Below are 44,712 nucleotides of genomic sequence, written 5' to 3' on the forward strand. Positions count from 1 at the left end.
AGGAATCGAACCGCGCAGGTCAAGCATCGTGTGCATTTTTATTCCGCCATTGCCGTCCTTGTATTTTGCCCATGGACAGAGTTGCAGGCAGAGGATTATGGTGCTGCTGTCGAATGCATATACCATTTCTTCGATATCAAGCCTGAACTTGTCGGTCTTGTATAGCCTTTGTGCCTTGGATACAAGAACCATGGCATAGTCGCGGTAGATCTGCCATGCCTTCTTCTCATTCATTTCTGAAATAGTGGATTTTCCCATCTGCTTCATTCCAGAATGATAGAGTTTTGGTCCAAAGACCTTCAGTGTGGCTTCTATGATGCGAAGGCTGGTCCTGCCTGTAAGTTGGGCAAAGCTCATTACCTTGAACTGATCACGACACGTATACTTCTTGGCTCCCTTGTCTCCATTGTATCTGTCAATACATTTGTTTAGTTCATAGTCTGGTACAACCTCCATGATTTGGGCGAATACAGTCTTTCCTTTGGGCATACTCAGTTTTATTAAGATAAAAACTGTTCCAAAGGTAAGTTTTTCTATCAGAAAAACTTATATGCAATATAAGTATTTGAAATTCACTTAATTATAAGTGTGTTGTATAATTATTCCGGACAGAAGTGATTTTTTTTAGAAATAACATCTTTTTTATATCTTTGCATAAAAGATGCAATGTAGGAGGCATCTCTCATGTCGGCATCGTAAGATGTGCAGGCTTCGGGTTGTCCATTTGCATCTTTTTTTTATATTCCCTAAAATAAGCCGAATTTGCCTTTGTCCTCGCCGCACGTTCCTTGTTCGCTTGCTGCCGAAACCCTCAACCGTTAAGCCGAATTTCCGAATTCGGCTTTTGATGAATTTGGGAATTTGTAATTCCCACAGCTGAAAAAAACGACATTTTGTCGCTTTGCGACAATGCGAGTTGCAAACTCGCGGTATAATGATGCTACCGAAGGGACGCAAGAATTCGGCAGGACTTTGTGGGTTTTCATATAAAAAGCAAAAGGTTCAACACAGCAAAACCATCATCTCTTCGGTTTCTTGGCAAGTCGGTAGCCGATGCTGAGCATTGCATAATGCGGAATGCTGTTGTAATACGTTTCCACCCTACTTTGTGCATTCACGCTGTATGAGCGAGCCGACAACTGATGAAGGATGTCATACAATTCAACCTTGGCGGTCATCGCGCCCTTTAACAACGGACGAGACACAAAAGCATTCCACACCCAATCGTTAGTGTTCATCTGCGCTCTGTCATAGCCACGCTGTGAGTAAAGATTTATATCTGTCCCGACGGTTAACTTGACTAAAGGAATGGTATATTGTGCATTAAAGCCAAACTGGTAATCACACACATTCATATCTCGCAGCCCATATTCTTCCTCGTGACTGAAATTGCCAGAGAACTTAGCTATCACTCCTGTGGAGAACACGTCTTTACGATAATTCAGCTTAGCCACAGCTTTCGGCTTAAATGTATTCACACGGCTCAGTTCGTTGTCCGCCCCATTGTAGGCTATGTCATAATCAACGCTATGTGTATAGCCGGCTTCCGCGTTTACATCGTAATGCCAATATCTACGGTTGCCAACAGAGCCATTCATTCCAAACGACAACGCTGTCTTCCAGTTCCCATTCACGTTGTCATCGACTGATGTGTACGCTCCTGTAGTAGTGTCGTAACTTATCCGACTGCCCCACGCTCTGTTAAGAGTTACGAGATTATATTTCAGCCACCATGACGGCTTGCCTCCACCCGGTTTCATGTCAAGCTTCATCTCTATCGTATTCTTCTGCTGCGACTTCAACAACGGATTGTTCAGTCGTCTGTTTAGCACGTTGGTGTTGTCATTCAATGGCATCAACGCCGAAAAAGCCGGATAAGAGCAGACCGAATAATATTTCATCTCAAGCGTATTTCTGCCCCACTTATGGCGCAGACTGAGATTCTGATTCAACGCATCGTAATTGCGGTGTGCCAAGGTGTCAAGGCTCGCATTCTGATATCTGATGCGCTCACGCGTATAAGTGTGCCTTACGGATATATGCACCGATGTATTCTTCCATTGATATCCAAAGTCGATATTATTACTAATGCCTTTCCCAAGTGAGAAATAGTCGTAAGAATTGTTTCTGTCAAAAATCGACTGCAAATAATCGACTGAAGACGGAACCTGCATTTCGCTCGGGTTCTGTCCGTCACTATGATAAAGGCGGAAGAAATCATTGTCACGTCCGTTACCACTCTGCTCATATCCTATTGAGTACAAAAGAGTAATACGCTGAGAAAGGACATATCGGTGTTCTGTTCCAATGCTATATTTGTAACTTCTCATCGAATTGTCCCTATAGTCGTTCCGCCCGTCGGTCAAGCCTGTATTCTGATACCGAATATCATGCTTTACATAATTTTTGTCACGCCACTGGTTAGAGAACGAATAGTTGGCATTTACCGTCAGTTTGTATGGCGAATTAAAGTTGAAGCTCCACCCGAAATAACCGTTACCGTAAAGTCTGCGTCTGTCCGACTGAGACTCATATCTGTCTGAATTTATGAGTTGGGAACGATATGTAGAGTCTGACGATGAAAAGATGCTTTTACCCGAAGAATATACAAGTTTGAGATTAGACGCAATAGCCGACTTACGGAATTTTGCATTTAACCGAGTGTTGTCTGTCAGCATAAAATCCTTTCGGTTGCTGACAGATGCTTTTCCACCAAAGATATTGCCTTCTGAAGCGAAAAGTTCGGAGTTCTGCAGTGAACGAATGTCATCGTCAGACCACTCTGCAACAACAGACTGGTCGACGGCAAATGTCTTCCGGGCATTGTTAAGATTAAAATTCAGTCCTGCCTGTTTTGTAGAAACTACACCTCGTGTTTGCTTTGCCGGCGACCAGTCGCCATCGCTGCCGGGAGTGCGTTTTTCGTTCACATTGTTAAGATTACCATAGGCAGCGATACGCGAATAATCATCGTACCTCAGTCCAAACATCTTGGTCTTCCAGCGGTCGTGTGTTCCCAAGCCAGCCTCAGCATTTACAATGCCTCCTATTGCATACTCGCGTTTCATAACGACATCGAGCACAAAATCCTTTCCATCGTCGGTTAACGGCTTAGTCAGGGCAAAAGGCGGGTCTTTGTGGTAAACCTGCAATTCCTTTACTACAAAATAAGGCAGATTCTCCAAAATAACCTTGTTGTTACCCTTGAAAAAATCGTTGCCGTTGAGAGTTATATAGTCAAGTCTTTTGCCATTGATATAGACATCTCCATTCGCTTTCATCTCAGCCCCGGGCAGCTGGCGCACAAGAGCATCGAGCATTGCTCCTTCGGGGATATTGAACGCCTGCGCATCGTAAACAATGGTATCTCCCCGATATGCCACCTGAAGGCGCGTTGCCCTGACAACAACCTCGTCGAGTCCTATAGAGCGCATACTATCTACAGCATTGGCAAGTCTTTTCAGTTTTACGGCAGGAAAGCCATATACGGGTGCAGACTTGGCAAAGTCGAAATAATGCCTTTGCACCGCCGTATTATAGCCGGGATATTCAACACGCACCATATATTCACTCGGAGACTTTGGAATATAGAATGTGTAGAACGAATTGCCTTGATAGACCTTACACGTTGCCGTATCTATTTCCACAGAATCTTTGTTGAGCAAAGTAACGAATGCCGGCAATCCGACATTTGTAAATGAGTCGGACACATCGCCCCAGACTCGCACTTCCGGCTGCCTCTGAGCATTTACGGATATAGAAACTGACAGCAGCAAAAAGAATATTGCAACACACGATTTCATTCAACAAACAGAGAATTTAATATTTTACATTACACACGTTTTTCATAACGTCCAAAAACAGTTTTTAGTGTACATTTTAATTGATTTATTTTTCTTTTTAGCGTATAAACATCAAAACAAACGCACTTAACCAACTATTTTTCAACTACTTAATAATCACAAATTCTGTATTATCAATTATAAATTATGACTCCCGATTTTGGGGGAGTTCTCAACCTACCCATCACCCACTCAGGATATTCCCTACATATAGATAACATATAGCTTACATATACCCTACATATAGCTTACATATAGCTTCCCTATACCTTGGCACCATTTTGTGTTTACCAAAAGACAAATTAATGCTCTTTTTCTACAATTTCGAATTATACGTCAAAATAGTAGTTAGGCTTCCCCTCTACCTACCTTGGACGTACCTTGGACGTACCTTGGACGTACCTTGGACGTACCTTGGACGTACCTTGGACGTACCTTGGACGTACCTTGGACGTACGAACAATTTCTGACGAAATTGTTCGTTACAAATCCACGGCAATTATGAAAGCAATTTTGAATTATCAATTATGAATTTTGAATTGTTCATTGTCAATTGTCAACTGTGAATTGTCAATTCTGAATTACCTATCATACTCGAACCTTCCTTCTTGCAACCTTCTTTCTACCTTCTTCCTACATTCTTGCTACCTTCTTGCTATCCCCTTGCTACCCCCTTGCTATCCCCTTACTTGCCTCTACCTTGAATCTATGTTGCCACAATTTTTCAACTCTCAAAAAAACATTGTCAACTGTCCATTGTCAATTCAAAATGATACGTACAAAAAAGGTCGGACTCCAGCAGAATCCGACCTCATTTATCTTATCAATCTGAATATTACTTGTTACGCTCTATTGTAGCCTCGCGGTCCGGGCCAACCGAGATGATGGTGATAGGCACTTCGAGCTGCTTCTCAAGATAGTCGATGTAATCCTTGAATGCCTTAGGGAATTCAGCCTCTGAACGGATGCCTGTAAGGTCGCACTTCCAGCCCGGCAGTTCATCGTAAACAGCCTCGCAGCCTTCAGTCTCGAAAGGCATGTCGGTTGTAACCTTGCCGTCCTTCTTGTATGCTATGCAGGCCTTTATTGTGTCGAAATCGTCGAGCACGTCGCTCTTCATCATTATAAGTTGAGTGATGCCGTTAATCATGATGGCATACTTCAGAGCCACGATGTCTACCCATCCGCAACGACGGTTACGGCCTGTTACTGCGCCGTACTCGTGACCAATCTCGCGGAGTTTGTCGCCAGTCTCGTCGAAAAGTTCAACAGGGAACGGACCAGAGCCAACGCGTGTGCTGTAAGCCTTGAAGATTCCGAACACCTGATCTACGGCAGTAGGGCCGATGCCAAGACCTGTACAAACGCCGCCGCTGATGGTGCTTGACGAACTTACGAACGGATATGTTCCGTGGTCGATGTCGAGCATTGTGCCCTGTGCGCCCTCGGCAATTACGCTCTTGCCTGCCTTCAGCAGTTTGTTGATTTCAATCTCTGTATCGTTGATATGGAAGCCGCGCATGTACTCAATGCCTTCCATCCACTTCTTCTCTTCCTCGGTAATGTCGTAGTCGGTATAGTTGAGGTCTTTAAGAATCTGCTCGTGGCGTGCCTTCAGTTTGGCATACTTCTCCTGAAAGTTGTCGAGAATATCGCCGACGCGAAGACCGATACGGCTTGCCTTGTCTGCATAAGTAGGACCGATACCCTTACCTGTTGTTCCAACCTTGTTCTTGCCCTTTGCAGCCTCGTAAGCGCGGTCGAGCACACGGTGAGTAGGCAAAATAAGATGTGTGCGGTTGCTGATGTGAAGACGCTCCTTCAGAGTGTAGCCTGCGTCCTCGAGTTCCTTGGCCTCGGCCATGAACAAATCGGGAGCAATAACGCATCCATTACCGATAATGTTAATCTTATCTTCTGCAAAGATACCAGAAGGGATTGAGCGAAGAACGAATTTCTTGCCTTCGAAGATGATGGTGTGTCCGGCATTAGGACCGCCAGCAAAACGTGCCACTACATCATACTTGGGAGTAAAGCAATCTACCACCTTACCCTTTCCTTCGTCTCCAAAAACAATACCCAAGAGGGCATCTACTTTTCCTGCTTTCATTATGTTATGTTTTTATTATATTTTCTTACAAAGCCATCAAAATGCGCCGTCAAAGGTAACTCTTTTTTACGACACACCGAAAAAGAAAAGGGAAAAAGTACTTCGTCCGTACTTTTTCCCATATCTATGTCATTTTTTTGTCTCCAATACCGCATCAGCCTCACCGATGAGTATGCGGCACTGCTCGCCATACTGGTTCTGCGGAAGCTGCAACGACGCGAATGTGTTCTTTACCTTAGCCGCCTCATCCGCTCCCGAAGAGACGAACTTGAGCAGACACGAGAATGCTGCCTTCTGTACCGACGGATACTTGTCCTGCATTGCCGTGAGAGACTGGTCGATAAGTTCGTTCTGCGCCTCGCCGTTGAAGGCAACATTGCGCATAATGAGGCGCGTTGCGATGCTGAATCCGCAAACCTGATACATCTCGCGCTCGTCTGCCATCCAGTTAAATGCTATCTCCGATGCGAACGGCAGATGCTGGAAGAGGTTCATGCTGGTGTACTGCGCTATCTCAACATTGTCGATGGTCTCAATCCAGAGGTCGGCAAAGTCGCGGTCGAATGTCTCGACCGGCTGAAGCATGGCTGCAAGTATTCTGCACTCGCGTATGTTGTCCTTCCACAGAGCCTGCGCAAGGTCGTGGTCTTTCTCGAACGACTGCGCAATCATCTGCAATCGCGGATACTCGATTCCGAAATTAACCTTATACTGTGCTCCCAGTTCGCGCATCTTGGCAGAAGCCACGCCGTTCATTCCCTGACGGAACTCGGCTTTTATGCGCCGTATGTTGTCGGCAACCTGTTCCTTTGTCATTTACTCGTTAATATAAGGGAGTGTTGAATAATCCTTGCTGTAGCGGAGCATCTGCTCGGCATATCCCTCGCCGTAAGAAATCTTGACATCGGTGATGTTGCCCTTGGCATCCTTAACGGCTGTATAAACAGGGTTGATGAAGCCCTTGTATGGCGAGATGTTCAGCTTGCTGTAACGCTCCTTTATCTCCTTGTGGATTTCAGGATTTATCTTAACGGCATACTTCTCTACAAGAGCCTTGGCACCTTCGAAATCGCCCTCGCTCTTTACTCGCTGAATCTCGGCAAGCAGTTTGCCAAACAGAGCGCGGAGTTTCTGGAAGTCGTTAATCTTAACGAATGTCTTGCCGTTGTTCTTTACAAGTTCGATAACATTGTCGGCCTTTCCGTTCTCGTAAGCCCACCACGAGATGAGGGCGCGGTTGCGCATGTGAGCCTCCTCGATGTCGTTGCCCAACTCTATGCGGACAAGTTGGGTGAGCATACCGTTCATTATGTAACTGTAATACTGTGCCTTGTATGCGTCTTTGTCAGAAAGGAGTCCGAGTTCGAGAAGCTTAGGGTCTGCCATGTAGTAGAGTCCGAACAAGTCGGCTCTCGCCTCCTCTATTGTTGAGCCATAAGCCTTGAGAGAGTCGGCATCAACTCCAGGAAGGAGTTTGCCCGAGCCATGTCCAAGGCACTCGTGAAGGTCGGTATGAAGGTCGTCGGTCTGACTGTCGTACTTGTCGAGCAAGTCAATCATCTCCTTGTCTATCACAAACTCCTCGCGGAATCCGTTGCCGTGTGCAGCCTTGGCATAGGCATCGGTAAGGTTTCCGATGGTAACTGACTTAGAGCCGTGAACGCTGCGAATCCAGTTGCTGTTCGGAAGGTTTATTCCGATGGCTGTTGAAGGATACAAGTCGCCTGCCAGAACTGCGGCTGTGATAACCTTGGCAGAAACGCCCTTAACCTTTTCTTTCTTGAATCGAGGGTCTACCGGCGAATGGTCTTCGAACCACTGAGCGTTAGAGCTTATTGTCTCGGTGCGCTTTGTTGCCTGCAAATCCTTGAAGTTTACGATGCTCTCCCAACTTGATTTCAGACCGAGCGGGTCGCCGTAGCTCTCGATGAATCCGTTGCAGAAGTCAACGCGCGAGTTAAGGTCTTTTACCCACTCTATTGAGTACTCGTCGAATGTCTTCAGCGAACCTGACTTGTAGAACTCAACGAGCTTGTCGATGACTTTCTTCTGCTGGTCGTTCTCGGCGTATGGTCGTGCAAGCTGAAGATACTTGACGATGTTCTTTATTGCCGAGCCATAGAGTCCGCCTTCCTTCCATACAAGTTCCTTAATCTTGCCGTTCTTCTTAACAAGGCGGCTGTTCATTCCGAACATTACAGGCTGGTCGCCCGCGCCTTCCTTCATCTTGTTGTAGAATTCCTCAGCCTCAGCCTGAGTAACGCCGTCGTAATAGTTCTCGGCAGATGTAAGAATCAAGTCTTCGCCATCGGCCTGATTAACGCGCTTTGGCATTATCTTGGCATCGAAGATTACGGGGAATATCTCGTCGCAAAGTTGGTCTACGGTCTGCTTCTTTGCCAGCGGAAGTTGCTTTGCGTCAACGCTCTTCAGCGCGCTGCGGAAGAAATCGGCACTAAAGCCCGGAACGAACTTCTCGCAGCCGTAATGATGATGGATGCCGCTGCTGAACCACACTCTCTTGAGATAAACCTCTAGGGCCTTGAAATCGGCGCTGTTGCGGTCGCCCTTGTACTGTGTGTACACGGTTTCGAGCATCTTGCGGATGCGTAGGTTATACTTTCCGTTCTGGTCGAACAGAATATCGCGTCCCTGAAGAGCAGCTTCGTACAGATAGTAAATGAATGTCTTCTGACTAAGCGACAACTCGTCAAATCCCTCGACTTTGTATCGCAGCATCTGAATGTCGGCAAACGACTCGTCTGCGTACTTGAAGGAATCTTTTTCCTGCGCCTGTGCGCCCAATGACATCAATCCAAACATCATTACCAAACAATTTTTAAGTTTCATTCTTTTTTACTAAATCTTTTGCGGTACTCCGAAGGCGATGTACCTAATTCTTTTGCAAAAGCCAAACTCATTGACTGGCGGCTGGCAAATCCGGCCTTCAGCGCCATGAGTTCGACCGATACCGAACACTCACTGTTGTCGTTTCTCAGCAGCTTACAGAGTTCCCTTACGCGATAATGGTTAACATAAGCCGGGAATGTCATGCCATATTCACGCTTAACCACGACTGATATAAGACGATGGTCGATATTAAGTTCATCGGCAAACTGCTTTGCCGACAACTTTGGATTTCTGTACTTTTTTTCATCAACCAAAAGTTTCAAGCCTCTTATAATCACCTGTGCCTTTTCCTGCGAAACTCTTGGCGCGTAATTATTACTTTTCACTCTAATTCCGTATTATCGTTTTGCAAAAATCTACATTTTTTTTCAAATTTCCAATCTTTGCCATTAAAATAATACTGAAAATAAGCATATAGACAGCACATTTACACAAAAAAACTTTACTTTTGCACTTATGAAAAAGTTGGAGACATTAAAAAAGTATTTCGGATACGACTCATTCCGACCTCTGCAAGAAGAAATCATCGACAACATTCTTTCAAAAAAGGACACTATGGTCCTGATGCCTACGGGTGGCGGCAAATCAATCTGCTACCAACTTCCGGCATTGCTCTTGGGCGGCACTACGGTGGTGGTTTCGCCTCTAATCTCGCTTATGAAAGACCAAGTGGACTCGCTGCTTGCCAACGGCATTCCGGCAGCGGCACTTAACAGCAACCTCGACGAAAATGAAAACTTCAGAGTGCGCCAGCAATGTCTCAGCGGAAGCATCAAACTTCTGTACATCTCACCCGAGCGGCTGCTGCTCGAAATTCCGTATCTGCTAAGGGATATAAATATATCGCTCTTTGCCATCGACGAGGCTCACTGCATATCGCAATGGGGACACGATTTCCGTCCCGAATACGCAAAACTGAGTTCGCTGCACGAATGTTTCCCAAACGTGCCGATTGTGGCTCTCACCGCCACAGCCGACAAGACTACGCGCAAGGACATAATCTCTCAACTTGGGCTGAGGATAAGCGAGAACGAGATTTTCATCAGCTCGTTCGACCGACCAAACATCAGCCTCGACGTGCGCCGCGGAATGGACAAGAAGCACAAGGACAAGACGATTGTACAGTTTATCGAAAACCACGCAGGCGAAAGCGGAATAATATACTGTCTTAGCCGAAACACAACCGAAAAGGTGGCTGAGATGCTTCAGAAAAACGGAATAAACGCAAAGCCTTATCACGCCATGCTTTCGAGCAGGGAGCGCGATGCGGTTCAGGAGGATTTCATTCACGACAACCTGCAAGTGGTTACGGCTACCGTAGCCTTTGGAATGGGCATAGACAAGAGTAACGTGCGATGGATTATACACTACAACATGCCAAAGAGCATGGAAGGATTCTATCAGGAGATTGGCCGTGCGGGGCGCGACGGTCTGAAAGCCGAGACGATAATGTTCTATAGCATTGCCGACGTTATTCAGCAGAAGAAATTTGCCGAGGAAAGCGGCCAGAAGGACATCAACATAGAAAAACTGAAGCGCATTCAGGAATATGCCGAGGCGAGCCACTGCCGCCGCCGAATTCTGCTAAACTATTTTGGCGAGACAACCGAATGTAACTGCGGAAACTGCGACGTCTGCAAAAATCCGCCCAAGATGTTCGACGGCTCAATCCTTGTGCAGAAGGCTCTCAGCGCGGTGGCACGAACCAACGAGCGCATCGGCATCAATCTGCTTATCGACATTCTGCGCGGAAACCTTAACCAGAACGTCGTGGGCAAGGGCTACGAGCAACTGAAGACTTTCGGCGTTGGTCGGGATGTTCCGGCACGAAACTGGCTCGACTATCTGTTGCAGATGCTTCAACTCGGATTTTTCGAAATAATGTACAACGAGAACAACCGAATCGTAATAACTCCTCTGGGCAAGGACATTCTGTTTGGAAGAAAGCAGGCGATGCTTGCCGAACTCGCTCCCGAAGAGCCGGGAAGACAGACTCGCAAGCGCACCGCAAAAACGCCAATCATACCTGTGCTTGCCAACTTTGAGCCAGGCGAGGAGGATTCTACCCTCTTCGACCATCTGCGCGAACTGCGCAAGCAACTTGCCGACAATCAGGGATTTCCGGCTTACATCATTCTTAACGACAAGACTTTGCATCTGCTTGCAAGCATTCAGCCTACATCGCTCGACGCATTTGGCGAGATTAGCGGCATAGGCGAGTTCAAGAAAGAACGCTACGGCAAGGATTTTGTAAGCCTCATCAGGCAATACAAAGGAATGGAAAAGTTGTAGTTTACTTGCACCGCTTATACATCTCGGCAACCTGCGCACGGTTTATGCCGAGCGAAACGGCCTTGTCCAAATCGGCGCGCGCCTGCGTCTTATTCTTCATAACAAGATGAATCTGAGCCTTGAATACGTACAGTTCGGCATCGCCGGGCGAGAGTTTCAGAGCCTGTTCAACATCGAGCAGAGCCATGTCGTTCTGTTCGAGCGCAAGTTCAATCTCAGCCCTTGCCTGATAAAGTTCGGATTTTTCGGGATAGGCAACGAGCATGTTGGTAAGTTGCTCTATCGCCTCGCGACGCTTTCCGAGTTTTTCGTTTAGCAGAGCCATGCCGAGGCCTCCTTCGTAGTGGTTCGGCTCTATAGACAAGAGTTCGGTATAGTCGCGCTTTGCCTTGTCGAGTTCCCTTCGCCTTACATAGATATAGGCGCGATAGAGAAGTGCCTCCTTCGTCTTTGGGTTGATGTCGAGCGCGTAAGTATAGTCGAGCAGAGCCTTGTCCAAGGCATTCTGCTGAAGGTAGAATCCGGCGCGGTTAAGCCTAAGCGGAACAGACGTCGGTGCCATGTTTATGGCGTATGTGTACGATTCGAGTGCTTCCTTGTTTTTGCCCTGCGCCTCCTGAACTTTTCCGAGGTTTGAAAAGACGAGGGCGTTGCTTCCCTTGTACGGATTCTGTTTCAGAGCCTCTTTGTACAGTTCTTCTGCCTTGACAAGACTGTCGGACTTTGCGTATTTCTCGGCTTTTTCTACAAGTTGTTCGTACGATTGTGCCATTGCGGTTGCCGACAGCAGCAATGCGATTATAGTGGCAAATAATTTGTTCATCTTTTCTGAGTATATTTTCAGAATAACGGAAATATCGGCTTTATTATTGCATCATGCGGCAAATTTGACTTGTTTTTTTGAATTGACAATGGACAATGGACAATTGACAATTATTTTAGTTGAGAATTGAAAATCGAAAGTTGAAAGTTCTTTTCTGATTTGTTAATTGGTAATGTTTTTGAAGTAAGCCGATAGTAAGCCGACTGTAAGGGGGTAGCAAGGGGCAAGCAAGCCGAAAGGTTCGTTCAAGGTACGTTCAGGATACGGGAAAGTAAGCCGGAAGATAGGTTCAAGGTACGAGGTAGGTACGGGGTAGCTACGGGGAAGGTTCGGGGAAGGTTCGGACAAGCAAGCCGAAAGGTTCGAGCTATTCTAAGTTGAGAATTGCTTTCGCTCTTCTCATAGGGCCTTTCAATTTTCTCTCAAATTGTCAAATAGATTTTGAATCAGTTTTTCAATTTTCAACTCTCAAATTGCTCAATTATTCAGTTTAATTTTGTAGTTTTGCAGCCGAAATATGACTATCTTTTATATTATTATGAACAAATCAATTAAAAAACTCATTTGTGTATCATTGTTTTCAATGTGCGCCGTCAGTCTGAAGGCGCAAAATCTGCCAGAATTATACAGCATTGGAGTGGGCGGCGGCTTATCGGCCTCAGCAGCAAAGACAAATGCCAGTTACAGTTTCTTCGAGAAGAACGGCAACCGTCTTGGCTACAACCTTAATATGGATTCACGCTTCTACTTCTGCGAGTGGTTTGCCCTCGGTCTGCAATACGACTACAACAACATTCAGAAGGGCAAGGACAAGGCGCACGTCCACTTTGTCCGTCCGGCACTTACCCTGCGCTATGTAATGAACAGAGATGCCTTGTTCTTCAACCTCGGCGTTGGTCTGTTCAACTATCAGGACAGGGTTTACAACATCAACAGCCGATACAACTATTATTCTAACAATATTTCGAAAAACTACTGCGGAATATCATTCACTCTGGGCTACGAATTTCCTATAACCGGCAATCTGTCGGGCAGCGTGCGAGCCGACATTCAAACGGCCAACTGGTTTGTGAACGATGATTTCCGTCTGTTCAACCCCGACAAGATTGGTTGCGACGACGATTACGAGTATTGCGACAAGTACGACGACGGAATAAACCACAATCTGTTTAAGAACGACCTTACGTTCTGCAACTTCACTTTTAGTCTCGTGTTTGGCAAATAAAACTGAAAACGCATCGCCTTACAAGATTTTCTTAGGCGATGCGTTTTTTATGGCTTTTAGGCACAAAAGTCATATATCTGTATTAAATCTCATTCGTTTTCAATAGGAATACCATTTCGCTGCCAATTACTCATAAATCCATCAAAAGTTTGTTTTTTATAGTTCCAATTCTCATTTATCCCAAAACGGTCATTAGAAAAAATAAGTAGCAAAATGTAAGTTGGTTTAATATTCTGAGCCAATCATTAGCACTTTTCGCTTATATTTTCATAGGCTCCGAATACTTATCTGAACATTATGTAAGGCAAAATTTCTAATGACCGATTTGGGTTTATCGTGCTTAGAAGTACACTTTCGGGATGCTTTGACAATGCCTCCGTCAAACACCTTTTGGCTGCCATATCCCCCTTATAAAGAGACAAGGCTGTAACCTTGGAAAAAACTACACTTTCATCATATTTCTTTTCTAACAGACTATCGCATAAAAATATAGCTCGGGACAAATAGTACGCTGAGGAATCGCTTTTGTTTGCCTTTTTATATTTTTTTCCGTAAAAAACCAGTCTTAGTAAATTATCTGAAGGAAGAAGGCTCATGGCAGTTTCCATGTCTTTTTCATACCTAACAGAGTCGCCCAAAATAGCATATGCGCCAGCTTTATTCCAATAGAAACTACGTCTGTCGCATTGTATCGTGTCAATAGATATAGCACTATCCAATAATTGTATAGCTATTCTTATCTTTGTTGAATCAACGGACTGCATCAACATAAGCGCGCTATCGTTTAAATGAATATCATCAAAGTTGTGCTGATTCTCTACTTTTTTACTATCTCCTGAGTTACAACCAACAATAAAAAGCAAAGATACATAAAAAAAATACATTAAAAATTTCATTGTTCCTTTTATTTAATTTTAAATGAAACATTAGGGCATAAAGGAGCTGTAAGACTCTTAGCTCCAAGCCCATCACCATTTGAATAAAGCCAACCGCCTTCTACATTTACAGAAACTGACGTATTAGATTTTACATTTAAATCCATTGATTTACACTATCTCGATAATGTATCCATTCCACGCTATCACAAGCTTCAGAATCAAACATACCATCAGTTATTTCAAAACATTCTGCAATATCAAGAATTTGGTAAGCAAGAATGTAGTCATCATACTCTTCTACATTATTCCTTAAAACATCTGGATATATCAACGTCTCCATTGAGAAAGTTCCATCAGCACGAATTGAGCCCTCGATAACCTTTCCAATTGCCCCGTTAAAATAATAGTAGTCACAATCATTGGGTAGTGGCGAATCGCAACTAAAAAAACAATTAGCCACAAACCAAATCACAATCTTATTTATTATTTTTTTATCCATAAGCCCTTGAATTTTATTATAAAAGGTGTGCCAGCACCATGAAGCATACCTGCACAGACTGTTCCGAAATTACGTTCTGTCCAAAGTTTTTTTGTTTCTATATCAAAATCATATTTATCATTATGTATCATAAAAGATTTCTGTCCAACTCTAGTCACATCAATTTTCCCATATACAAGCGCTTCGTTATCTCCATGGTTTTAAAGCCCCAACATTTTTTGCAACGATATCATTTCTTATGCTTCAAACTGATATAAAGTTCCGTATCAACGACTAAAGGAGATGAACTATCACTAATAGATGACGAATTTTGGAATAATTCATCCATATGGGCAAAAAGAATATGCTCTTGACTCATTATTGTATCCACTTGTAGTTTGAAGTTTTTTAACACACTATTCAAGGAATCCTTCAAACAAGTCTTCGACAATTCCCTATCAATTGTTGAAAAATCAACACCATTGTTTCTGATATCAGACATTAAGCCTGAAGTTACAGCAACAGCAATACTATCGAAAGAACTCAAAAAACAAACAAAATGATCAAGTTTACACAAATTATAGTCCTTTGATGCTATGCGCAAACATTCCTTCATTTCTGACATTTGCTCTGAAAATGTTGGAACAAAATATTTTCCTTCATTAAATGGTTTCACATCATCGACAATAGTACTATCAACCTTACCATGACTCTCAAAATACTGATGATCAAATAGATTATGATGTACTTCCAACATTACTTTACCATCACAAGTCCATAGTGCATAAGAATTTTTAGATATGGAATCGCCACGAGTCTGATAATACACCATACGATTATCGTATTTTCTTGATTTAATTACCATCCTCGAATCTTTCCTTGTTTTTCCGCAGCTACAGCACGAAATTAAAACAAATAAAAATAATAAATACTTCATACTTTTTTAAGCCAATTAGTAACCACAGAATTATTCTGCGTCTGTATCGTATTTTGGATCCAAACTAATCTGCACATTTTGTTCCTTGCACATTATGTCGAAAGAATCTTTGGATAATGGTCCCCATATCTTATCATCAGCAAGCCTTATAATCCAATAGTCATGTAGCTTTTCATAATTACGATACCCTATCCGATGTGCAATTATGTAATCATCATCATGACTAAAGTTCGTAACTTTCCGATCAATAACTACAGTGTATGGTATATACTTGCCATCCGAAGTCCACCTTGATTTACTTGGCGACTTGGCAATGGTATACTCGCAATACACATATTTATCACTCAATTCAACAAAATCTCCATGACAACTAACAAATAGAGCCATGAAAAAGAACAATACGATTTTTTTCATTTGACTACTAAGAATGTTTCAAACAGTATAAATCTTTGTTTTTGACAGTTGTTACCAATAGCGACAAAACGCTAAAACCAATATTCTGAACAAAAATAGACAAAAATATTGCATAATCCAAAATCTTAACCAGACTTCTATCAACTCAAAAAAATAAAAAAAAATGATTTCTGATGTCACAAACATGTCATTGGCGTGTCATCACAATAGATAGGAATTAGATTCATAGATATGTAATTATTAGTGATTAGTTTTTTTATGATAGTTTTGCAACCTAAACCTTAATTTGTGCAACACTCTTGTTTATTTCGAAAAAAGGAATCCTCCAATGTTGGTCATTGGAGGATTTAATTTTTACAAATGTACATCTTGCTAATCGTTGCTGCCCATCTTCTTGATAGACAAGGCAAGCCAGACGAAGGCTACCAAGAATATCAGCGCCATGAAGTAGCATGTGCTGTCGTTGTTCAGTTTGATGCCAGCCCATACCGCACCACCGCAGCATATCAGGCTGAAGATTGCAGACGCAATCATGAAATACTTGCTTACGTTGTACATGTCAAGATGTCATTTTACTTGTTCAACTTCCAAGTAGCACCATCCTTCGAGTCTTTAATCTCGAAGCCGAGTGCTGCCAGATTGTCGCGTATGGCATCGCTTGTAGCCCAGTCCTTATTGGCCTTTGCTTTGGCACGCTGCTCAAGAAGCATGTCTACAACCTTGCCGAAAGCCTCCTCGCGCGCGCTGTTGCCGCCCTCTTCCTTCTTCAGTCCGAGAATATCAAATACGAATGTGTGGAACAACAGCTTCAGAGCCTCGAGAACATCGGCTGTAATGGTTGCCTTCTTGTCTACGATAGTGTTGATTACACGGCAAGCATCGAACAGAAGGCTGATGACGATAGGCGTATTCAAGTCATCGTTCATCGAGTCGTAACACTTCTGGCGAAGTTCATCAACATACTTCATCTCAACCGAGCCTGATGCCGACGGAACAATGCGGTCGAGAGCGTCGAGTCCTTCGAAGAGTCTCTGCATACCCTTCTCGGCAGCCTGAAGAGCATCGTTGCTGAAATCAACAGTACTTCTGTACTGAGCCTGAAGGATGAAGAAACGGATGGTCATTGCCGAATAAGGACGCTGCAGCAACGGATGGTCGCCCGTGAAGAACTGGTCGAGCGTGATGAAGTTGTTGTAACTCTTGCCCATCTTCTTTCCGTCGATGGTTATCATGTTGTTGTGCATCCAGTAGTGAACCATCTGGTCGCCCTGACTTGCAACAGCCTGCGCAATCTCGCACTCGTGATGAGGGAAAATCAAGTCCATTCCACCGCCGTGAATATCGAAGTGGTTGCCCAGATACTTGCGTCCCATGGCAGTACACTCGCAATGCCAGCCCGGGAATCCGTCGCTCCACGGACTTGGCCAGCGCATGATGTGCTCTGGCTGGGCGCACTTCCACAGAGCAAAGTCAGCCTGATTGCGTTTCTCACTCTGTCCGTCGAGCTCGCGGCTGTTATCTTTCACATTCTCAAGGTCACGACCCGATAGAATGCCATACTTGTGGTCTTTGTTGTACTTTGCAACATCGAAATAAACAGAGCCCTGACTCTCGTAGGCATATCCGTTTGCCATAATCTCCTTAACAAGCTGAATCTGCTCTATGATATGTCCCGTTGCATGAGGCTCGATGCTTGGCGGGAGTACGTTCAGTTTAGCCATTGCCGCATTAAAGCGGTTGGTGTAATACTGAGCCACCTCCATAGGCTCCAACTGTTCAAGACGAGCCTTCTTTGCAATCTTGTCCTCGCCATCGTCGGCATCATGCTCAAGATGACCTACATCGGTAATGTTGCGAACATAGCGAACCTTGTAGCCAATGTGCTGCAAGTAGCGAAAAAGTATATCGAATGTGATTGCAGGACGTGCGTGTCCCAAGTGTGCGTCGCCATAAACCGTAGGACCGCACACATACATTCCCACTCTTCCGGGAGTAAGGGGCTTGAAAAGCTCCTTTGTTCGGGTGAGCGTATTGTAAATCAAAAGATTCTGTTCCATATATTTTTGTTTTTATTTTTTGCTGTTAATAACACAATTCTTCATCGAGAAGTTGAGGACATCACTAAGTTCGAGTTCCTCGTCGCATCGTGCTTCGAGATTCGATATTTTCACGTCCTCAACCGGACTTTCGGGAATTCCGGTTGCCGCAATGAGCGTCTTGCACTTTTCAACCAGAATCTCGTTCATCGTAAAGTGGCGATACGCCGGAGTGAGCGGCACTATCGGACGGATTGGAAGTCGGTTTGCAAGTTCGCCCATATACATCGGCGAGCCGAGCATATCCCAACGGAAGGCACGCTTGGGCGAAATCATTCTGATGCGTTCGAAAGTCATGTTCTCGCCGCCACCGCCGCGGTTTCTTCGGGTTTTGAAATAGAATCCGTTGAGCGGAGAATGAAACACGCAGTCGTGCATATACACGTTGCGCACCCATCCGGCAGTCTCGCTTCCGATGGTCATTCCACCGGGGCCTCGCTGTGCAAGGCAATATCTGATTACGATGTTTTCCGAAGCCTTGTTCACTCTCAAACCGTCCTCGGCACGGCCCGATTTTATTGTAAAGCAGTCGTCGCCGCAGGCAAGCGTAACATACTCAATCAGAACATTTTTCGACGATTCGATGTCGATACCGTCTGTTCTTCCGCCATTGCTGTCTACCGAACATCCACGGATAATCACGTTCTCGCAATAAACCGGAACGATGTTCCAGAAGATTGAATTCTCGAACGTAACGCCCTCGACAAGCACGTTTTTACAGTTCATCGGAGCAAAGAACATCGGCAGAAAAATTGCATTCATGTTCTTCTCTTCCGTGCCGTTGAACGTAACCGCAGGATTGTCCTTCAGGCTTTTTCCATCGAAAACTCGCTTCTCAACAGGGCTATCGAGTCTGATGAAATTCTCGATTACGATACCGTCCATTCGCTGGGCGTAAATCTCGTTCTCCTTGCCCGGGCCAACGAGTTTTCCTTTTCCCGTGAGGGCGATATTCGTTGCGCCGTTGGCATATATTAGCGAGCCGAGCGAGTAAAGTTCAACGCCTTCGTTTCGGGTGAATACGGCCGGCAGATAATCCTTTATCTTGTCGCTGAACTGAAGTACAGCTCCTTCTTGCAAATGAAGTTCAACATTGTCTTTCAGAGTAATGCGACCCGTGAGCCATGTTCCGGCAGGAACGATTACTCTTCCGCCGCCCTTGGCCGAGAGTTTGTCGATACATTTCTGGATAACCGCCGTGCAAAGTACGTTCTTCTTCGCACCGCTCTTTGCGATGTTCACCGACCTTGACGGAAAAACCGGGCGACTAACCCGGAGCATCCCGAAAGGAGCCCGAACCTCGGCTATCGTATCGGGACATACAATTGCGCCCACCTCGTTTGCCGATGGAATGTGAGCCGTTGTCTGCGCCGCCGCGTTTGTTGAAATTAAAAGGCAGCCCGCAAAGGCTGCCAGTAACTTTTTAATCATCATAAAATTAGCCCAAATACTTACGCAACATGTCAGCACCTGCCGTATCGCGCAACTTCTTCAACGACTTTTCTCTAATCTGGCGTACGCGCTCTCGTGTAAGTCCGAGAGTGTCGGCAATCTCTTCAAGAGTCTTTTCGTTGCAGCCGATACCGAAACTCATCTTAAGCACCTGGATTTCACGAGGCTTCAGTTCTTTCAGAATCTGCTCAAGGTCTGTGCTGAGCGATTCAAGATCCATGCCGTTGTCTGCCGCAGGCGCATTGTCGTCTGAAAGCACTGAGATAAGACTGTTTTCTTCGCCGTCCTGGAAAGGTGCATCGAGCGATGCTCCACGACTTGACGCGCTTAGTGTCTCAGCAATCTTGCTTTCGTCTACATCGACAAGCCTTGCCAGTTCGTGCAGAGATGGCTGGCGCTCGTGTTCCTGAACAAAATCGGCAATTGTCTTGTTAATCTTGTTCAGAAGACCAACCTGATTAAGCGGAAGGCGCACAAGGCGAGACTGCTCTGCAAGAGCCTGCATAATGCTCTGACGAATCCACCACACGGCGTATGAGATGAACTTGAAACCGCGTGTCTCGTCAAATTTTTCGGCAGCCTTAATCAAGCCTACATTGCCCTCGTTTACCAAGTCAGAAAGTGTCAGTTCACCGTTCTGATACTGCTTTGCCACAGACACGACAAAACGAAGGTTTGAGCGTACAAGCTTGTCCAACGCTTCCTTGTCGCCCGAGTGAATTCGCTGTGCCAACTCAACTTCTTCATCTACTGTAAGAAGCGGTTCCTTTGCGATTTCAGACAGGTACTTGTCCAAAGCAGCACTGCTTCGGTTGGTGATACTTTTGTTAATCTTTAACTGATGCATATAACGATAGATTTTACAACCGCACTATATTACGGTTTTATAAAGACGAGCAAAAATAATGAAATATTATGTCATCAGCAAACTTTTTGATGTTTTTTCGATAAAAGGGATTTTTTTTGACATCATTTGGTTAGAAATCCTAATCTGATAACAAAATTAGCACTATCTTTGCCAATATGATTGATCAAGCCACAGCCGATAAAATTATAAACACAGCCGACATTGTAGACGTTGTTTCCGAATTCGTAACGCTGCGAAGGTCGGGAGCAAACTACAAGGGTCTCTGCCCTTTTCACAACGAGAAGACGCCGTCGTTCATGGTGTCTCCGGCAAAGGGCGTGTGCAAGTGTTTCTCGTGCGGAAAAGGCGGAAACGTGGTTCATTTTCTGATGGAGCACGAGCAGTTCTCCTACCCCGAGGCTCTGCGATGGCTTGCCAAGAAATACAACATCGAGATTGAGGAGAAGGAACTCACAGCCGAGCAGAAACAGGCACAGAGCGAACGCGAAAGTATGTTCATCGTAAACGAATGGGCGCGCGACTACTTCCACTCAAATCTCTACAACAGCGTCGACGGAATGGCCATCGGAATGGCTTACTTCAGGTCGCGCGGATTCAGAGACGACATCATAAAGAAGTTCCAACTCGGATTCAGCCTCAACTCGTTCGATGCGCTTACAAAAGAGGCTATCGCACACGGATTTGACAAGAAATTCCTTCTTGCCACAAGCATCTGCAAGCAGAAAGAAGACGGTTCACTGTACGACACTTTCCGCGGTCGCGTAATGTTTCCGTGGATTTCGGTGAGCGGAAAGGTTGTGGCTTTCGGCGGTCGTGTGCTCGATGCAGCAACAAAGGGCGTAAACCAAAAATACGTCAATTCGAGCGAATCTTCAATATACAGCAAACGAAGGGAACTCTACGGCTTGTATCAGGCAAAGAAGGCAATAGCCAAGGAAAACCGGGTTTTCATGGTCGAGGGCTACACCGATGTGATTTCTATGCACCAGTGCGGCATCGAGAACGTAGTGGCAAACTCGGGCACGGCTCTATCAATGGAGCAAGTGCGTCTTCTGCACAGATTTACATCGAACATCACTCTTCTCTACGATGGCGATGATGCCGGAATCCACGCCACTCAGCGCGGAACGGACATGCTCCTGACCGAGGGAATGAACGTAAAAATTCTCCTTCTGCCTAAGGATGAAGACCCCGACAGTTTTGCGCGCAAGCACAATGCCACGGAGTTCAAAGAATACATCGAGAATAATCAGACTGACTTCATCGTATTCATTACCAACCACTTGCTACAATCGGCAGGCAACGACCCGATAAAGCGCGCCAACGTAATCAACGATATTGTAAAAAGCATCTCGGTAATTCCCGAAGGAGTTACCCGAAGCATCTACATAACCGAATGTGCCCAGCTCCTGAAAATCAGCGAGATGGTTCTCGTAGATGCCGTAAACAAGGCTCGAATACAGAACAAGCAGCAGACCGAAAAGCAGGCTGCCGCCGAAAAGGCTCGCAAGCAGCGCGAAGAAACAGGAAATGCACAGGCTTCAGGCGAACCGATGCCCGTTCCGCCAGAGGTGTTGGAAGCACAGGCTGTAGAGGCGCAAGAGCAGGGCGCACCTCAACTAATCATGCCGCAGAACGCGGAGATTGCCGATTTCATAAACAGCAAGACTAACAACAGCACCGAAATTAAGGAGAGGATGCTGGCAACCTGCATTGTAAGATACGGAGAAAAAAATGTCTATGTTGATGAAGACGAGGAAGGAAACGAAAAGCCAATTTCCGTAATCGAGTATATCTCAGAAGAATTCAAGCGCGACAATCTGAGTTTTACAAATCCTAAATACAAGCAGATTCTCGACGAAGGAATTCAGCATCTAAACGACGAAGGTTTCTCGGCTAAAAGATTCTTCGGATTTCACCCAAACCAAGAGATTAGCATACTTGCAGCCGATTTGCAGAGCGACCGCTATCAACTTAGCAAGTATCACTCTAAAGGACAAAAGATTCTGAACGATGAAGAAATCTTGTTCGACATCGTTCCGCACATCATTAACGACCTGAAGAACGACTTCATAACAAGAAAGATGGACGACATAAAGACGCAGATGAAAATAGCCACCATCAACAACGACAGCGACCGTGTGCTCGACCTTATGAAGCAGTTCCAGAATCTGTCAAAAATACAGAATCTGCTCGCCAAGGAACTTGGCGACAGAACTGTAAAATACTGCTTATAACTCGTTTTTGGAACCGCGAATAAGGTTCAGGAACTCCTCGCGAGTCTTTGCCTGATTAAACGCGCCGGTAAAGTCACTCGTAGTGGTTATCGAGTTCTGCTTCTCAACGCCGCGCATCTGCATGCACATGTGCTTAGCCTCAACAACAACCATCACGCCAAGCGGATTAAGGGCATTCTGAATACATTCCTTAATCTGGAGTGTCATGCGTTCCTGCACCTGAAGACGATGCGAGAATACATCTACCACGCGCGCAATCTTGCTCAGTCCGGTGATATATCCGTTTGGAATGTAAGCCACATGAACCTTGCCATAGAATGGCAGCATGTGATGCTCGCACATTGAGTAGAAGTTGATGTCCTTTACAATTACCATCTGACTGTACTCTTCCTTAAACTTAGCAGAGTTCAGAATATCCTCAGGGTTCATTGTGTAGCCGCGTGTCAGCGTGTCCATTGCCTTGGCAACGCGCATAGGAGTTTTTACAAGGCCTTCGCGCTCGGCATCCTCGCCAAGAAGCGTAAGAATCTTCTTGTAGTGATATGCCAACTCCTCTAACTTGTTGTCGTCTGTCATAATGATAATACGATTTGATCCTTAACAATTGAAATTCCCGTAAGTGCACCAGTCTCGCGCATCTGCTGAAGCACATCGTTGGCTTCCTCGTATGTCTTGAAGTCGCCCGCACGGCATATCCATCTCGGCGATGCAAAGTGCGTGTACACGTTCAGTTCGGGAAACATTCTTTTTACCTTTTCAGCCACAGCATAGGCATTGGCTCTGGCGTTTCGTGAGTTTCCACCTGAGTAGACCTGAATACGGTAGCCCGATGTCTTCAGTTTCTTGCCGTCGGGCGTTGCATCTGTTCCGTTCTCAGCCGTCTGCGCCGCCGTCGTTTCCGAAGTTGCCGAAGGGCATACGGTGCTAGTTCCGTTTACAAGAGCCTCAATTTCCTTGCTCTGGTTAACGGTAACCACTCCGCAGTTCATCTCCTTCTTTTCAAGATGGTTTGTGAACGAATTCTGCGCAAAGGCGCAAGTGGATATAACAAATAAAACAGCCGATAAAATCAGTCTCATACCTAATACTGTTAAAAGTGCTACAAGCACCGGCCAGAGCCGCGAGCCTGTAACACTTATTTTTCATAAATTCAGTTATTACTTCTTCCAAGCATCAATGATACCCTTGAAATCAGCAGCCTTCAAAGAAGCACCGCCAATCAAGCCACCATCGATATCTGGCTTAGCAAACAACTCAGGAGCGTTTGAAGCCTTGCATGAACCTCCGTAAAGGATAGAGATGTTCTCTGCAACTTCCTTGCCATACTTGTCAGCGATTACTGAACGGATGTAAGCGTGGATTTCCTCAGCCTGATCTGATGTAGCAGTCTTACCTGTACCGATTGCCCAGATTGGCTCGTAAGCGATGATAATCTTTGAGAAATCCTCAGCAGAAAGGTTGAATACAGAGCCCTCGAGCTCTGCCTTTACTACCTCGTTCTGCTTGTTTGCCTCACGCTCTGCCAAACTCTCGCCGATGCAGAAGATAACCTTCAAGCCGTTAGCCTGTGCAAGAAGAACCTTCTCTTTCAAGATCTCTGGAGTCTCGTGATAGTACTCGCGACGCTCTGAGTGGCCAAGGATTACATACTGTGCACCTGTTGACTTAACCATCTCGGCAGAAACCTCGCCAGTGTAAGCACCAGATACCTTGTCAGCACAGTTCTCAGCACCAAGACCGATTACATTCTGGTCGAGCACCTGAGCAACTGAAGCCAAATGAATGAATGGAGTGCAGATTACTACATCACAATTAGGCTTGTCAGCAGCCAAAATTGTGTTCAACTCCTTTGCCAACTCTACGCCTTCCTGAAGATTCTTGTTCATCTTCCAGTTTCCAGCAACAATTTTGTGTCTCATTTTTTCTACTTTTTTATTAAAAGGTTAGATAAATTTTTCAAATAATTTCTGCGTTTGCGGCGGCGATACACAAGCATCGCAAGCCATCCCATTCGGTCGAGGATGGTAAGCACAAGCAGCGGAATCAGGTACCATGCAAACATCCACATGGTCTTTTCATAGAACCCGTGTCTGTGAATCTTGCCCACCGGCAGTTTGTCGAGCGGAGCAGTAAGTTCGTACTCGTCTGGCAGACTTACGCTTGACCACTTGTTTATAATCGTTCCGTTCTTCAGGAGCATAAGCCCCGGATTTGAACGTATCATTGTTTGCAGCGTTGTAGCATCGGTATTGCAAAACTGATATGCCGCGCCTGTCTCGTCAATCCACTTTTCTATGGCACTGCCCGTTGACGATGTAAGGCAGTAGAAGCGGTATCCGTACTTGTGGCTGTAATCGTACAACTCGTTTATCAGGTCGATGGAACTGTCGTTAGCCTTTTCAAGATACGGAGCGATAAGCAAGAACGTATATCCTTCGTAAGACAGGACATCGTCCGTGATGTCTTCGCCATCCGCCAAGGTCGAAATCGAGAAGTTCTGAATCTTCGGTTCGAAGCCTTCCTTAACAAGAACCGACTTGCTGTCTACAAACTTCCATGTGCTGTCGGGATAGTTCTCAAGCGAGAATTCCTCGACTTTTCCGTCCTTCTCGAGGAAGAATGTCGTTTCGTATTCTGCCCTTGGAGCACCTTCGGGAATCTCCATGTCCTTGGCAATGTTCACACCTACCTTGTACGGTCTGAAATCGTATATCGGCAAGTATCTCAGGCTATATATCGATGTTACCAGAATATACACAATCGAGAACAGCGACACGAGCCACTGCGTACTCTCGGTAAGAAATCTCAACATTCTCAGGGACCACTTGTATAGCGAAATCGCGCACACAAGCAGAACCACGTTCTTGTAGAACGTCTGCCAGTTTGTCAACTTCACGGCATCGCCAAAGCATCCGCAGTCCTTCACAGGGTCGGCTATCGCCAGATAGAGCGTCAGCGGAGTCATCACGAGCATGAACAGCAGCAGCATTACGGTTGCAAACTTACGTCGGATGCCAAACAGAAAGTAGATGCCCAGCACAAACTCGAACATGGCAAGTCCAATGGCTCCGAACAGTAGCAGCGTGTCGGGAATCTTATTTTCCATTCCAACCACCGCAAGATAGTCCTGAAACTTAATCTGGGTGCCTACTGGGTCAACTGCCTTTACGAAACCAGAGAACAGGAACATCGCAGCGCAAATAAACCTGCTGATGTTAACCCACCAGTTTAGAAGTATGTTATTAATCTGCGACTTCACAGAATCCGAGTTTTATCAGACAGAACACCGAATAGTTTATCATGTCCATATAGTTAGCATCGATGCCCTCAGAAACGATAGTCTTTCCGTCGTTGCCCTCAATCTGCTTTGTACGATAGATTTTCATCAGGATGAGGTCGAGACACGACGAACATCTCATTGAGCGCCAAGCCTCGTCGTAGTCGTGATTCTTTCTTATCATCAGTTCCAAAGCCTGCTTTGAGTACTTGTCATAATACTCCATCGCCTTGTCGAACGAGAGGTCATCTGTATCAGCAAAGCCCAACTCGAGTTGAATAAGTCCGATGATGCTATAGTTTACTATGCCGATGTATTCTGGAATCTTTCCCTCATCTACAAGCGCCTCGCCCTTTATTTCTATGCTGCGGATACGGTTAGCCTTTATGAATATCTGGTCTGTCACCGACGACGGACGCATGATGCGCCATGCCGCACCATAGTCTTTCAGCTTTTTCGAGAAGAGGTCGCGGCACTTGCCCATTACCTCAACAAATTCTTTCTGAGTATCCACCACTTGCATTTTTAATTTATCCGTGCAAAGTTAAAAAAAAGAGTCTATAGTAAAAACTCCTATAGACTCTTTTCTTAATATTTTTGTCTTTTAATATCGAATTATCTGACCTAAACGCAACTTTGAGTTTCTGGCTATGCGATTTTGCTTACACAACTTTGCAATTGTAGTGCCGTGCATAGATGCAATTTTCGACAGAGTATCGCCAGACTTAACTTTGTGTACTCTTGCAGAACGCTTTGGCTTTTCGGCAACAGCCTCTTCAGCTGTCTCGTTTGCCATGTCGTTGGCGGCATTCACCTCGTCAATTCCGACAGATGCAAGAGCCGATGCCTTGCGGCGGTGATCGCGTGACGAAGCCTTGTGATATACATAGAAGTCGCCTGTTACATCCTGATTCTCGAAGTCGAACAAGAACTTCGGGTTGATGGCCTCACCCAGCAGGCGAGTCTCGAAATGCAGATGCGAACCTGTTGAACGACCAGTATTTCCTCCCAGTCCGATTACGTCTCCAGCCTTGACTTCCTGCTCTGGCTCGACCAATTGTTTGGACAAATGTCCATACACAGTCTCAAGTCCGTTTGGATGGCGTATAACGATGAACTTTCCGTAGCCTCTTCTCTCGTAGCGTACAACTCGCACCTTGCCGTCGAAGGCAGCGCGGATTGTGTCGCCAATGTAAACTTTCACATCAAGTCCCTTGTGCGTTCTTCCCCAACGAGGACCGAACTGCGATGTAATCTGCCGGCTTGTTGTAGGCATGCAAAATCCGCGGAGGTCAATCTTGAAACTGTCTGGCATCTGAACATCGCCATAAGCGTGAACATACTGAGTATTCCAGTTTGGATAGATTGAATAACCGTCATACTGTCCCTTCTCGGCGTTAATCAGGTTCTGCAATGCCACTGAATCAACGGCACGCATCTTGCGGTCGATTGGTGCCTGACGCGCAATAAGATCTTGGCCAAATGCTGCAACACTTGACAAAGTCAACATAGAAAAAGCTAATATTCGTATTTTCTTGCTAAAACTCATTATTAGTTAATTGTCTCTTAATAAAATATCACTTATATTTTTTTGGATTCGTGCAAATATACGTTTTTTATGCAACTCCACCAAACTATTTAACATTTTTTTAGCCTAAATATCTGATATTTAACATTTCGAGATGTTCTACAACATGAATTATAGTAAATCTGGGAGTTTAAACAGTTTTGTTCCGTTACTACCCTTAATCAGAATTGTGCAACCCGTTGGTTTACATTTATTTATATATTCTGTAACTTCTTCTACATTATCAAATGTACGATACTGGTGACTGACCTTTGCAAACTCGCTTCCTACCAACCACACGTCCTTCAGACTCATTGTCGACACGAAATTGACTATTTTCTCGTGCTCTGTCACGCTTGCTTCGCCAAGTTCCTTCATGTCGCCAATGATAAGCATTTTGTTCTCGGCATTCATCTGCTTGAAGTTCTCGAGAGCAGCCATCATACTTGTTGGATTGGCGTTGTAGGCATCAACGATAAGCGTGTTGTCTGCCGTCTTGACAAGTTGCGAGCGATTGTTTGTCGGAACATAATTCTCAAGAGCCGCGTTTATGTTTCCGGCCGAAACACCGAACTCGCGCCCAACGGCAACAGCCGAAAGTGCATTGTCGATATTGTATGAGCCAATCAAATGCGTCGTTACGTTATTCCATTCTGAATCGCCCTCACGCCATCTGAAACTCAAGAACGGAGAACAATCAAGCAATTCGCCCACGATTCCAACACCATCGGTCTTACCGTATTCGATGTGTTCGAGCCCCGAAGCAATCCTGACAAGATGTTCGTTGTCGCGATTTATGAAAATCTTGCCGTTCTTTGTGCGAAGATAGTCGTACAACTCGCCTTTCGTGCGAATTACGCCCTCAAACGACCCGAAGCCTTCGAGATGTGCTTTGCCAACGTTCGTAATCAAACCATAGTCGGCATCTACAATCTCGGCAAGCGTCTTAATCTCGCCGGGATGGTTTGCGCCAGTCTCGACAACGGCAATCTGATGCTCGGCTGTAAGACGGAGCAATGTTTTCGGAACGCCGATGTGATTGTTCAGGTTGCCCTGAGTAAAGAGTACGTCGTATTCAGTTGAAAGAACGGCAGAAACGAGTTCCTTTGTGGTTGTCTTTCCGTTCGTTCCGGTAATTTCGATGACTGGAATTGAGAACTGCTCGCGATGATAGTGCGCCAACTGCTGAAGGGTCTTCAGGCAGTCGTCTACAAGAATGTATCTGGCATCACCAGCCTTGGCATATTCAGCCTCATCGACAACGGCATAGGCGCAGCCTTTATCAAGCGCAGCCGAGGCAAAGGTGTTTCCGTTGAAGGTTTCGCCCTTCAGAGCCAAGAAAATTGAGTTTTCGGGACAATCGCGCGTATCGGTAGTGATTGTCTGATGCTTTACAAAAAGCTTATGTAATTCAGCAATATCCATTTCTACAAATATATATTTTATTCCGATAAAACTTCGATTAAAAGTCGGTCGAGTTCGTCTGATGTTATGTCAAGCGACAGCGAGCCTTGGCGGGCAACTGTTATTCCGCCAGTCTCCTCGCTGACTACAATCGACATGGCATCGCTCACCTGAGTAATTCCGAGTGCGGCACGATGCCTGAGTCCGAGCCAGTTTGGAATGTCTTGGTCGTGCGCAACAGGAAGAAGACATCCGGCAGCGCGTATTTTCATTCCACTGATAATCATCGCGCCATCGTGCAGCGGACTGTTCTTGAAGAAGATATTCTCGATAAGCCGCTCGCTTACAAGTGCATCAATCTCCTCGCCTGTGTTTACTATGTCGCCAAGTTGCATGTGTTTCTCAATGATTATCAGCGCGCCAACCTTTTGGCGACTCATAGACTGGCACGCCCTGACAATCGGAGTAACGATGGCAAGTTCGGACTTTGAATCTTTTCTTCTGCCAAGAAAAAGGCGGAAGAGCGAGTAAGCCTTGCGCTGCGTTCCGATGGTCTGGAGGAAGCGTCTGATTTCATCCTGAAAGATGACGATGAGGGCAAGAACGCCCACGCTAACGAGTTTGTCGAGGATTGCGCCGAGAAGTTTCATCTCTAACAAACGCGACACCACGAACCACAATATTATAAAAAAAAGAATTCCAAGGAAAGCATTCATAGAGCCGCTCGCCTTCATGAGGCGGTACACATAGTACAGCATCATGGCAACAAGCAGGATGTCTATCGCATCCTTTAAATGGAACTCTATAATACTCAAAAGGATCATTTAGCCAATAGTTTTTGTATAAGGTTTACTACTTCAACGCACGTTGCAACATCGTGTACTCGCAGGATGTTTGCACCTTTCAGCAAAGAAATTGTATTAAGTACGGATGTTCCGTTAAGTGCTTCGTCGGCGGTGATACCGAGCGCCTTGTATATCATGCTCTTGCGAGATATTCCTACGAGCAGAGGGAGTTCGAATTCGAGCAGTTCTTCCTGATGGTTCATCAGTTCGTAGTTATGCTCAACGGTCTTGCCGAATCCGTAGCCGGGGTCGAGGATTATGTCCTTCACACCAAGATCGCGCAACCGCTGCACTTTCTCGGCGAAATACATGAAGACTTCTTTCACCACATCATCGTAATGCGGATTCTGCTGCATATTCTGCGGAGTACCCTGCATGTGCATCAATATATAAGGTATGCCAAGTTTTGCAACGGTGGCGAACATATCTTTGTCGAGCATACCGCCCGAAATGTCGTTTACTATTCCGACGCCGTATTCCTCGACGCACATTTTGGCAACGTCGGCTCTGAATGTATCGACCGACACGATGGCATCTGGCGCAACTCGCTGTATGACGGTCAGACCTTTACGGAGTCGTTCCATCTCTTCGGAAGGAGAAACATCGTCGGCATTCGGTCTTGACGAATATGCTCCTATGTCTATTATCGATGCGCCTTCGCCGATTATCTGCCTTACTCTGGATTCGATTTCGTCCTCGGTTTGTTTTCGGCTGCCCGAATAGAACGAATCGGGAGTTACGTTCAAGATTCCCATTACCTGAGGCTCGGACAAATCGAGCAACCTGCCGTTTATATTCAGAGAATATTGCACTAGTCCTTTCATCTTTGTTTCTTTTTATTTTTGTTTCAGGTTCTTACACATATATCTGACAGGATACCAGACTGACGCATATCCAACGGCGAGCACAGTGACGAACACAACGAGCACGTCGAGAAAATGCACGCTTACGGGATAGGCATCTACCACAAAATTTCCGCCTTCGTCGCCAAGTCTGAGCAAGCCGAATGTCTGCTGGGCATAGCACAGAATCAGTCCGATGATGAGTCCAGCCACGGCTCCGAAGGTTGAAATCATTCTGCCTTCGAGCATGAAAATCTGGGCAATCTGACGGTCGGATGCGCCAAGATTGCGAAGCGTCTGCGTATCTTTCTCCTTATCGAGAATTAGCATCGACAAAGAGCCAATTATGTTGAAGCAGGCAATAACCAAGATGAATGTGAGGAAAACGTATGAAATGAGTTTCTCGACCTTCATAATCTTGAATATATCTTCTTGCTGCTCGTATCGGTCTTTCACAACGAACTTGTCGCCTATCGCCTGCTGAACCTTTTCTTTTGCCATTTCAACATCAACGCCGTCGGCAACCTTCAGTTCGAGCGAACTAAGTTCGTCTTCGCGGTCGAACAGTTTCTTTGCAAAGCGCAACGAGGCGATGACGTAATGCGAATCGTACCGCTGCTGATGCACCTGAAACAATACGCCCGGCGAATACAACTCATCCTGATTGAAACTTTCTTCGGGATGAAGCATATCAACCTTCTCGCCCTTGGTTGGAGCATAAACCTGCACAGGCTCGTCGAAGCGGACGTTTGTGCCCAGGTTTGCGGCAACGCCAAGTCCGAGAATTCCGTAGTTAAGCACATCGGCCTGAAGTTCGAAGCAGCCGTTGCCATACAACGTTTCGTTGAACGACGTGAGACGTTGAAAACTCTCGTCAACGCCTTTGATTGTGACCATCTGCTGACGGTCGCGATATCTCAGCAAAGCCTGATCTTCGAGGCATGGAGTGCACACCACGATTTCCGGAATCTGCTTAACCTTGTCGATGGCAAGTTCGGATTCCTTGAAGTTTTTTCCTTTTACAGCAGTAATCTTCAGTTCAGGGTCGAACGACGTAAAGAACGATGCGACCATGTCGTGAAAGCCGTTAAACACCGAGAGCGTGCATATCAGGGCTATGGTGGCAACGGTAACTCCGCAAACCGAGATGCCCGATATTATGTTTATGGCATGATGCGACTTCTTTGAGAAGAGATAACGGACTGCTATATAAAAAGGAAATCTCACTTCTTCAAAAGTTTATCAATATTTTCGATGTAATCGAGAGAATCGTCAACGAAGAACTTCAGTTCTGGGATAATACGAAGTTGATGACGTACACGGCCGCCAAGTTCGAATCGGATTGACTTTACATTATCGTTGATGTTCTTAACAATCTCCTCGTTTCTGTCAGACGGAAAAACGCTGAGGTATGCACGGCACACGCTCATATCAGGGCTTATCCTGACTGCGCTTACCGAAACAAGCACACCACGCATCGCAGATGTCTGCTTCTGGAATATGTCGCTCAACTCCTTCTGTATAAGTCGGGCAATTTTGTTTTGTCTTGTAGTTTCCATAAATCTATTTCTTTCTAATTATTGTTAATCCGTCGCGCAGAGGCAGAATAACCTTCTCAACGCGGTCGTCTTTCGCAACCAAGTCGTTGAAGGCTCTTATTCCAACCGTCTGGGCATCCTTGTCGTAAGCCGGGTCGGCAACATGTCCGTCCCACAAAGTGTTGTCGGCAAGCATATATCCTCCGGCCGACATGTGCTGCATAACCATATTATAATAATCAACATACTTGCGCTTGTCGCCGTCTATAAAGGCGAGGTCGAACATCACGTCCATCTCAGGAAGATGCTCGAGCGCATCACCAATTCTGAAGTCAATTTTGTCGGCATACTGCGAATTTTCGAACCAAGGACGAGTAAAGTCCTCCTGCTCGTCGTTAATCTCGAAGGTGTAGATTTTGCCGCCATCTTCGAGTCCCTCAGCCATGCAAAGAGCCGAATATCCGCTGTAAGTTCCAATCTCCAGAACATTTTTAGGACGAACCATCCGGACGAACATCTTCAAGAGCCTTCCTTGCAGATGTCCCGAAGCCATGCGCGGTCTGAGCAACTGCGTATGAGTGGCTCTGTACAGACAGTGAAGGTATTCACCCTCCTCGTCTATATGTTCAAGAATATATTCGTCCAGTTGGTCCGTCTCAACCATAGTTCATTCCTTATAGAAAATTACAGATAGCGGTTTTGGTTTGGCAGAGCGTAATCCTCGGCATTGTCGAGCACGTCCTTAACCTGATTGATTTCGAGGAACGATGTGCTTGTATGCAACTTGCCGCCACTCAGATATGCCACATAGTCGTTTGGAGTAAGAACACCATCGCGAAGCAACTTGCGCAAACCTGCGAAGTAGTATTCCTGACCGTTCTCTCTCTCAGGCAAGAAGATAGCCTCAACGCCGTATGAAAGAGCCAACTGGCGCATTGTCTTTTCTTTGTAGCAGATAGCCAACACATTGACAGGTCCGCGGAAAGATGAAATGTATCTTGCAGTTCTACCTGTAAAACTATCGGTAATGATAGCCTTGATATTCATCTTTACGGTAGCCTTTACAGCCTGCTTTGAAAGGAACTCTGTAGGGTCGCAGTTCTCAGAAAGCGGAATACGGATGTCGTACTGAGTCTGACGGTCTTTCTCTGCCTGACAAGCCACCTTGGTCATAGTGCGGATAGCCTCGAGAGGATACTTTCCGTAAGCAGTCTCGCCGCTAAGCATCAAGGCTGATGTGCGGAAGTAAACGGCATTTGCAATATCTGTAACCTCGGTACGTGTTGGACGAGGGTTCTTAATCATGCTGTGAAGCATCTGAGTTGCAACGATAACCGGCTTGTGAGCCAAGATAGCCTTGCGGATGAGCTGACGCTGGATGCCCGGAATCTTCTCCTGAGCCACCTCGATGCCAAGGTCGCCGCGAGCAACCATGATACCGTCGGCAACGGCAAGAATCTCGTCGATATTGTCAACACCTTCCTGATTCTCAATTTTTGCAATGATGCGGATATCGCTGTGATGAGCATCAAGAATCTCCTTTATGTCGAGGATATCCTGCTTGTTGCGCACGAATGAGTGTGCGATGAAGTCGATATCCTTCTCGATAGCAAACAGAATGTTGTTACGGTCTTTCTCTGTAAGAGAAGGAAGATTGATGCGTACGCCCGGAACATTAACGCTCTTGCGGCTGCCAAGACCAGCCTCGTTCTGAACCTCGCAAAGAAGGCTGTCGGCGTTCTTCTCAAGAACCTTCAACTCCAAGTCGCCATCGTCGATAAGGATAAGACTTCCTACCTTAAGGTCGTTAACGAAGTTTGGATATGAAACAGAGATAACGTCCTTTGTGCTCAACTGGTCGGGGTTGCCAACGATGGTAACCTTGTCGCCAATGTTGTACATAATATCTTCGTTGCCCTCGGCAAGTTTTGTTGTTCTTACCTCAGGACCTTTTGTATCAATAAGTATGGCAATGCGGTTGCTTACTTCGCGCACATTGTCGATAACCTTTGTTAATCCCTCGCGAGTGGCATGTGCTGTGTTCATACGAACAACGTTCATACCAGCCTCAAACAAATCTCTAATAAAATCTACCTCACATCTCTCGTCAGAGATCGAAGCAACAATCTTTGTCTGCTTTAACATCATAAGCCGTAATTTTTTACTCGTTTATTACTATGGGTGGTTGGTTTTATTGAATGTGTCAGTGTTTCAAGTGTTCTTTAAGAGCCTCAACTGCAAGTCGATACGAATCGAGTCCGAAGCCGCATATTACGCCAAGGCATGCACACGAGATGAACGACTTGTGTCTGAACTCCTCGCGCTTGTGAACATTCGAGATATGAACCTCGATGGTTGGGGCTGTAACTGCTCTAAGAGCATCTTGAAGAGCCACAGATGTATGGGTGTATGCACCTGCATTCAGAACAATGCCATCATAGTCGAACCCTACTTCGTGAATTTTGTTAATCATCTCGCCCTCTACGTTGCTCTGGTAGTAGTGGAACTCGATGTCGGGATATCTCTCACACAAGGTTTTGTAGTAATCTTCGAATGATGTGGCGCCATAAATCCCCGGCTCGCGCTTGCCTAAGAGGTTGATATTGGGGCCGTTTATAATCTGTATTCTCATCTTTTTACACAATTTTCTGCAAAATTACACAAAAGTTCGAACATTTCGGCTCTTAGATGCAAAAATAATCATATCATTTGCAACTATTATCCAAAGATGCTTCCGGCACGGCACATTCAGAAATACGACTAAGCATTGGAGTTTGTTTTGGGTGCTATCTAATGATTATAATGTTGCCACTCTTATGTTTTTCACCACGCATTTTTTCTATCTGACGATTACGTTCTGCCAGCCACTCTTTTTTAATCTGTTCTTCTGAGCATTAGTATTTAGCAAAAAGAATATGCCTGCGGCGAAAAGCATTAAACGTTTCATAGTATAAGTTTTAAGAAAAAAGAATGCGAATCCCGAAGAATCCGCACTCTTATAGTTTGTCATAAAAGAATTATGCTTTCTTGATGAAATCGACAATCCATGCGCCGACTTCCTTTGTGCCATACTTAGCACCGCCCTCAACCTGAATCTCAGGAGTGCGGACGTTCTGGTCGAGAGATGCGTCGACAGCCTTGCGGATAAGCGCGCCCTCTTCCTTGAGGTCGAAATACTCGTACAACATAGCAACAGAAAGAATCTGAGCCAATGGGTTTGCGATGTTCAAGCCCTTGCCCTGTGGCCATGAGCCGTGGATTGGCTCGAATACTGGAGTTGACGAACCTGTCGATGCAGAAGGAAGCAATCCCATTGAACCTGTGATGCATGAGCCCTCATCTGTAAGAATGTCGCCGAAAGTATTCTCTGTTACCATTACGTCGAAGAACTTAGGCTCCTGAATCATACGCATTGCTGCGTTGTCAACATACATAAAATCTGTTGTAACATCAGGATACTGAGGAGCGAGTTCCTGCGCAACCTTACGCCACAAACGGCTTGATGCAAGAACGTTTGCCTTGTCAACAACCGTAAGGTGCTTTCTGCGCTGGCGAGCATACTGATAGCCGACCTTCAGGATTCTCTCAACCTCTGGACGGCTGTAGTAGTTTGTATCGAGAGCATCCTCAACGCCTTCCGCATTTACTGTAGGCTCCTGCTTCTTTCCGAAGTACATACCACCAGTAAGCTCACGGATGCAGATAAAATCGGCACCGCGTACAATCTCGTCCTTGAGTGGTGACTTGTGAACCAAGCAGTCGAAAGTTGTCACAGGACGGATGTTTGCAAACAAACCAAGTTTCTTACGCATAGCAAGCAAGCCCTGCTCTGGACGAACCTTTGCTGTTGGGTTGTTGTCGAACTTAGGGTCGCCAACGCTTGCAAAAAGAACAGCATCAGCCTCTTCGCACACCTTGAATGTCTCTTCTGGGAATGGGTCGCCCACCTCGTCGATAGCGTGAGCACCGCAAAGAGCCTCCTTGTACGAAACCTTGTGTCCGAACTTCTCGGCAACGGCCGACATTACAGCCACTCCCTGCTCCATAATCTCTGGACCGATACCATCACCGGCCAATACAGCAATCTTTAATTCCATTGTGTCTTATATTTTTTATCGTTACTTTTTATCTTTGTCTTCAAGAAGATTGAGCATCTTTATCGTTGCCTTGATAGCCGCCTCTGTCTGGTCGGCGTCAAGACCGCGCGTCTTGAACTCCTTGCCCTCGAACGTCCAGCCAATGGTTGTCTGCACAAAAGCATCGGTTCGACCGCCCGGCGGAATGTTTACCTGATAGTTGGTGAGCCAAGGGAACTTGCGCTCGAGTTTGTTTTTGTAGATGTGACGCACGGCACGGACAAAGGCATCGAACTGACCATCGCCGCTTGCATTCTCCTCGTATGTCTCGCCGTTTATCTCGAGTTTCACGCTTGCCATCGGCTTCAGACCGTAAGCGGTCGTAACAACGTAACTTAGGAGTTTGATGTTCTCGTCGGGAGCATCGTGCTTCAGCACATCGTTTACAATGTACGGAAGGTCGTCTTGCGTAACCTGCTGTTTCTTGTCGCCAAGTTCGATGATTCGCTGAGTAACCTTGCGCGTCTGCTCTGGCGTGAGTTCCATTCCGAGCTCCTCAAGATTCTTCAGGATGTTAGCCTTTCCGCTGCTCTTGCCGAGCGCATACTCGCGTTTTCTACCAAATCGCTCTGGAAGAAGGTCGTTGCAATAAAGATTGTCCTTGTTGTCGCCATCGGCATGGACGCCCGCCACCTGCGTAAACACGCTCTCGCCCACAATTGGCTTGTTTGGCGGAATGATGATGCCCGAATAACTCTCAACCAGTCGGCTTGCCTCGTTCAGTTTGCTCTCGTCGATACTCGTCTCGGCATTGAAATGGTCTTTCAGTATAGCCTGAACGCTTGCCAGAGGAGCGTTTCCTGCACGCTCGCCAAGTCCGTTGACGGCTGTATGTATCCCCTTGCATCCGCTCAGCACGGCTGAAAGCACGTTCGAGATGGCAAGGTCGTAATCGTTGTGCGCATGGAAATCGAAATGCAAGTTGGGATAGCGTTTCACCATCTTTCGCATATATTCAAGGCACGAAAGCGGATTGAGCACTCCGAGCGTGTCGGGAAGCATGTATCGCTTTATGTCCGAATCTTTCAGGGCATCAACAATCTGAAAAACGTATTCGGGAGAGTCCTTCATTCCGTTGCTCCAGTCTTCGAGATACACGTTTACCGAGATGCCGAGTTTCTTGGCATACTCGAGCGATTTTTTTATGTCGGCAAGATGCTCTTCGGGAGTCTTCTTCAGTTGCTGGGTGCAATGTCTTAGCGAGCCTTTACACAGCAGATTTATGCACTTGCATCCAACCTCGTTAATCCAGTCGAGTGACGTTGTTCCGTCAACAAAGCCAAGCACCTCAACGCGGTCAATCATCCCGGCTTTGTCTGCCCATTGGCAGATTCGCTTAACAGCCTCTTTCTCGCCCGACGAGACGCGGGCCGAAGCAACTTCAATGCGGTCTACCTTGAGGTCGTTGAGCAGAGTTCGGGCTATGATAAGTTTTTCGTGGGGCACGAAAGACACTCCGCTGGTCTGTTCGCCATCGCGGAGTGTCGTGTCCATTATCTCAATGCGTACTTGTCTCTGTTTCTCCATAAACTAATCAAGCATTCTTCTGCTCCCAAGCCTCAATCTTGTCCTTGTTTTCAAGAAGGAAGTCGATATCGTCGAGGGCATTCATCAGGCAATACTTCTTGTAAGCGTTGATGTCGAACTTCTCGCTCTTGCCTGTCGAAAGGTTTGTTACAGTCTGGTTTGGCACATCGACCTTTACCTCTGCCTTCGGATTAGCCTTTACTGTTGCGAAGAGTTCTGTCTGGAACTCCTTGCTTACGATTACTGGAAGAACGAAGCAGTTGAGCAGGTTGTTGCGGTGGATATCTGCGAAAGACGAAGATATAACCACGCGAACTCCGTAGCCGGCAATAGCCCATGCTGCATGCTCGCGCGAACTTCCTGAGCCCCAGTTCTGACCGCCGATAATGATTTCATGAACGCCCTCGCGAGGTGCCTCGCTAAAGTCTGGCTGATTCAGAACGAAGTCGGCAACAGGCTTGTCGTTTGCATCGTAGCGCAAATCGTGCATAAAGGCATCGCCAAAGAACTTAGGGTCGCGTGTAGTCGATGCCAGATAACGTGCCGGGATGATAAGGTCTGTATTACAATTGTCTATCTCGATTGGAATACATGTTGACTGTATGATATTGAATTTTGCTTTCATCTTTAATTAAAGTTTTCTTGGATCGGTGATTACTCCTGTTATTGCACTCGCTGCAGCCACAAGTGGTGAGCAGAGAACGGTTCTTGCGCCCGGTCCCTGACGACCAACGAAGTTACGGTTGCTTGTAGAGATTGACAGTTTGCCGGCAGGAACCTTGTCTGGGTTCATGGCAAGGCATGACGAACATGATGGAAGACGCAGTTCAAAGCCAGACTCCTCAAGAATCTTGTCGATGCCCTCTTCTACAATCTGCTTGCGAACGAGCCATGAGCCCGGAACAAGCCATGCAACAACATTGTCGGCTTTCTTCTTGCCCTTAACGATGCTTGCAAATGCGCGGAAGTCCTCGATACGACCGTTTGTACATGCTCCGAGGAACACATAGTCAACTGGGTGACCTTCGAGTTTCTCGCCCGGATTGAACTGCATATACTCAAGCTGGCTCAAGAATCCTGCTCTTTCAGCCTCCGGGATGCTCTCGAGAGTAGGGATGTTGCCGTCGATGGCAATACCTGCGCCCGGATTTGTTCCGTAAGTGATGCGTGGAGCGATGTCGGCAGCGTTGTAAGTAACTTCCTTGTCGAATACGGCATTGTCGTCGCTCTTCAACTTCTTCCACTCATCAACGGCCTTGTCCCAAGCCTCGCCCTTTGGAGCATACTCTCTGCCTTTCAGATAAGCGAATGTTGTCTCGTCTGGAGCGATGATACCAGCGCGGCTTCCCATCTCGATAGAAAGGTTTGACAATGTAAGACGACCTTCCATAGACATGTTGCGGATTACCGAGCCGGCATACTCAACAACATAGCCAGTTGCGCCTGAAGTTGTCATCTGAGCCATGATGTAAAGAGCCACGTCCTTGGCTGTAACGCCCGGCTGTAACTCGCCCTCAATGTTTATGCGCATTGACTTAGGCTTAGACTGAAGAATTGTCTGGCTTGCAAGAACCTCGGCAACCTCGCTTGTTCCGATACCCATAGCAAGAGCGCCAACCGCTCCGTGAGTAGATGTGTGCGAGTCGCCGCAGACAATTGTCATGCCCGGCAGAGACAAACCTTTCTCTGGACCAACAACGTGAATAATTCCGTTGTCTTTCGTTCCCATTGTAAAGTGTGTGATGCCGAACTCCTCGCAGTTCTTCTTCAGAGTCTCAACCTGCTTACGGCCGATAGGGTCGTTTATCACCTCCTGCTGGTCAGAAGGTGTATTGTGGTCTGGCATTGCGAAAATGTGGTCTGGGCGGAAAACCTTTATGCCCTTGTCGCGCAATGTGTCGAATGCCTGTGGAGTTGTAACCTCGTGACAGTACAATCTGTCAATGTAAAGCTGTGTAGGGCCGTCCTCAACAGTCTGCACTACATGCTTGTCCCAAATCTTGTCAAATAAAGTATTAGCCATTATTTCGTTGTTTATTTTATTCTTTCCGTTATTTTCTGAATTTGTTTATACAGTCGATATAAGCCTCGACAGATGCCGTAACAATATCGGTGTTCGCTCCGAATCCGTAGTACATCATGCCGTCATACTCAACCTGCATGTGAACTTTACCAACATCATCGCTGCCCTTGTTTATTGCCTGAATGGTGAACTCCTTCAGAACCATCTCTCTCTTTATTATGTTCTTCAGAGCCTTGATGGCAGCATCTACCGGACCGTTTCCGCTTGCAGCCGCCTCGAACTTCTCGCCTGCAATGTCAAGACCGATGCTTGCCACCGGACGAGTGCCCATTCCGCTTGTAACCTGAAGGAAGTCGAGTTTGATGCTGTGCGACAATGCTCTGTCGGCACCAGCCAGCATCAGAATGTCGTCGTCATTAACCTCCTTTTTCTTGTCGGCAAGTTTCAAGAACTCCTGATATGTTCTGTCGAGTTTCTCACCGTCGAGTTCAACGCCAAGGACAGAAAGACGATGCTTCAGAGCGGCTCTACCGCTACGGGCCGTAAGAACGATGGCATTATCGTTGATGCCGACCTCCTTCGGATCCATAATCTCGTAGGTCTTGACGTTCTTCAGCACACCGTCCTGATGAATGCCCGAAGAATGGGCAAACGCGTTCTTTCCAACGATTGCCTTGTTTGCCTGAACCGGCATGTTCATCAAGCTCGAAACCATTCGGCTTGTCTGATATATTTTTGTTGTGTTTATGTTTGTCTCCAATCCAAGGTCAGGATGTGTCTTGAAAATCATCGCAACCTCTTCGAGCGATGTGTTTCCGGCACGCTCGCCAATTCCGTTGATTGTTACCTCAACCTGACGGGCACCGTTCAGCGCGCCAGCCACAGTATTGGCCGTTGCCATTCCCAAGTCGTTGTGGCAGTGAGTTGAAAGGATTGCTTTTCCCGAAGACAAGCCGTCAACATGCTCCATCAGATACTTAATCTTGTTTCCGTACTCAAACGGAATTCGGAATCCTGTTGTATCCGGAATATTCACCACGGTTGCTCCTGCCTTTACCACAGCCTCTACCACTCGAGCCAGATATTCGTTGTCGGTACGGCCGGCATCCTCGGCATAGAACTCAACGTCCTCAACAAATCTCTTTGCATACTTAACGGCAGCAACTGCACGCTCAATAATCTCCTCGGGAGTAGAGTTGAACTTGTACTTTATATGAGACTCAGAAGTTCCGATACCCGTGTGGATTCTCTTGCGCTTTGCAAACTTCAGGGCATCGGCAGCAACTTCTATATCTTTCTCTACGGCACGCGTAAGTGCGCAGATTGTGGGCCATGTAACAGCCTTTGATATTTCTATAACCGAATTGAAGTCGCCCGGACTCGAAATTGGGAATCCAGCCTCGATAACATCTACGCCCAAAGCCTCAAGCTGCTTTGCTACCTGAATCTTCTCAACAGTGTTAAGTTGGCATCCCGGCACCTGCTCGCCGTCGCGCAAAGTGGTATCAAAAATAAATAATCTGTCGCTCATATGAATTTAGTTTTACAAAAACATTTTTCAACCAGAAGAATCATTCACCAAAAAAGCCTTTCGCACAACGGAAGTGAGAAAGGCTTTCTATCGGTTTTACTACCACTATTATGCACAATACTCACTTCCACCAGCGTTTGCCAGAAGAATAATATTGCTTAGCAAAATAATATGTAGTGCATGATTATTCATTATTTTTCTTTTTTTCAGATGCAAAGATACGCTTTTCAGACGAACCCACAAAATAAAACTATAAGTTTTTTGTTTAAAAATCTTACAAATTATAATTTTACAACATATAAGTGCTTAAAAATTATTGTCTTTTATCATTTTTATGCTTTCCCAACTCCATTCCGAGTCTGAACTCAAGTTGGTCGGCCTTGCCTAGATGTGCCTTGACATGATATCCGGCATACAATCCGCCAGCCTTTGGAATTCTGTATCTTACACCAAGAAACTCGTAATAGAACTGCTCATACTTGTGTTCCCAATATCCTGTCTGATGCTGAAGATAAAAGCCGAGAGCCACGTTTACCGAAAGATTCTTGTAAGAAGCCTCATGCTTTGCCGACACTCCGACATACCACGGAGATGCGTCTCTCACTTCTACTCCAGTCGCACGGTCTATGTCGTTTATCTTGTTATTACATGGTGCATACGAGCAGTCAACGCCCAATCCGACGGCATACCTGAACGTATATTTGTACATCAAATCGACTGATACATTATAAGTTGGATATACCGAGAAATTTGAATAGTTTCTTTCTTCCGGATTTTTTGCTTCCTGATGTTCATACGCGCTTATCAGGCTCTTCAATCCTACGCCGAACGAAACATCGGGATAGAAATATGGTTTCCAACTGTCGTAATTCGGCTTTGCGAACTGTCTGCCACGTTCGTAGTCATCACAATAATAACGGGCTTTCACGCCAAGTCCAAACATATTCGCACCTTTGTTGGGCCTGTCCGTTCCGCCGTTTGAAAGATGGTTGAACTGCGGTCCGACACCAATTTCGAATCTGTCAAGCCGATAGTTCAAATATGCAGCAAAGCCAACGAACACGCTGTAACGCGAGCCAATGAGCGTATTGTCGATATCGTTCTTCGGATTATACGAGTGTGAGTTGTATGCTATTCCGTTTTCAAGAACATAGTCGGCACTGAAATTGCCACATTCCCAAAAACGGCGTCGGAATGCTAAGGTAAACGAAAGGGCATTTCCCATCCTTGACTGATAGTCTGCCTTATTCTCTGCATTGAACATTCTTATTTTGTGCGCATCAACAAAGCCGATGCCAGCACTCAGCGTTGGGTAGTTGTATGCGTAGTCCGACCACGATGTATCGCGAACCGAGGCTCTGTATCCAAGCGACAAAAAATAACTTTTCTGTCTATTCTCGTGCAAGTATTGCTTAACCTCATCGTCGAACTTCAGAACTGTTCCGGCATTCAAGCCTGCTTCTACAATATATGTCTTTTTGTCTTTTCCTATACTGTCGTTATCTGCCAAAACTTCTCCACCTCTAAACAAAAAAATGATTGTAAAAATAAATAATAATGTTGATTTTTTTCTCATGAGATCTATTTCCATTGATATCCTACTTTTTTCTTTCCCCAATAACTGTCGGCTTTCAATTTTAAGAATTCAATATCTGGCAGACTTCCGTCCTCTTTTCTGTCCAGCGTAAGTTCATACGCCTCAAGCCCAACGAAGTCCTTGTCCGTTAAATCAGGACCGTCTGACAAGAACGTATTGTTCTTGAATGTTGAAAGAGCAGAATCGACCTCGCTAATAAGTGGGCGAGGAACTCTTGGACGATAAGAGATGTTATTCTCAAACACATGTCCGTAACCATTCACATCAACAGGCTCTTCGACCGATTTTCTATTTGGCATCGGGAAATTATACGGATTATAATATGCCGTATTGTTTATGAACTTCAGTCCTCCCAGATGATGATTAGAATAGAATCCTCTGTTTCGGTTGAAATACGCAATGCAATTCTTTATAGTATGCACAGGAATTACCGACGGATTGCGGGTTTTCTGACGCATGCCGTAACCTCCGCATTTGAATCCCGAACCGTCGCCTTTCTTGTTGAAAGATGCTGGAGCATACCCGTTGAAGAACGACCAGCAATTCTCTATCAGAATTGGAGCCTTGCAATTTATCAGGTCGAAGCCATCGTCGCTGTTATGCCATGCTCTACAGCCTCTGAACACATTACCTACGCTACTTTCGGTCTGAACGTGCGCACCAAAGCCGTCAACATTGCCTCCAGTTCCGTTCTCGCCAACCTTATCGTAGTTGTTGTAAGCATCACAATTCAGTATCAGATTATTTGAACCTTGAACAATGTAAACTCCGATAGCCATTCCGTCGTGCATCGACACGTTGTTTATCAGATTATTGCTTCCCTTAACAATTCTGAAGCACTCCGACTGTGTATGACCCGTCATCGTTACTTGTACGCGCACGACTTCAATATTATGAATCTCAATATAACTGCCATCAACCCAAAAAGCAGCCACGCGCAATCCATCAGGTCTTAGATTGAAGAAATCCAGAACCGGTCGCTCACCGTCAACAATCTCGCCCTTGTAAATGATATGCTTGTCTGCCGTTCCACTCTTCTTCATGTGAAACGCAATAGCATACGGACTGATTGAATCTGTAATCTGAGAATTATCGTACTTGTAATGGCCAGCCTTTATATGCACCACATCACCCGGTTCGGCCAACGCCTGAGCCTTGGTTATAGTGAACACGGGGCTTGATGCAGACCCGTTGTTTGTATCACTGCCTGTCGGCGACATGTACAAATCCTTACCAATAGAAGCCTGTGTCATAGCAAGGCATACAATAAAGGTAAATAGTTTTATAAGGTTGCCCTTGGTTAGCATTTTAAAGGATATTAGAAATGAGCAAATTTGCTCGTCTGCAAATTTATATAAATTTACGAACCCAACAAATTGTTTTAAGAAAAAATAGATAAAGGCGAAATATTAGTATAAACACACGCGTTTACAACAGAAATAACACGTTTTTTTCAGTTGTTTCCCCATTTTCAAAGATTCATCTATTACACCACAATTTTCTTATCTAAAAAACGGGATTTTTTAGATAGATTCACACAAACGCAAGAAGTCCCCCTCAGGCATTGACCTGCGGAGGACTCTCTATTCTTAAAAACGGCGGCTACCTACTCTCCCACATTGTATCGCAGTACCATCGGCGTGAGTGAGCTTAACTTCTCTGTTCGGAATGGGAAGAGGTGGAACCTCACTGCTATAACCACCTGAATATCTTTTTCTGACCTTCTTTCTTTATTTTCTGTCAGCATTCAGTTCTTTAAACATATTGAAGCAATACAGCAGAACCGACAGTCCTACAACTCAAAGCACATATCCGTGTAAGAAAGCTGACGGGCAATTAGTAGTGCTCGGCTTTGGTGTCGCC

General features: G+C 45.7%; 41 protein-coding genes and 1 rRNA gene. 3 read left to right on the forward strand and 39 right to left on the reverse strand.

Annotated elements, in window-relative coordinates; all coding sequences use genetic code 11:
- The 6 genes from T538_RS0109515 to T538_RS0109545 form a co-directional block, all read right to left on the reverse strand.
- A partial coding sequence (locus T538_RS0109515; protein WP_031533589.1) for a DUF4372 domain-containing protein occupies positions 1-489 on the reverse strand: 489 nt, incomplete at its 3' end.
- 530 nt (positions 490-1,019) lie between these two features.
- Positions 1,020-3,803, reverse strand: coding sequence for a porin family protein (locus tag T538_RS0109525; protein ID WP_031533588.1), 2,784 nt, complete (start codon positions 3,801-3,803; stop codon positions 1,020-1,022).
- 874 nt (positions 3,804-4,677) lie between these two features.
- A complete protein-coding gene (locus tag T538_RS0109530; RefSeq protein ID WP_031533587.1) occupies positions 4,678-5,952 on the reverse strand; it encodes an adenylosuccinate synthase in 1,275 nt (424 codons plus the stop codon).
- A 129-nt stretch (positions 5,953-6,081) separates the two neighbouring features.
- On the reverse strand, positions 6,082-6,768 hold the full coding sequence (locus tag T538_RS0109535) for a DNA alkylation repair protein (RefSeq protein WP_051656001.1): 687 nt from the start codon (positions 6,766-6,768) through the stop codon (positions 6,082-6,084).
- Positions 6,769-8,775 carry a dipeptidyl-peptidase 3 family protein gene (locus T538_RS0109540; RefSeq protein WP_369794990.1) on the reverse strand — a complete coding sequence of 669 codons (2,007 nt, stop codon included), beginning with the start codon at positions 8,773-8,775 and terminating at the stop codon, positions 6,769-6,771.
- A 23-nt stretch (positions 8,776-8,798) separates the two neighbouring features.
- Positions 8,799-9,188, reverse strand: a complete 390-nt coding sequence (locus tag T538_RS0109545) for a helix-turn-helix domain-containing protein (RefSeq protein ID WP_051656002.1) — start codon at positions 9,186-9,188, stop codon at positions 8,799-8,801.
- Positions 9,189-9,327: 139 nt separating this feature from the next.
- Between T538_RS0109545 and recQ the strand changes: the two genes are divergently transcribed.
- Complete coding sequence (recQ, locus tag T538_RS0109550) at positions 9,328-11,154, forward strand: DNA helicase RecQ (RefSeq protein ID WP_231497094.1); 1,827 nt, start codon at positions 9,328-9,330, stop codon at positions 11,152-11,154.
- Between the two features lies 1 nt (position 11,155).
- Here the strand turns inward: recQ and T538_RS0109555 are convergent, their stop codons facing one another.
- Positions 11,156-11,977: a tetratricopeptide repeat protein gene (locus T538_RS0109555; RefSeq protein ID WP_031533582.1), complete on the reverse strand. Its 822-nt coding sequence runs from the start codon at positions 11,975-11,977 to the stop codon at positions 11,156-11,158.
- A gap of 538 nt (positions 11,978-12,515) precedes the next feature.
- Here T538_RS0109555 and T538_RS0109560 point away from each other — a divergent pair.
- Positions 12,516-13,202, forward strand: a complete 687-nt coding sequence (locus T538_RS0109560; RefSeq protein ID WP_051656004.1) for a hypothetical protein — start codon at positions 12,516-12,518, stop codon at positions 13,200-13,202.
- A 284-nt stretch (positions 13,203-13,486) separates the two neighbouring features.
- Here the strand turns inward: T538_RS0109560 and T538_RS0109565 are convergent, their stop codons facing one another.
- From T538_RS0109565 to T538_RS0109605, 10 genes are all read right to left on the reverse strand, one after another.
- A complete protein-coding gene (locus tag T538_RS0109565) occupies positions 13,487-14,098 on the reverse strand; it encodes a hypothetical protein (RefSeq protein WP_034538982.1) in 612 nt (203 codons plus the stop codon).
- 8 nt (positions 14,099-14,106) lie between these two features.
- Positions 14,107-14,244, reverse strand: a complete 138-nt coding sequence (locus T538_RS18395) for a hypothetical protein (RefSeq protein ID WP_155993096.1) — start codon at positions 14,242-14,244, stop codon at positions 14,107-14,109.
- A complete protein-coding gene (locus T538_RS0109570; RefSeq protein ID WP_031533579.1) occupies positions 14,235-14,579 on the reverse strand; it encodes a hypothetical protein in 345 nt (114 codons plus the stop codon). The genes T538_RS18395 and T538_RS0109570 overlap by 10 nt, the downstream gene beginning before the upstream one ends.
- Positions 14,564-14,710: a hypothetical protein gene (locus T538_RS18400; protein WP_155993098.1), complete on the reverse strand. Its 147-nt coding sequence runs from the start codon at positions 14,708-14,710 to the stop codon at positions 14,564-14,566. Before T538_RS18400 ends, T538_RS0109570 begins: the two co-directional genes overlap by 16 nt.
- Positions 14,711-14,808: 98 nt before the next feature.
- Positions 14,809-15,495 carry a hypothetical protein gene (locus T538_RS0109580; RefSeq protein ID WP_031541102.1) on the reverse strand — a complete coding sequence of 229 codons (687 nt, stop codon included), beginning with the start codon at positions 15,493-15,495 and terminating at the stop codon, positions 14,809-14,811.
- A 30-nt stretch (positions 15,496-15,525) separates the two neighbouring features.
- On the reverse strand, positions 15,526-15,909 hold the full coding sequence (locus tag T538_RS0109585) for a hypothetical protein (RefSeq protein WP_031533577.1): 384 nt from the start codon (positions 15,907-15,909) through the stop codon (positions 15,526-15,528).
- A gap of 372 nt (positions 15,910-16,281) precedes the next feature.
- Positions 16,282-16,467 carry a hypothetical protein gene (locus T538_RS0109590; RefSeq protein ID WP_031533576.1) on the reverse strand — a complete coding sequence of 62 codons (186 nt, stop codon included), beginning with the start codon at positions 16,465-16,467 and terminating at the stop codon, positions 16,282-16,284.
- Between the two features lie 14 nt (positions 16,468-16,481).
- The gene (gene cysS / locus T538_RS0109595) at positions 16,482-17,966 is read right to left on the reverse strand and encodes a cysteine--tRNA ligase (RefSeq protein WP_031533575.1); all 1,485 of its coding nucleotides are present in this window, start codon (positions 17,964-17,966) and stop codon (positions 16,482-16,484) included.
- A 12-nt stretch (positions 17,967-17,978) separates the two neighbouring features.
- A complete protein-coding gene (locus tag T538_RS0109600) occupies positions 17,979-19,439 on the reverse strand; it encodes a glycoside hydrolase family 28 protein (RefSeq protein ID WP_051656005.1) in 1,461 nt (486 codons plus the stop codon).
- 4 nt (positions 19,440-19,443) lie between these two features.
- Positions 19,444-20,304 carry a sigma-70 family RNA polymerase sigma factor gene (locus tag T538_RS0109605; protein ID WP_031533573.1) on the reverse strand — a complete coding sequence of 287 codons (861 nt, stop codon included), beginning with the start codon at positions 20,302-20,304 and terminating at the stop codon, positions 19,444-19,446.
- Between the two features lie 176 nt (positions 20,305-20,480).
- Here T538_RS0109605 and dnaG point away from each other — a divergent pair, with 176 nt between their 5' ends.
- The gene (gene dnaG, locus T538_RS0109610; protein ID WP_031533572.1) at positions 20,481-22,562 is read left to right on the forward strand and encodes a DNA primase; all 2,082 of its coding nucleotides are present in this window, start codon (positions 20,481-20,483) and stop codon (positions 22,560-22,562) included.
- Here the strand turns inward: dnaG and folE are convergent.
- The 22 genes from folE to rrf form a co-directional block, all read right to left on the reverse strand.
- Positions 22,557-23,138, reverse strand: a complete 582-nt coding sequence (gene folE / locus T538_RS0109615) for a GTP cyclohydrolase I FolE (RefSeq protein WP_031533571.1) — start codon at positions 23,136-23,138, stop codon at positions 22,557-22,559. The genes dnaG and folE overlap by 6 nt on opposite strands.
- The gene (locus T538_RS0109620) at positions 23,135-23,641 is read right to left on the reverse strand and encodes an SPOR domain-containing protein (protein WP_031533570.1); all 507 of its coding nucleotides are present in this window, start codon (positions 23,639-23,641) and stop codon (positions 23,135-23,137) included. The genes folE and T538_RS0109620 overlap by 4 nt, the downstream gene beginning before the upstream one ends.
- Before the next feature lie 78 nt (positions 23,642-23,719).
- Positions 23,720-24,481 carry a triose-phosphate isomerase gene (tpiA, locus tag T538_RS0109625; RefSeq protein WP_031533569.1) on the reverse strand — a complete coding sequence of 254 codons (762 nt, stop codon included), beginning with the start codon at positions 24,479-24,481 and terminating at the stop codon, positions 23,720-23,722.
- 5 nt (positions 24,482-24,486) lie between these two features.
- On the reverse strand, positions 24,487-25,821 hold the full coding sequence (locus T538_RS0109630) for a BT_3928 family protein (protein ID WP_031541110.1): 1,335 nt from the start codon (positions 25,819-25,821) through the stop codon (positions 24,487-24,489).
- On the reverse strand, positions 25,805-26,362 hold the full coding sequence (locus T538_RS0109635; RefSeq protein WP_369794989.1) for a DUF1599 domain-containing protein: 558 nt from the start codon (positions 26,360-26,362) through the stop codon (positions 25,805-25,807). Before T538_RS0109635 ends, T538_RS0109630 begins: the two co-directional genes overlap by 17 nt.
- Positions 26,363-26,443: 81 nt before the next feature.
- Positions 26,444-27,388 carry a M23 family metallopeptidase gene (locus T538_RS0109640; RefSeq protein WP_031533566.1) on the reverse strand — a complete coding sequence of 315 codons (945 nt, stop codon included), beginning with the start codon at positions 27,386-27,388 and terminating at the stop codon, positions 26,444-26,446.
- A 150-nt stretch (positions 27,389-27,538) separates the two neighbouring features.
- Positions 27,539-28,831 (reverse strand): UDP-N-acetylmuramoyl-tripeptide--D-alanyl-D-alanine ligase, encoded by a 1,293-nt coding sequence (murF, locus tag T538_RS0109645; protein ID WP_031533565.1) that lies wholly within the window; start codon positions 28,829-28,831, stop codon positions 27,539-27,541.
- A 17-nt stretch (positions 28,832-28,848) separates the two neighbouring features.
- Positions 28,849-29,634, reverse strand: a complete 786-nt coding sequence (gene cdaA / locus T538_RS0109650) for a diadenylate cyclase CdaA (RefSeq protein WP_031533563.1) — start codon at positions 29,632-29,634, stop codon at positions 28,849-28,851.
- Entirely contained in the window at positions 29,631-30,479 is an 849-nt protein-coding gene (gene folP / locus T538_RS0109655) for a dihydropteroate synthase (RefSeq protein ID WP_031533562.1), read from the reverse strand. The genes cdaA and folP overlap by 4 nt, the downstream gene beginning before the upstream one ends.
- Before the next feature lie 12 nt (positions 30,480-30,491).
- Positions 30,492-31,724 (reverse strand): FtsX-like permease family protein, encoded by a 1,233-nt coding sequence (locus T538_RS0109660; protein WP_031533561.1) that lies wholly within the window; start codon positions 31,722-31,724, stop codon positions 30,492-30,494.
- Positions 31,721-32,056, reverse strand: coding sequence for a 30S ribosome-binding factor RbfA (gene rbfA / locus T538_RS0109665; RefSeq protein ID WP_031533560.1), 336 nt, complete (start codon positions 32,054-32,056; stop codon positions 31,721-31,723). Before rbfA ends, T538_RS0109660 begins: the two co-directional genes overlap by 4 nt.
- Positions 32,057-32,060: 4 nt before the next feature.
- On the reverse strand, positions 32,061-32,699 hold the full coding sequence (locus tag T538_RS0109670; protein WP_031533559.1) for an O-methyltransferase: 639 nt from the start codon (positions 32,697-32,699) through the stop codon (positions 32,061-32,063).
- A 20-nt stretch (positions 32,700-32,719) separates the two neighbouring features.
- Complete coding sequence (gene pyk / locus T538_RS0109675) at positions 32,720-34,183, reverse strand: pyruvate kinase (RefSeq protein ID WP_031533558.1); 1,464 nt, start codon at positions 34,181-34,183, stop codon at positions 32,720-32,722.
- Positions 34,184-34,238: 55 nt separating this feature from the next.
- Positions 34,239-34,667, reverse strand: a complete 429-nt coding sequence (aroQ, locus tag T538_RS0109680) for a type II 3-dehydroquinate dehydratase (RefSeq protein ID WP_031533556.1) — start codon at positions 34,665-34,667, stop codon at positions 34,239-34,241.
- Between the two features lie 385 nt (positions 34,668-35,052).
- A complete protein-coding gene (gene leuB / locus T538_RS0109690; protein ID WP_031533555.1) occupies positions 35,053-36,132 on the reverse strand; it encodes a 3-isopropylmalate dehydrogenase in 1,080 nt (359 codons plus the stop codon).
- Positions 36,133-36,153: 21 nt separating this feature from the next.
- Positions 36,154-37,698 (reverse strand): alpha-isopropylmalate synthase regulatory domain-containing protein, encoded by a 1,545-nt coding sequence (locus T538_RS0109695; RefSeq protein ID WP_031533554.1) that lies wholly within the window; start codon positions 37,696-37,698, stop codon positions 36,154-36,156.
- Between the two features lie 7 nt (positions 37,699-37,705).
- A complete protein-coding gene (gene leuD, locus T538_RS0109700) occupies positions 37,706-38,323 on the reverse strand; it encodes a 3-isopropylmalate dehydratase small subunit (RefSeq protein ID WP_031533553.1) in 618 nt (205 codons plus the stop codon).
- A gap of 6 nt (positions 38,324-38,329) precedes the next feature.
- Positions 38,330-39,721 carry a 3-isopropylmalate dehydratase large subunit gene (leuC, locus tag T538_RS0109705; protein WP_031533552.1) on the reverse strand — a complete coding sequence of 464 codons (1,392 nt, stop codon included), beginning with the start codon at positions 39,719-39,721 and terminating at the stop codon, positions 38,330-38,332.
- Positions 39,722-39,749: 28 nt separating this feature from the next.
- Positions 39,750-41,252 (reverse strand): 2-isopropylmalate synthase, encoded by a 1,503-nt coding sequence (locus T538_RS0109710; RefSeq protein ID WP_031533551.1) that lies wholly within the window; start codon positions 41,250-41,252, stop codon positions 39,750-39,752.
- A gap of 313 nt (positions 41,253-41,565) precedes the next feature.
- Positions 41,566-42,762 carry an acyloxyacyl hydrolase gene (locus T538_RS0109715; RefSeq protein ID WP_031541116.1) on the reverse strand — a complete coding sequence of 399 codons (1,197 nt, stop codon included), beginning with the start codon at positions 42,760-42,762 and terminating at the stop codon, positions 41,566-41,568.
- Between the two features lie 71 nt (positions 42,763-42,833).
- Positions 42,834-44,102, reverse strand: coding sequence for a right-handed parallel beta-helix repeat-containing protein (locus tag T538_RS0109720; protein ID WP_197025772.1), 1,269 nt, complete (start codon positions 44,100-44,102; stop codon positions 42,834-42,836).
- Between the two features lie 340 nt (positions 44,103-44,442).
- Positions 44,443-44,555 (reverse strand): 5S ribosomal RNA (gene rrf / locus T538_RS0109725).
- Positions 44,556-44,712: the final 157 nt, after the last annotated feature.

The sequence above is a fragment of the Bacteroides sp. Ga6A2 genome, from assembly GCF_000702225.1.
Lineage (GTDB): Bacteria > Bacteroidota > Bacteroidia > Bacteroidales > Bacteroidaceae > Ga6A1.

Coding starts and splice junctions, on each gene's coding strand:
- T538_RS0109525 (WP_031533588.1), bottom strand. CDS start 3,803: ATGAAATCGTGTGTTGCAATATTCTTTTTGCTGCTGTCAGTTTCTATA.
- T538_RS0109530 (WP_031533587.1), bottom strand. CDS start 5,952: ATGAAAGCAGGAAAAGTAGATGCCCTCTTGGGTATTGTTTTTGGAGAC.
- T538_RS0109535 (WP_051656001.1), bottom strand. CDS start 6,768: ATGACAAAGGAACAGGTTGCCGACAACATACGGCGCATAAAAGCCGAG.
- T538_RS0109540 (WP_369794990.1), bottom strand. CDS start 8,775: ATGTTTGGATTGATGTCATTGGGCGCACAGGCGCAGGAAAAAGATTCC.
- T538_RS0109555 (WP_031533582.1), bottom strand. CDS start 11,977: ATGAACAAATTATTTGCCACTATAATCGCATTGCTGCTGTCGGCAACC.
- T538_RS0109560 (WP_051656004.1), top strand. CDS start 12,516: ATGAACAAATCAATTAAAAAACTCATTTGTGTATCATTGTTTTCAATG.
- T538_RS0109565 (WP_034538982.1), bottom strand. CDS start 14,098: ATGAAATTTTTAATGTATTTTTTTTATGTATCTTTGCTTTTTATTGTT.
- T538_RS18395 (WP_155993096.1), bottom strand. CDS start 14,244: ATGGATTTAAATGTAAAATCTAATACGTCAGTTTCTGTAAATGTAGAA.
- T538_RS0109570 (WP_031533579.1), bottom strand. CDS start 14,579: ATGGATAAAAAAATAATAAATAAGATTGTGATTTGGTTTGTGGCTAAT.
- T538_RS18400 (WP_155993098.1), bottom strand. CDS start 14,710: ATGATACATAATGATAAATATGATTTTGATATAGAAACAAAAAAACTT.
- T538_RS0109580 (WP_031541102.1), bottom strand. CDS start 15,495: ATGAAGTATTTATTATTTTTATTTGTTTTAATTTCGTGCTGTAGCTGC.
- T538_RS0109585 (WP_031533577.1), bottom strand. CDS start 15,909: ATGAAAAAAATCGTATTGTTCTTTTTCATGGCTCTATTTGTTAGTTGT.
- T538_RS0109590 (WP_031533576.1), bottom strand. CDS start 16,467: ATGTACAACGTAAGCAAGTATTTCATGATTGCGTCTGCAATCTTCAGC.
- cysS (WP_031533575.1), bottom strand. CDS start 17,966: ATGGAACAGAATCTTTTGATTTACAATACGCTCACCCGAACAAAGGAG.
- T538_RS0109600 (WP_051656005.1), bottom strand. CDS start 19,439: ATGATGATTAAAAAGTTACTGGCAGCCTTTGCGGGCTGCCTTTTAATT.
- T538_RS0109605 (WP_031533573.1), bottom strand. CDS start 20,304: ATGCATCAGTTAAAGATTAACAAAAGTATCACCAACCGAAGCAGTGCT.
- dnaG (WP_031533572.1), top strand. CDS start 20,481: ATGATTGATCAAGCCACAGCCGATAAAATTATAAACACAGCCGACATT.
- folE (WP_031533571.1), bottom strand. CDS start 23,138: ATGACAGACGACAACAAGTTAGAGGAGTTGGCATATCACTACAAGAAG.
- T538_RS0109620 (WP_031533570.1), bottom strand. CDS start 23,641: ATGAGACTGATTTTATCGGCTGTTTTATTTGTTATATCCACTTGCGCC.
- tpiA (WP_031533569.1), bottom strand. CDS start 24,481: ATGAGACACAAAATTGTTGCTGGAAACTGGAAGATGAACAAGAATCTT.
- T538_RS0109635 (WP_369794989.1), bottom strand. CDS start 26,362: ATGCAAGTGGTGGATACTCAGAAAGAATTTGTTGAGGTAATGGGCAAG.
- T538_RS0109640 (WP_031533566.1), bottom strand. CDS start 27,388: ATGAGTTTTAGCAAGAAAATACGAATATTAGCTTTTTCTATGTTGACT.
- murF (WP_031533565.1), bottom strand. CDS start 28,831: ATGGATATTGCTGAATTACATAAGCTTTTTGTAAAGCATCAGACAATC.
- cdaA (WP_031533563.1), bottom strand. CDS start 29,634: ATGATCCTTTTGAGTATTATAGAGTTCCATTTAAAGGATGCGATAGAC.
- folP (WP_031533562.1), bottom strand. CDS start 30,479: ATGAAAGGACTAGTGCAATATTCTCTGAATATAAACGGCAGGTTGCTC.
- rbfA (WP_031533560.1), bottom strand. CDS start 32,056: ATGGAAACTACAAGACAAAACAAAATTGCCCGACTTATACAGAAGGAG.
- T538_RS0109670 (WP_031533559.1), bottom strand. CDS start 32,699: ATGGTTGAGACGGACCAACTGGACGAATATATTCTTGAACATATAGAC.
- pyk (WP_031533558.1), bottom strand. CDS start 34,183: ATGATGTTAAAGCAGACAAAGATTGTTGCTTCGATCTCTGACGAGAGA.
- aroQ (WP_031533556.1), bottom strand. CDS start 34,667: ATGAGAATACAGATTATAAACGGCCCCAATATCAACCTCTTAGGCAAG.
- leuB (WP_031533555.1), bottom strand. CDS start 36,132: ATGGAATTAAAGATTGCTGTATTGGCCGGTGATGGTATCGGTCCAGAG.
- T538_RS0109695 (WP_031533554.1), bottom strand. CDS start 37,698: ATGGAGAAACAGAGACAAGTACGCATTGAGATAATGGACACGACACTC.
- leuD (WP_031533553.1), bottom strand. CDS start 38,323: ATGAAAGCAAAATTCAATATCATACAGTCAACATGTATTCCAATCGAG.
- leuC (WP_031533552.1), bottom strand. CDS start 39,721: ATGGCTAATACTTTATTTGACAAGATTTGGGACAAGCATGTAGTGCAG.
- T538_RS0109710 (WP_031533551.1), bottom strand. CDS start 41,252: ATGAGCGACAGATTATTTATTTTTGATACCACTTTGCGCGACGGCGAG.
- T538_RS0109720 (WP_197025772.1), bottom strand. CDS start 44,102: ATGACACAGGCTTCTATTGGTAAGGATTTGTACATGTCGCCGACAGGC.